The sequence below is a fragment of the Erythrobacter sanguineus genome, assembly GCF_900143235.1.
Classification (GTDB): Bacteria; Pseudomonadota; Alphaproteobacteria; order Sphingomonadales; family Sphingomonadaceae; genus Erythrobacter; species Erythrobacter sanguineus.
Window position 1 is genome coordinate 1 of the sequence record NZ_FRDF01000008.1, and the last position, 54,423, is coordinate 54,423.

The following is a 54,423-nucleotide window of genomic DNA, read 5'->3' on the forward strand; positions in this document are numbered from 1 at the left end:
TGCCCGAACGCCCGCGCTTCCTCGTCAGCCGCACGCGCCCCGCACGCGAAGCACAGGCGGTGGCGGCGGCACTTGGCGGAGAGCTGGTTCCCATGGGCAGCGCCGGGGCCAAGGCGATGGCAGTGGTTCGCGGCGAGGCCGAAGTCTATCTGCACTCAGGCGGGCAATACGAATGGGACAGCTGCGCGCCGGTCGCCGTGGCGCAGGCATACGGGCTGCACTGCTCACGCATCGACGGGTCGCCGTTGGTCTATAACCAGCCCAACACATACATGCCCGACCTGATGATCTGCCGCCCGGAATGGGCCAAACGCGTGCTGGCCGAAGTGACGCTGCTGGCACGCCGCGATTGACACCGTCGCCAGCTTGCTCATAGGCCCGCAGCACGCGATTGTGCGATGCAGCAAACGAAAGGCTCGCGCATGGGGAAAGACAGGATCAGAGTGTTGGCGGTTGCGTCGGGCGGCGGGCATTGGGAGCAGCTGATGCTGTTGCGTCCGACGCTGGCGCAATATGATGTGCGCTTTGCCACCACCGAACCTGCGGTAGCCCTCCAGCATGGCGTTGCTGGCGCTGAAAGCCTGCCCGATTGCAACCAGAACATGCCACTGCCTTCGGCCTTGTGCGCTCTGGTAGCCTTGTGGATCGTGCTGAAGCATCGACCCAAGGTGGTGCTTTCGACCGGTGCAGCCCCAGGCTTTTTCTGTATCTGCGCCGGTCGTCTGATGGGCGCGCGCACCCTGTGGATCGACAGCGTCGCCAATGGGGAGGAGCTGTCGATGTGCGGCAAGCTGTCCAAGCGCTTTGCACACCAGTGCTGGACCCAGTGGGAGCACATCGCAGATGGTGAACGCCCCCGCTATTTCGGAGCGGTGTTGTGATCATCGTTACGGTCGGCATGCAGCTCGGCTTCGATCGCCTGATCAAGGCAATGGACGCGCTTGCGCCCGGCCTTGGGATGCCGATAATCGCGCAGACTGGCAAAGGCACCTACCGTCCGCGCAACATGGACGCGCGCGACAAGATTGCGCCTGCCGAATTCGAGGCGCTGGTGGAACAATCGCGCCTGATCGTCAGCCATGCCGGGATCGGTACCGTGTTAACTGCGGCCCGCTGCGCCAGGCCGATCATCCTCATGCCGCGCCGCGCCGGGTTGGGCGAACATCGCAATGATCACCAAATGGCGACCGTGGGCAAGCTTGCAGAAAGGCCCGGCATTCTGGTCGCCGACAACGAGAGCGAGCTTGGCCAGCGCATTGCAGAGGGCCTGGCACTTGCAAACTGGTCGGCGGCGCAATCCCCGACCGCACGCCAGCTCCACGGTGCGCTTGCCGCGTTCATCGAGAACCGGCCGCTGTAAACTGTGATCTGCGAGTGGGCTTACCCGGCAGGTATCGATCATCGGATTCCGCGTGACATGGCCGGTATGGTAAAAATCTCGGCAAACCTAACGCGATTTTAAGGGCTTTGCGGCCACTGTCTGCCTCGCGCAAAGCGGGACAGTATCTTCATGAATGCACCTTTCGATGCCAGTTCGGCTCTCGGCAGCCAGGCCCTGAGCCAACCAGCACCCGACCATCAGGTTGCGGTGATCGGGCTAGGCTATATCGGCTTGCCGACCGCTGCGCTGCTGGCCTCCTATGGCTGGAGCGTGTGCGGCGTCGATGTATCGCAACGCGTGGTCGATACCGTCAACGCAGGCGGGGCACACATCGAGGAACGCGACCTCGACAAACTGGTGCACGACGCCATCACCGCGCAAACGCTGACCGCTTCGACAAAAGTGCCGTCGGCCAGTTTCTACATGATCGCTGTGCCCACCCCACTTGGCGCGGACAATACGCCGGATATTTCCTATGTCGAGGCGGCCGCTCGCGCGATCGCGCCCAAGATCTTGCCAGGCGCCTGCGTCATCATCGAAAGCACGTCACCGGTCGGCACTACCGAGCGCGTCGCCGCAATCATTGCCGAAGTCCGCCCTGATCTGGTCGTGCCGCGCGACGGCAGCACGGAAGAAGCTGACATTGCGCTCGCCTATTGCCCTGAGCGTGTCTTGCCGGGCCGGATCGTCAAGGAACTGGTGCATAATGATCGCGTGATCGGCGGCGTAACCGCTGCCTGCGCTGAACGCGCCGCCGTGCTCTATACCAGCTTTGTGAAGGGCGATTGTCTCTACACCACCGCGCGCGTGGCCGAGACGGTGAAACTGGTCGAAAACAGCTTCCGCGACGTCAACATCGCGTTTGCCAACGAACTTTCGATGATTGCCGATGTGATCGGAGTGGATGTGTGGGACGTAATCCGGCTGGCCAACCGCCACCCGCGCGTCAACATCCTGCAACCTGGTCCCGGCGTAGGCGGACATTGTATTGCGGTCGACCCGTGGTTCCTGGTGGCAGGCGCGCCGGATGCCGCCCGGCTGGTGCGAACCGCGCGTGAGGTCAATGACCAGAAGGCTGTGCACACCGAGACCCGCATCCGCGCGCTGCTGGAAGCCGTACCCGGCGGCAAGGTTGCGCTGCTTGGCCTTGCCTTCAAGCCCGACATCGACGACTTCCGCGAAAGCCCCGCGCTTGAGATCGGCGAGGCGCTTGCGCACACGCACGGAAGCCGCATTCTTGTCGTTGAACCTTTCACCGAAGACCTGCCCGCCTGCTTTACAGGAACCGGCGCGCAACTGGTGACACTTGACGCGGCATTGCGAACGGCTGAGATTGTGGTGGTGCTGGTCGATCACACCGCCTTCAAGCATCTCTCCCCGCATGATCTCGCGGGCAAGCTGGTGTTCGACACGCGAGGTATGTTGCGGCGATGAGCGCAGCGGGCGCGAAACCGCGCATCCTCGTAACCTTCGGCACCCGTCCCGAAGCGATCAAAATGTTCCCGCTGGTCTTCACGCTGCGTGGGACCGGGCAGTTCGACGTGCGCGTAGCAGTCACCGCACAGCACCGCGAGATGCTTGATTCGGTGCTGTCAATGGCAGGGATTGCGCCTGACATCGATCTCGACCTCATGCAGCCGGGCCAAAGCCTCGATGCCCTATCGGCGCGGATCATCACCCGCTTCGGCGAGGCGCTCGATACGCTGAAACCGGATCGGGTGCTGGTGCACGGCGACACCTTGACGACGATGATGGCAACGCTGGCATGTTATTTCCGGCGTATTCCGGTCGGCCATGTCGAGGCGGGCCTCAGAAGCGGCGACATCTATTCGCCCTGGCCCGAGGAAGTGAACCGCAAGGTAACCGGCGCGATCGCCGATCTGCACTTCGCCCCGACCGAGACCGCCGCCGCCGCGCTGCGGGCCGAGAACGTCCCCGCCACCGCCATCCACGTCACTGGCAACACCGTAGTTGATGCACTGATGTTCGCCCGCGCCAAAGTCGCCGCCGATCCCGCGCTCGCCCCGGTGCTTGCGCCCTTGCTGGCGCGCTTCGCGGGGAAGCGGATTATCGCGGTCACCGCCCACCGGCGCGAGAATTTCGGGACCGGGATACAGGAAATCGCCGCTGCGCTTCAGACGCTCGCTGCGCGCGATGACGTTGCGATCATCTATCCGGTGCACCCCAACCCCAATATCGCGGAGGTAATGCGCCCGGCGCTGTCAGGACACGACAACATCGCTTTGATCGATCCGCTCGACTATCTCGATTTCGTGGCGATGATGGCGGCCTGTGATATCGTGCTTACCGATTCCGGCGGCATTCAGGAGGAAGCGCCAAGCCTTGGCAAGCCGGTGCTGGTGATGCGCGACACCACCGAGCGGCCTGAAGGCGTTGCTGCCGGTACCGCACGACTGGTCGGCGCCGACCGCAATGCCATTGTTGCCCAAACCGCCCGATTGCTGGACGACCCCGTCGCCTACGAGCACATGGGGCGGGCCCACAACCCCTATGGCGACGGACAGGCCAGCCAGCGCATAGCATCGATTCTGGCAACCGTTTGCACCGGGGCGAACCACTGAGCCCTTAGCCTTGCGCGCGCACCAGACGAACATAATAGACTGCGGCACCAAGCACTGTCGCACTTGCGCCGAGGTCGACGATCCAATTGAGCTTGACCGGACCACAGTCAATCACCGATTATCCGCTGCGAAACCAGACAATGCTGGCATTGGCCGGCTTGGCATTGCTGTTGTTGGTCCGTAGCGCCGCAAGCGACAGGAGAGCGCGATCGTGATCGGCAGAATCGCATGGTTCGCCGCCTTGCTGGTCGTTGCGATCGTCGCGATTGCGGTGCAGTTTGACAGGCAATCTGCCCGCGATCCGCTGCTGGCGGAACTGGTCCCCCCACCCTTCCGCGCATTTGCGCAAACCCATGTGGCCGCAGCCGCAGCCGAGAGCGGAAACGTCAATCGCGCGCTGGCCGAAGTGCGCCTGCTGGTCCAGCGGCGACCGATCCCGGCCGAGCATCTGACATTGCTGGCCGTTGCCCAGACAAATGCCGGCATGCCAGAACAGGCCGGACTGACCATCCAGGTTGCGGCCCAGCGCGGCTGGCGCGAGCCTCTGGCTCAGGAAGCCATGTTGCGCCTTGCGCTGGCGGCTGGCGATCAGCCCGAGGCCGCCCGGCGGTTTGCAGCCCTTATGCTGCGCGGGACGACGCCCGATGATGTGCTGCAGGTGCTGGGAGAGCAGACGCTCGGTGAGCCAGGAGGGCCGGGGCGCCGGACGATGATCGACATCGTCAGCGCCGCCGAACGCTGGCAGACAACGTTTCTGCGGCGCGGGGCAGTGGTAATCGCACCCGATGCCTTTGCGGAAATCGTGGCTGAAAGCATCGCGCGGGGCGCAGCCTTCGATTGCCCTGTTCTGGAGCAGGCGGCGAAAGGGCTGGCCCGGCGCGACGAGGAAGCCGCACGGAAACTGGCACCCGCACTTGAAGCCTGTCGCCGAAACTAGAGCGTCCGGATGATGCCCGAAAAATCCAGTCCGGCGTTATTCTTCGCGAAGGCTTCGTAGATCGAGCGGGCGTGGTCGCCGAGTTCGACCTTGGCGCCCGCAGCCTTCGCTGCCTCCATCGCCAGCCGGAGGTCCTTGAGCATCAGCCCGGCAGCGAACCCGCCCTGATAGTCATTGTCGGCGGGGGTGGTCGGCCCGACGCCGGGGACGGGGCAATAGGATGTCATCGACCAGTTCTGCCCGCTTGAAACGCTGGAAATGTCGTAGAAGGTCTGCGCGTCCAGCCCCAGCTTTTCGGCCATGGCGAAGGCTTCGCAGGTGCCGATCATATGGATCGCCAGCAACATGTTGTTGCAGATCTTGGCCGCCTGTCCGTTGCCTGCATCGCCTGCGTGGATCACCGCCTTGCCCATCGCGGCGAGGATCGGCTGGGCGCGGGCAAAGGCTGCCTTGGTGCCGCCGACCATGAAGGTCAGCGTGCCGCCGTTAGCTGCCGCAATTCCGCCCGACACCGGCGCGTCGACCATCTGGTAGCCGTGCGCCTCGGTCACTTCGATCACTTCACGCGCAGTGGCGACGTCGATGGTCGAGCAATCGAGCAGGATCGCACCTTCAGGAGCGTGGCCGATCACGTCATCCCAATAGACCTGTTTGACGATCTGACCATTGGGCAACATCGAGACGACCGCTTCGGCCTCGGCGCAGGCTTCCTTGGCGGTAGTGAAGGTAGTGCACCCGGCCTCGCGCGCCGCGGCGAGCGCCGGTTCGCTGAGGTCGAAGGCGCGGACTTCATGGCCCGCCTTGACCAGATTGGCAGCCATTCCACCGCCCATGTTGCCGAGGCCGATAAAGGCGATTTTCATATGTCTCTCCGTTCGTCATTGCGAGCGACCGGAGGTCGCGCGGCAATCCAGGGCGCTTGGTTATCCATCTGTCGGACCATGGATTGCGTCGTCGCTGCGTTCCTCGCAATGACGAGTTTTGGCAGGCCTACCGCCCCTTCCACTGCCCTTCGCGCTTTTCGATGAAAGCGGCCATTCCCTCGGCCTTGTCCTCGCTCGCGGTAAGGATCTGGAAGATCCGGCGTTCGACGATCAGGCCTTGGTCGAGGGTCATCTCGAAGGCCGAGTTCACCATCTCCTTGTTGGCGATCACCGCCATTGGCGGCATTGCGGCGATGGTCGCGGCGGTCTTGAGCGTCTCGGCGAGCAACTCCTCATGCGGCACCACGCGGGCCACAAGGTTGCTGCGCTCGGCCTCCTCAGCCGCCATCATCCGGCCGGTTAAGCACATCTCCATCGACTTCGACTTGCCGATGGCGCGGGTCAGCCGCTGCGATCCGCCCATGCCGGGCGCCACGCCGAGCTTGATTTCAGGCTGGCCGAACTTCGCCTTTTCGGATGCGATGATAAAATCCGCCATCATCGCCAATTCGCACCCGCCGCCCAGCGCAAAGCCGTTGACCGCAGCGATCCACGGCTTGCGGGTCTTCTTGACGATCTCGGCCGTCCAGGGGCTGAAGAAATCGTCGAGGAAGAAATCCGCCGCCGCCTTCTCGCTCATTTCCTTGATGTCAGCCCCTGCGGCGAAGGCCTTGTCGCCGCTGCCGGTCAGGATCGCGCAGAGCTGCGAGCCGTCCGCCTGATAGGCGGCGAAAGCGTCAATCAGCTCCTCCAGAACCTTGGAATTCAATGCATTCAGCGCCTGCGGGCGGTTGATCGTCAGCAGCGTGACGCCCTTGTGCCCTTGCGCATTGGCTTCGGCGGTGATGGTCTCGTAGCTCATAGGGGTTTCCATTCTTCATCGGCGGGGAGCGGAGCGAAGATCGCGTCGAGCAGATCGTCGGTAACCTCCTCGGGCGTCGCCGGGTTCCATTTGGGATCATTGGTCTTGTCGACGATGACCGCGCGCACGCCCTCGGCAAAATCGGGGCGGGTCAGCACGCGGCTGGCGATGCGGTATTCCGTCCGCATATTGTCGGCGAAATCGCTAAGCTCGGCGCTTGTTGCCAATTGGCGCAGCGCGACCTTGCAGGTCTGCGGGCTCTTGATGCCGAGCGTGTCGCGTTCCTTCACCGCCCAGTCGTCCCCCGCTTCGATGGCGGCTTCAAGGCTCGCGAGGATGTCTTCGTAGGCGTCGGAGGCAAAGTGCTTGGCGATTCTATCGGCATTGGCCTCGATCCGCGCCTTGGGCGGGGTGCCAACCGGCTCCGACAGGATGCCGGCAATCCGATCGGGGTGATCGTGAATGCGCGCCTTGATGTCTTCGAGCATTTCGTGGGGCACGTAATGCGTGGCAAGCCCGGTCCAAAGGCATTCCGACCCATCGAGCCGCGCGCCGGTGAGCGCCAGAAACTGCCCAAGCCGCCCGCCCAGCCGCGACAAATACCAGCCGCCGCCGACATCGGGGAACAGGCCGATCCCTGTCTCGGGCATGGCGAAACGGGTATTCTCGGTTGCCACCCTGAACTTGGCGGGTTGCGAAATGCCCACCCCGCCACCCATCGTGATGCCGTCCATGAAGGCGACGATGGGCTTGGGATAGGTGAACATCTGGTGGTTGAGCTGATATTCGTCGTGGAAGAACTTGCGCCCCGACACGCCGCCATCATTCAGCGCGGAATTGCGCAGGAAGGCAATATCGCCGCCCGCGCAAAAGCCGCGCCCTTCGTTGTGATCAAGGATCACCGCCTTGATCGCATCGTCATCCGCCCATTCGGTCAGCGCCGCGCTCATCGCGTGGCACATCTCAAGCGTCAGCGCGTGCAGCGCCTTGGGGCGGTTGAGGCTGATATGGCCAATCGGGCCATTGGTGGAGATCAGGACATCATTGGTCATTGTGTTTTCCTCATCCGGGCATCACTGCCGCAGCAGGTCCCGGCCAACGACCATGCGCATGATCTGGTTGGTGCCTTCCAAGATGGAGTGGACTCGCAGATCGCGCCAGAAGCGTTCGATGGGGTAGTCCTGCAAATAGCCATACCCGCCGAACAATTGCAGCGCGCGGTCGACAACGGCCGAGCCATTGTCAGTCGCCAGCCGCTTGGCCATGGCAGAGAACCGCGTCTTGTCGGGCGCATTGTCGGTCACCTTGGCCGCCGCGAGATAGAGCAGCGCACGCGCTGCCTCCAAATCAGTCGCCATGTCGGCAAGCATGAACTGGGTGTTCTGGAATTCGGCCACGGCCTGCCCGAACTGCTTGCGATCCTTGGTGTACTGGATCGCTTCGTCAAGGCAGCGCTGCGCGCCCCCCAATGAACAGGCGCCGATATTCAGCCGCCCGCCATCCAGCCCCATCATCGCGATGCGAAAGCCTTCGCCCTCCCCGCCGACGAGGCTTTCCACCGGGACGCGCACATCTTCAAGGATCAGCTGCGCGGTTGGCTGCGAATGCCAGCCGAGTTTTTTCTCCTGTGCCCCGAAGCTGACGCCGGGCATGTCCTTTTCGACCACGACGCAGGAAATGCCCTTGGGCCCATTCCCCTCTGGTGTATTTGGGCCGGTGCGCACCATCACAACGTAGATTTCGTTCGCCCCTGCGCCGGAAATGAACTGCTTGGTGCCGTTGAGAATGTAATCATCGCCGTCCCGCCGCGCCATGGTCCGCAGCGCGCTGGCGTCCGACCCGCTCGAAGGTTCGGTCAGGCAATAGCTGGCGATGTGCTCCATCGTGATCAGCTGGGGCAGATATTTCGCCTTCACCGCCTCGCCGCCAAAGCGGTCGATCATCCACGCGGCCATATTGTGGATCGAGATGAACGCACTGGTCGACGGGCAGCCATAGGCCATCGCCTCCATGATCAGCGCCGCTTCCAGTCGCCCCAGCCCGATCCCGCCCGATTCTTCGGAGACATAGATCGCGCCAAAGCCCAATTCGGCGCTGCGCTGGATCGTGTCGCGCGGGAAGATGTGCTTTTCGTCCCATTCGGCCGCATGGGGCGTGATGTTGTCGGCCGTGAACCGCTGGGCGACCTCGCGGATCGCAAGCTGATCGTCGGTGAGTTGGAATTGTCCGTGCATGGCGAGGTGCTCTAACGGGGTTTGCGGGGTTGGAAAAGGCTGGCGCGCACGGCGGGCTTGCGGATTTTTGTTAGGCCACATGCAAATTTGCGTAACCCGATGCATCTCGCATGCGTAACTGGGTGCATGAACAGCCCGCCCACCCGCCTGATTCTCGTGTATAATGCCGATGGCGGTCTGTTAAATGCGGTCAAGGACGCCGTGTGGAAGGTGGTCCGGCCAACGACCTATCCGTGCTCGCTGTGCGCGCTGACCTATGGCTGGGTCTCGATGCATGGCCGCTGGCGGCGGTTTCTCGCGCGCCTTCCGCAGGGCAAGGTGTTCCACCACAGTGACGATTTCTTGCTTGCTTTCCCGGGCCACGCGGTCCCGCTGCCGGCAATCCTGCTAGCCTTGGGCGATGCGCCTCCAGATGTGCTGGTGAGCGCGGCGGAGCTCGACGCCCTGCCCGATCTTGCCGCACTGATCGCACTGGTCGCCGCCAGGCTGGAACTGCCGGATCACCCCTGACCGGGGTCTGCCGCGACTTTGTGTTCGAGCCCGCAGCGATCACCCTTGCCTGTTTCGGTCGCAGCGGCGAACCGTGCGGCGTCGGGCGCAAGGCGGCGGATCAGGATCACACCCTTGGGCGTGGGGCTGACAATCGCGCCTTCCTCGGGCGTGCTGCCCGGCGGAAGTAACCGCACAGCGACATCCTGACCCGTGCCCCGCAGCGTGGCAAAATTGTCGGTCCGGGCATCAAAGAAGGAAAGCGACTGGTAATCTGGCCAGCCCTCCATCCGGACCGTCACCTGCGCGCCGGGATCATCCAGATCATAGCGGCACAGCGCATAGTAGAGATCGGGCGAGGAGCGCACCACGTTCTGGGTCTGCGGGCTGACGCGCAAGGGCGCGGTAAACCCGTGAAGCACCACCCGCTTATCAGCCAGCGCTGCCATCGCCCGGGACATGATGAACCCCGGCGCCAATTGCAGCGCGGCAAGATGCACCCCAGCCGCGCAGACCAGCAGCACCGCCAGCGGGCCGAGCCAGCGCCTCACGCCGCGTCCTCCCCGTCACATCCGATCCGCTCGATCTGCGGAGGGACAAGAGTGTGCAAAGGCCGTTCCAGCAGGGCAGCTTCGGGCATGTAGAGCCGCAAGGTGAGGTCGAATGCGCCCGCATTGCGGCTGGAAATCCAATGTCCGGCGCCAAGGGGCCGCTCTGGCGCGATCACCGCTTCCCACCGCCCCGCCCCGGCGCGGCTGGCATCGATGCTGAGCGCTTCGTCAGTGTTGGGCGGCAACATGCTCTGCGCATCATAAAGCGTTACCGACCACCATCCGGCAGGCATCGCTCCGCCAGATAGCCGATAACGGCACGTCTCGCGCAAGGGCTGTCCTGCATCATCCGCCGTGCGGGTGAAGTAGACCGCCTCGGTCTTGGCCAGCGCCAGCAATCCATGGCGTGCTACGCGGGCGCGAGTATAGGGATCGGCCGCTTCCGACCCGATCGCGAAATCGCTGCGCCAGCCATCGACTTCGACATCCCCGAAAGCGAGCGGGTTTGCCCCTGGCCACAGCCCCGCCATGGCCAAGGCGCTGCCAAGGCCCAGCGCGCAGCCGGCGACCACAGCGAACAGATAGGCCAGAAACCGCCGCATCAGCCGTGCACCGCCTTCCCAAGCACTGCTTCCGCCTCGATCTCGACGCGCCATTCAGGACGGCACAACCATGCCGCCCCGGCCATGGTCGCCGCTGGTCGCGCTGCGCCGAAGAACCGCGCGTGAACTTCGCCGACCGCATCCTGATCGGCAAAGTCGGTCAGCAACATCCGGGTGCGGACCACATCCGCCGCCGTGCCGCCCAATTCCTCGATTGCGGTGACGATGATTTCGCAGCAGCGCACCGCCTGATCGGCAGCGAAGCCGGGCGTGGTCGACCCGTCAGGCTCGACCGGCCCGGTGCCAGCCACGATGATCCGGTTGCCGACCCGCACCGCGCGAGCAAAACCGAAGGTCGTTTCATAAGGGGACCCGGAGGTCACTCGCACCCGCTCGCTCATCCGCAGCTGATCCGGACGATCCTCATGGTCTCGTCATATTCGACATTCACCCGGTCCTGCCGGTAATCCATCGTCCATGCCGCATTGGGTGGGCCCCAGCGCAAGGTGCGTGCGCCGCTGTTCTTGAGGATGGCCGCGCCCGTCACTTCGTCTGCCTGCTGGCCGACATAGGCCTGCACCGCTTCGGCGTTGCACATCATCCGCATCACCGCTCCACCCGGAGCCGCCTGCCCCGGCGCGGTGTCGTCAGCGGTAGCGGTGCAGCCCGCCATACCGATTGCGGCCAAGCCGATGATTGTCTGTCTCATGGCGCCCTCCATCACGTGCGCCAGTCCTACCGACGCGTGGCAAAAGATATCAGGCGTTCCCCACACGCACTAGCCCCTGTGCCTGTCAAGTTCGTCGCCGGTCACGGTCACCACATGCAGCAGGTTGGTCGCCCCCGGCGTGCCGAAGGGAACCCCGGCGAGCACGATCAGCTTGGCTCCGGCTTGGGCAAAACCGTGGCGCAGCGCCATGCGGCGGCCCTTGCCGATCATTTCTTCGAAGCTGCCGATATCCTTGGTCACCACGGCATGCGCGCCCCACAACAGCGCCACGCGCCGCGCGGTGCGGGTGGACGGGGTGAGCACCAGCATCGGCGTGCCCGGCCTCTCTCGCGCTACGCGCCGCGCGGTTGAACCAGAGGAGGTAAACACCGTGATTGCGCTGATCGGCACCGTATCGGCAATCGTCATGCAGGCGTGCGCCAGTGCATCGGAGGTGGTGGCATCGGGCGGCGTATCAAGAAACCGCACGCGCTCCTTGTAGCCTTCGTCCCGTTCCACCTGCACCGCGATCCGGTCCATCATCGCGACCGATTCTTCGGGCCAGGCACCAGCCGCGCTCTCGGCCGAGAGCATCACCGCGTCAGCCCCGTCATAGACTGCGTTGGCGACATCGGAGACCTCGGCACGGGTCGGCGTCGGCGCCTCGATCATCGATTCGAGCATCTGCGTCGCCACAATCACCGGCTTGCCAGCGCGCCGCGCGGTGTTGACGATCTTCTTTTGCAGCGGCGGGACTTCGTAGGGTTCAAGCTCGACGCCCAGATCGCCGCGCGCGACCATGATGCCGTCGGCGAGTTCGATGATTTCATCGAGCCGGTGGAGCGCTTGCGGCTTTTCGATCTTGGCGCACAGCGCGGTGGTGCGGCTGCCGATCAGCTTGCGGGCTTCGGCGATGTCCTCGGGCCGCTGCACGAAGCTCAATGCAATCCAGTCCGCCCCGTGTTCGGTCGCAAAGGCAAGATCGCGCCGGTCCTTTTCGGTCAGCGCCGGGATCGGCACTTCGGCATCGGGCACGTTCACGCCCTTGCGATCGGAGATCACCCCGCCAACCTCGGCGCTGCACAGGATACGGCTGCCATCGGCCTCCAGCACCTTTAGCCGGATCTTGCCGTCGTTGATCAGCAGTCGCTGTCCGCGCGTCATGATCCCGAACAATTCGGGATGCGGCAGGCAGACACGGGTTTCATCGCCCGGCGTCTCGTCACGATCGAGCACGAAGTGGCCCGAATGGCGGATCACCGCCTGCCCCTCGGCAAAGCTGCCGACCCGCAGCTTGGGCCCCTGCAGATCGGCGAGGATGGCGATCGGCTTGGCAAACTGCTTTTCCAGCGCGCGGATGGCGTGGATCGCAGCCTCGTGATCGGCGTGGTCTCCGTGGCTCATGTTGAGGCGAAAAGCATCAGCCCCGGCACGCACCAGCCGTCCGAGCATTTCGGGAGAGCGGCTGGCGGGACCAATGGTGGCGAGGATCTTGACCTTGCGACCGCGCGGGTCGATCCTTGGTTGCTCGCGTCGTGTCATTTTTGGCTATCCCTCGTCAGCCACGCCTATGGCACACCCGTCTTTCAACTCAAGGAAAAGCCGCGATGAATAGCAATGCCGATCCGCTTGATGCGCTGGATGACGCGCAGGCCGCCGCCGCCTTCCGCAGGCTGGTGCGCCACCTGCGCCACCGCCACGATGCGCAGAACATTGAATTGATGGGGCTGGCCGGCTTCTGCCGCAATTGTCTGGCCGACTGGATCCGCGATGCGGGCTACGCGAACGACAAGGAAGCGGCGCGCGAATTGATCCACGGGATGCCCAGCGCGGAGTGGAAAGCGACCCGCCAGACGCCCGCGACAGACGAACAACTGGCGCGGATGGAAGCGAGTATCGCGAAGAACGCACAGGAATAATTTTCCCGGGCAGTTCAACCATGGCGCACGGCTGGCTATCGGCAGCGCCAAGTGATTCTCATTTCCAATGGAGACCCCCATGAGCGACAACGCCAACGCTTCCGATGATCGCCTGCGCCTGCTGATCGAGCGCATCGAACGGCTTGAAGAAGAAAAGAAGGGCATCGCCGACGATATCCGCGACGTCTATGCCGAAGCCAAGGCGGTCGGTTACGACCCCAAGATCATGCGCCAGATCGTGCGCCTGCGGAAAATGAAGCCCGACGATCGCAGCGAGCAGGACATGCTGCTGGAGACTTACAAGAACGCGCTCGGGATGGGGTAATCACGCGGGTGCCTGCCACCGGCGATTGAAATATCCTCGCGCTGTGTTATCTGGATAAGACAGCGCGAGGAGAGCCCCAATGCCCGGTCCATGGAAAGACGCACGCGGAATCACCGTAACCACCACCCCGACGATCGAAGGCCGCCCGATTCAGGAATATTGCGGCATCGTCACCGGCGAGGTGATTGTTGGCGCGAACCTGTTCCGCGACCTGTTCGCCAATATCCGCGACATCGTCGGCGGGCGTTCGGGCAGCTACGAACGCATCCTTGCCGATGCACGCAAGCAGGCAATCGAGGAATTGCAGGCCGAGGCGGCGGCGCTTGGCGGCAATGCGGTGGTCGGGATCGACCTTGATTACGAGGTGATCGGCGCCAATGGTTCGATGCTGATGGTCAGCGCCAGCGGCACGGCGGTGAAGGTCTGAACCCTCACCACCAGCCGTAATCCACCGCCAGAAACACCGCGTTATAGGCCGCATGGTGCGCCATCGCCGCGCCGAGACCGAGCCGCGTTCGGGTATAGGCGAGCAGCAATCCGCCGATGGTCTGGGGCAACACCACCAGCAGGCCCAATGGACTGCTGATCGCTTCGTAATTGCCAAGGTGTGCGAGGCCGAACAGAAGTGTGCTTCCCCACACGAACCAGCGGAAATGGCGGGTGAACCATGCAGGCACGGCGGTGTCGCGGGCCCGTGTCAGGCTCCACTGCACCAGCCCCGCCAGCACCACGGCCACACCGGCCAGTGCCAGCGGCATCGCCATGTCCGCAGACACAAACAGGCTCGCGCCGAAAATCGCCAGAGCGGCGAAACCGTAAACCGCAAAGCGCAGCGCGGCCACGCGCCCGGTCAACCAACCGCGATAGACCAGTTCCTCCAGCACCGGCGCGAGCACGAGGAAACCGAACAGATCCTCGACCAGCGTGGTGTCTTGCTCGACCGGGTCAGGCAGAAAATCCAGCCTTGCATCAAGCAGCGCGGTCACTGCTGCAACCAGCACATCAAGCGCCAGATCGAAGGCAAACACGACAAGCAGCGCCGCAACCAGCGCCCGCCCCCAGGACACGGGCGGCCCGTGCGGGGTCGGACGCAGCATGAAGCGCGCTGCGTCTGCCACCCGTTCACACAGGCTCATCGCGCGGGGCACGAGCGGCCTTGCGTCTGCGTCCGCCATCGGGGTAAGGCCCGCGCTCATATCTCCAACATTCCGGTGAAGTTCGTCCAATGGCAGGCCATTCCAAGTTCAAGAACATCATGCACCGCAAGGGTGCGCAGGACAAGAAACGCTCGGCGATGTTCTCCAAGCTCAGCCGCGAGATCACCGTGGCAGCCAAGATGGGCATGCCCGATCCCGACATGAACCCGCGCCTGCGCCTCGCGGTCAACGCGGCCAAGGCGCAGTCCATGCCCAAGGACAATATCCAGCGCGCGATCGACAAGGCGGCCCAGGCGGGCGGCGAGGATTACGCCGAAATCCGTTATGAGGGCTATGGCCCCGGCGGGGTCGCGCTGATCGTCGAGGCGTTGACCGACAACCGCAATCGCACCGCCACCAATGTCCGCACCGCGTTCAGCAAGAACGGCGGGAATCTCGGCTCGGAAGGCTCGGTCAGCCACGGGTTCGAACGGCGCGGGCTGATCGAATATCCTGCCAGCGCGGGTGACGAGGAAACCTTGCTCGAAGCCGCGATCGAGGCGGGCGCGGATGATGTGGAATCGTCGGAAGATGGCCACACCATCTGGACCGCCGCCGATGCGCTGCACGGTGTCGCGGGTGCGCTGGAACAGGCGCTGGGCGCGGCGGATAATGTCAAACTGGCATGGAAGCCGGTGCTGACCGTCGATGTCGACGAAGCGACCGCGGGCACGCTGATGAAGCTGATCGACACGCTTGATGATGATGACGATGTGCAGACCGTGTGGGGCAATTACGACATCTCCGACGCGGTGATGGCCAAGCTCGAGGGGTGAGGCAGCGCGAGTGGCTGCTGGCAATCGCGCTCGGAGCCGCATTCCTGCTCGCCTTGCTGTGGCGCGTGGGCCTGAGGATCGGGCTGTGATCGCGGTGGGGACGGCATGATCATCCTTGGCCTGGACCCCTCGCTTTCCTCGACCGGATGGGGCGTGATTCGCTGCGAGGGTGCGCGGATCAGCCACATCGCCAACGGACAGATCAAGACCGTCGCCGCAGCGCCGATGAGCGCGCGACTCGCAGCCTTGCAGGCGGGGCTGGCGGAGGTGATCGCCGCCCACCTGCCTGACCGCTCTGCGGCCGAGGAAATCTTCGTCAACAAGAACCCGCAATCGACCCTGAAACTGGCGCAGGCGCGCGGCGCGGTGCTGGCGGCGTGCGGGACGGCGGGGCTCACCGTCAACGAACACGCCGCGCGGCTGGTCAAGAAAGCCATCACCGGCACTGGCGCTGCCGAAAAGGCGCAGGTCGCCGCGATGCTCAAGGTGCTGCTGCCGGGGGTCGCCATTGCCGGAAGCGATGCCGCCGATGCGCTGGCGGTGGCGATTGCCGATGCGCATCTTTTCCGTCTTGCCTGACCTGCCCACGGCAAGCCCGCGGAGGGCGGCTGGCAGCGTCGCCTAACGCACCAGCAACAGCGGCGCCTTGATGCTGCGGATCATCGCAGTGGTGGTGCTGCCGATGATCATGCGGCGCAGCGGCGAATGGCCATAGGCACCCATCAGCAGCAAGGGATCGGTTGCAGCGCCCATCACTCGGGGCAGCACGTCTTCGGCCTTGCCCGGGTCCATCACACTGGTGACCGGATGATCGGCGGCAAACACGGCTTCGGCTTCGGCCAGTTGCGCGGCCTTTGCCCCGCCGTGCGCCTCGGCCATCACGATGGTGACGGGCAGCCCATCGAATAGCGACGAGTTGGCGAGCCGGTCAAGCGCGCGCTTTGCTGCCGGGCTGGCATCATAGGCGAACACCACATGGGCGGGCGGGGCAAAGCGGCGAGAGGCGATCAGCACCGGCTTTTCACTGGCGCGGATCACCCGTTCGATGATCGAACCGATCTGGTCGGGCATGAATTCGTGATCGGTTCCGCGCTTGCCCAGCACCACCAGCCGCGCGTGTTCCTCGCGTTCAAGGATGGTCTCGACCGGCCCGCCATGGCGATGCAGCGTGGTGACATCGGCCACCCCCGCTTCGCGCAGGATCTGCTCGCCCGCGGCCAGCAGCACGCGCCCCTTTTCGATCTCGGTGCGGCTGCTTTCCTCTGACAGGCGCACGAGTTCTTCCATCAATTCGCTTTTGACCCCGAGCCCGATCGCCCCTGACAGGTCGCGCCGGGTCGTGATCGGATCGGGTCGCTGGACGATGTGGAGCAGCTCCACCGGCAGCCCAAGCCGCCGAGCCGCCCAGCCTGCATAACCGCATACGCTCGGCGCATAGGCAGAGGCATCAATTGCCGCGAGAATGTTGTCCATGGCCAGTTCTCCCATCAATGCGCCCCCGTCTGCGTCTCGGCGCCGGGCTTGTCATGCGTGGCATAGCGTTCGATCATTGTCGCGCTTTCCGGGTTGAGCCCGACCACCTCGACCGCAGTGCCCTCGCGCCGGAATTTCAGGATCGCCTTGTCGAGGGTGCCGACCGCCGAAATGTCCCAGAAATGGGCGTCGGACACGTCGATCACCACCCGGTCGATCACCTCGCGGTAATCGAAGGCGCCCACGAAATTGTCGGCCGAGGCGAAAAACACTTGCCCACCGATCCGGTATGTCCGGCTGCGGCCATCGGCAGAGGCTTCGCTCGAAACGGTGAACATCCGCTTGACCTTGCTGGCGAAGAACAGGCCCGACAGGATCACGCCTGCCGCCACGCCCCGGGCAAGATCATGGGTCCACACCACGATCACGACCGTCACGATCATCACCACCGATGATTGCCACGGGTGATGGCGAATGTCGCGGATCGAGGTCCACGAAAAAGTGCCGATCGATACCATGATCATCACCGCCACCAGCGCCGCCATCGGAATGATCGCGACCAGCGGCCCCAGCACCAGCAGCAGGAACAGCAGGAACACGCCTGCGGTGAAGGTCGAAAGCCGCGTCTCGCCGCCCGATTTCACGTTGATCACCGATTGCCCGATCATCGCGCAGCCGCCCATCCCGCCAAAGAACCCGGTGACGAAGTTGGCGATCCCCTGCCCTTTCATCTCGCGCTGCTTGTTCGATGGCGTATCGGTGAGATCATCGACGATCTGCGCCGTCAGCATCGATTCCAGCAGGCCGACCGCCGCCATTGTCGCCGAAAACGGCAGGATGATCTGCAAAGTCTCAAGCGTGAAAGGCACGTTGGGAATCAGGAAGCTGGGCAGCGAATTCGGCAATTCGCCCATGTCGCCCACGGTGCGCACGTCCATCCCGGCATAAAACGCCAACGCGGTCAGCAGCGTGATAGCGACCAGCGGCGACGGCACGGCGCGGGTCAGCAGCGGGAAGGTGTAGATGATCGTCAGCCCGCCTGCGACCAGCGCGTAGGTCAGCATCGGCACGCCGATCAGTTCGGGCAACTGCGCGATGAAGATCAGGATCGCCAGCGCATTGACGAAGCCGGTGATCACCGAACGCGAGACATATTGCATCAGCAGGTTAAGCCGCAGGAACCCGGCAACGGCCTGGATCACCCCCATCAGGATGGTCGCGGCGAACAAATATTCGACCCCGTGGTCGCGCACCAGCGGCCCCACCAGCACGGCGATGGCGGCGGTCGCGGCCGAAATCATGCCGGGCCGACCGCCAACCAGCGAAATGATCACTGCAATCGAGAACGAGGCATACAGCCCCACCCGCGGATCAACTCCGGCGATGATCGAAAAGCCGATCGCTTCGGGAATCAGCGCCAGCGCCACGACGATCCCGGCGAGAATATCGCGCCGGGGACTGGACAGCCACTCGCGCCGCAGCGCGGTTAGATCGAACATGAAAATACCTGACACGCTTCGTGAAACCGGCGCGGCCACCACGGCGCCGAACAAGCGCTGAGACCAACACGAAATATCTGGGAGCCGGTTGCGAAAGGTTGTCCCGGGGATAGGCGCCGGGCCGAGCCACCCGGCAAGGCCGGGTCCGGTGGATGAGCTCAGCGCTTAACGGACAAGAAGCGGTGCTGCAAGTGCGAAGACTGCGCAGCACAGCAATCGTGCTGGCGCGCTGGATATCCACATCGTCGAGCTCCGAAACCCGCAACACGATATCCCTGAAATATCTTCGTCCGTCAGCTTATTTGCGATTGCTTCGCAATATTATGGCCATTAGTGGGGTTGCGATTGATTCGCAAAAAGGTGTTCCGATGTCCGACCGTTTCATGATGCTCAGGCTTTCGCTCATGTGCACTGCGCTGCTCCCCGCACCGCTGCTTGCCCAGACCGGCGCATCGGACCGCGATGATCAGGAAGAGCCGCAGGCCCTGCAAGAAAACGCCGATCGCATCATCGTGACTGGCCGCGCCCAGAAGCTGTATCGTGCGGAAAAGACCTATGCCAGCAAGCTGCCGACCGAGCCGTTGCTGTCCAGCCAGAACATCACCGTCATCACCAGCGAACTGATCCAGGATCAGGGCGCGCGGGACGCGCAGGACATTTATCGCAACATCTCGGGCGTCAGCTTCTTCAGCTATGCCGGGGTCACCGCGCGCGGGTTCCGGCAGGAGGAAATCTTCTTCGATGGCCTGCGCGGCGATCCCTATGCGGGTTTTTCCGTGCCGCAGCTGTTCAACCTTGAACGGGTCGAATTCCTGAAAGGCCCGGCAGGGATGCTCTATGGCCCCGGCGCGCCGGGCGGGCTGTTCAACTACGTCACCAAGAAACCGCAGAACGGCCCCCTAACCGCCGATGTGCGCGGGATCATCGGCAATGCCGACCGCTTCGGTGGTTCGGTCGAGGTCAATTCTTCGCTGGGTGGTGACTTCGCGGCGCGTGGCGGCTTGTTCTACGAGGATCGCGGGCTGTTCCGCACCAACGCCTCATCGCGCACCTTCATCGCCGATGGCGGCGTATCATGGGACCCGGGCCCGGTGCGGGTGATCCTGCAGGCGACCCGATATGATCAGGAACTCGACGCCAACCGGTTGCGCGGGGTGCCGACCGACAATGATGGCAATTTTCTCGCCAGCCGACGTTGGAACCACAACGAACCGGGCGACTTCCTCAACCTTCAGTCCGATGTGCTGCAAGCCCGGATCGAGGCCGAGCCGCTGACTGGCGTCACCTTTGATGCCACCTTGCGTTACAACAACGCGGTCGAGGAACAACAATATCACGAACCGCGCGGGCTGTTCGATTCCGATGGCGACGGCGTGCGCGATGCTTCGGTCCGCGAATTCCGCGATCAACGTCGTGAACAGGAAAACTGGTCATTCGGCACCAATCTTGTGTGGGCAACCACGATTGGCGAACTCGGCAACCGGCTCCTCGTTGGCGGCGACTATTTTGACGGTTCGCTCGATTTTGACAGCCGCCTCGTGCGCGGCCGAGCCACGTCCACGCCGGGCCTGCCCAATCCGCTCAGCCTGCTCAACCCGGTCTATGGCGTGTCCGACCCGGCCACCTACAACCTGCCAGCCTTCCAGAATCGCCTGACCGAAGGCTATCGCTGGGGTGTCTACCTGCTCGACGAACTGACGATCGGGCGACTGATCCTGACAGGAGGATTGCGCTTCGATCGCTTCAGCGACACCATCACCGGGGGTGCGTTCGGGATTGTTCAGGCGGACAGTTTTTCCGATGAGGACATGACCTGGCGGGCTGGCGCGGTGTACCGGGTGACCGACGCAATTTCGTTGTTCGGCCAGTATTCGACCAGCTTCGAGCCGCAGGCGATCGGATCCCAGGACCCGCGCGCGGGCGGGCCCTTCAGCCCGACCACCGGCGACATGTTCGAAGGCGGGATCAAGACCGCGCTGATGGGCGGACGGATCCAGTCCTCGCTGACCGCCTATCAGATCCGCCGCCGCAACATCCTGCAGATCGATCCGCGCGGCGATGTCGGCAATGACGGGGTCGATGATTTCGTCGCTTTTGGCGAGGTTACCTCAAGGGGCATCGAGTTTGACATCGCTGCCGACATCACGCCCGACTGGGTGCTGACGCTGGCCTATGCCTACAACGACACCACCGTCACCGGTGACAATGGCGGAGGCGGAATCGGCAACCGGGTGGGCGATCGTTTCGCCAATGCGCCTGAACATCAGCTCGGCTTCTGGACGCGCTATCAGCTGCCCGAAACCGGTCTGGCCGTGGCCTTCGGCGGCGATTACGTATCCGAACAGGTCAGCCTTTCCGGCCAGCGGGTGCAGCCCTTCATGATCTTCGATGCCTCGCTGATCTACGAAGTCGGGCCGATCCGCGCGATGCTGCGCGCCGATAACCTGTTCGACAAGACCTATGCCGTATCCGGTTTCATCGACCGCACCGGGCATTTCCCGGGCGAGCCGCGCTCGGTGTTCATCGAGGTCGGCTACGCTTTCTGATGCAATTGAGGGCCTTCTGATGCAACTGGTGCGCGATCTTGACGCGGCAACGGGCGTGCAGCCCGTGAAGAAGCGCAAGACCTCGCGCCTGTGGTGGACCGTGCATCAATGGGTGGGGCTGAAGCTCAGCCTGTTCATGGCCTTCATCATGTTCACCGGCACGCTGGCGGTGGTCAGTCACGAGATCGACTGGGTGCTGCAACCCAGCCTGAGGGTGGCACCCGCCAGTGCCGAAGGGCCGGTCGATTGGGCCGGGATCGCCAGCAATGCCGCGCGCCATCCGGGGGTGGCGCAGGTATGGTCGATGGAAGCGCCCGTCGCCTCCGCCTTCGCGGTCAAGGTGACGGTGGAGGACAAAGCAGGCGATCTGTTCTACCTCCACGCCCATCCCGCCACAGCCGCGATACAGGGCGAAGGGCCTTGGGCAGGCGCGCAGCGGGTGCTGCGCAACATGCATCGCCACCTCAACCTGCCGACCAGGATCGGCGTGCCGATCGTCGCCTTCCTCGGCTTTCTGCTGCTGGTCACCCTCGTCACCTCGCTGGTGGTCTATAAGAAATGGTGGCGCGGCTTCACCAAACCGCTGCGCAGCCGCGATGCGCGGACATGGTGGGGCGATCTCCACCGCCTGTCGGGTGTATGGTCGCTTTGGTTCGTGGCGCTGATGGCTCTCACCGGAATTTGGTATTTCGCCGAAAGTGTCGGACTGAACGCCCCGCCGCCGCCGAGGGTCAAGATCGCGGGACAGGCCACGCCGATGGCCGAAGGGCTGAAACCCGCTTTCGCCGCCGCGCTCAATGGCTATCCAGGGCTGGAAGTGCGCCGGGTGCTGCTGCCGGGCGAGGAAAGCCCCGTGCTGCAACTGCATGGCGACCACAAGGCAGTGCTCGTGCGTTCGCGCGCCAACACGGTCTGGGTCGATCCGGTGAGCGCCAAGGTGCTGCTGACCACCGACGGGCGCGACATGAACCTGCACCAGCGCATCGCCGAAATGGCCGATCCGCTGCATTTCGGCGACTTCGGCGGGTACTGGACCAAGATTCCGTGGTTCGCGTTCGGCCTGCTGCTGACCAGCCTTTCGCTGTCAGGTGCCGCCATCTATTCGCTGCGCATCGCCCGCGAGCGCGGCGACAAGGCCCGGTTGGCGCACGCCTTTGCCGGGATGTGGCGGGGCCTGCCGCGCTGGCGCTGGGTGTCGGCGGCGCTGATCGCGACCGGGCTTGCCTTGCTGCCTGCGCTGATCTGGCAACTGGGTTGAAGCCCGCTTCCAACCGCAGCGCAAGGGGCCACCAAGACCCCCGCAAGCCTAACCGAACAACCGCCCCGCCACGGCATCCAGCCTGGCCATCACGGCCGGATCATGTTCGTCCGGCGCGGTTATCACCGCATCGTCGAGCGCGGTATCAATGGGTGACGCCTCGCGCTGCTTGGGCAAGGCGGCGATAAAGTTCCTGACCATTGCCCGCGCCAGCGCGCCATTGGCCTGCATCTGTCCGATCACCTGCGCGACATCAACCGCTTCGCCTTCACGCCAGCAGTCGTAATCGGTGACCATGCCGACAAGGGCATAGGGCAGCTCCGCCTCGCGCGCGAGCTTGGCTTCGGGCATCGCGGTCATGCCGATCACATCCGCGCCCCACTGGCGGTACATCCGGCTTTCGGCGCGGGTGGAGAATTGCGGGCCTTCCATCGCGAGATAGGTCGCGCCCACGGCGACCTTGCCCTTGGCCTTGGCCACCGCCTTGGCCGCCATCTCCGACAGGCGCGGGCAGACCGGATCGGCCATTGAGACATGGGTCACAAAGCCGCTGGTGAAGAAGGTGCTTGGTCTTGCCACGGTGCGGTCGATAAATTGTTCGACCACGGCAAAGCGCCCCGGCTCCAGCTCCTCGCGCAAGGAACCGACGGCCGAGATCGCAAGGATATCGGTGCAGCCCGCGCGCTTCAATGCATCAATATTGGCGCGCGAATTCAATTCGGTCGGGCTGACAGGGTGCCCGCGCCCGTGGCGGGGAAGAAAGCGCACCTTCACGCCTTGCAGCGTCCCGCACAGGATTTCGTCCGAGGGATCGCCCCACGGCGTATCAATCGCGATCCACTGGGCCTCCTCGATGCCGTCGATCGCATAAAGGCCCGATCCGCCGATGATCCCGATGCACCATTCGCTGGCCATGCTTGCCGCTCTGTCCTTTGTTCGCCGTGTGGGGATCCGGATTAGGTCAGGTCGAACCGGGTGGGCAAGGCCTTGCGGACCATCTTTTCCGCCGCTGCGTAAGGTTGGGCGATGGAAGCCCGCGCCTGCATCGCGGCGAAGTGGGCGGCAAGCGCGGGCCAGCGGTCAAGCGGCGTTTCGGCCACCAGCGACACCTGCATCAGCACGCATGCGACCGAAATATCCGCAATCGACAAGGCCTCGCCGGCAAAAAATCCGCTTCCGCCGAGCCTGCCCTCAAGCACGTCGAACACAGCCGGCATCTGGTTGGCCCAGGCATCGCGGGCCTTGGCAAGATCGGGCTCGTCGCCCTTGGAAATGGCGAAGAAGATCGGGCGAAAGATGCCCAGCCCCCCAGCCATAGCCAATGCAGTATCGGCATATTCCTCGATGAACAGCGCCTCGCCCAGCGCCATCGGGTCTTCGGGATAAAGCGCAGGGGCAGGATGCTTGCGTTCGATCATCGCGCAGATCGCGGAGGAATCGGCGATCGTGCCGGCCACGCCTTCTTCGGCCACCGACCGATCGCGCAGCACCGGAATCCGCTTCATCGGCGAGATATCGCGGAACCACTGGGGCGGATCGAACACGTTCACCGCCTCGATCTCGTAGGGAACCTGCTTTTCGATGCAGAGCCCCGCCACCTTGCGCACGAAGGGCGAAACCGGGCTGCCATAGATGACCAGATCGGGGCGGGAATCACTCATGCACATTCTCCGTGAAGGCAGGTTTGGCCGCCTCCATAGGCGCACCGGGCAATAGCGCAATCGCCAGTAGCCGCGCATCACCCCAAGGCCTACACGATCCGGCACAGCAGCGATTGCGTTTTCGGATGCGACGCGCCAGTTTGTGAGGGAGAGAGACAACTCCCCCGCTTCGTTAGAGAGGAATAATCATGGCCACCCAATACAAGAACCTCATCAATGGCGAGATGATCGCCGCCGACCGCTGGCTCGACGTGGTCAACCCGGCGAACGAACAGGTGATTGGCCAGGTGCCCGCCTGCGGCAAAGACGAACTCGACAAGGCGGTCGCCGCCGCGCGCGGAGCGTTCAAGACGTGGAAGAACACCCCGATCGAGGAACGCCGCGCTGCGATCATGGCGATTTCGGCCGCGATCAAGGAAAACGCCGAGGAACTCTACCGCTTGCTCACCGCCGAACAGGGCAAGCCGCACGACCAGGCCAAGGGCGAAATCTACGGCGCTGCGGGCATGAGCGCGGCGCAATCGACCCTCAGCCTCGAGGATGAAATCAACGAGGACAGCGATACGCGCCTTTCACGCACCCGCCGCGTGCCGGTGGGCGTGGTCGGCGGGATCGTGCCGTGGAACTTCCCGGTGATGATGGCGATCCAGAAGATCGTACCCGCCATGCTGTCGGGCTGCACCATCGTTTTGAAGCCCTCGCCCTTCACCCCGCTCACCACCCTCAAGATCGCCGAGCTGATTGCGGACAAGGTGCCCGCCGGTGTGGTCAACATCATCACGGGTGAGGACGATCTTGGCCCGATGATCACTTCGCACCCCGATATCGACAAGATCACCTTCACCGGATCGACCGCCACCGGCAAAAAGATCATGGAAGGCGCCAGCGCCGATCTCAAGCGCATCACGCTGGAACTCGGTGGCAACGACGCCTCGATCGTGCTGCCCGATGCCGATCCCAAGAAGGTCGCCGAACAGCTGTTCTGGTCCAGCTTTTCTAACGCCGGGCAGATCTGCATCGCGGCCAAGCGCGTCTATATCCACGAGGATATCTATGATGAGCTGTCGGCGGCGATCGTCGAATATGCAAAGAATGTGAAAGTCGGCGACGGCAGCCAGCAGGGCACGGGCGTCGGTCCGATCCAGAACAAGAAGCAGTACGAACGCGTGCTCGACCTGATCGAGGATGCCAAGGACAAGGGCTACAAGTTCCTGCTGGGCGGCAATACCGATCCCACCGGCACCGGCTATTTCGTGCCGCTGACCATCCTCGACAACCCGCCCGAAGATGCGCGGATCGTGGCCGAGGAACAGTTTGGCCCGGTCATGCCGCTGATGAAGTTCTCTTCCGAAGAAGAAGTCATCGCGCGCGCCAACAACTCCGAATATGGCCTTGCGGGCGCGGTGTGGACCGCCAACCCGGACAAGGGTGTGGAGATCGCCGAACAGCTGGAAACCGGCACGGTGTGGGTGAATGAATTCCTGCACCTTTCGCCCTTCGCCCCGTTCGGCGGGCACAAGCAATCGGGCTTCGGCGCCGAATACGGCAAGGAAGGCCTGAAGGAGTTCACCTATCCGCAGGTGATCACCGTCAAGAAGGACAACGTGCCTGCGTAAACCGTGCGGCTCTCCGCTGACGAACTGAACGCCGGGCTAGCGCGGGTGTGTTCCCGCGCTGGCCTTGGCGTGTTGTCGGGAGAGCTTCAGCGGCTCACCGGCGGGGCGGTGATGGAAAGCTGGCGCTTTGCGGCTGGGACAAGCGCCTACGTCCTGCGCCGCGCGCCGAGTATCGAATTCATGCAAGGGCGGCCCTATGGGCACTCCACCGAAGCCGCGCTGATCGAGGCAGCCCGCGCCAAGGGCGTGACTGCGCCGGAAGTGGTGGCGGTGCTGGACGGGCCCGACGGGCTTGGCAGCGGCTTCGTGATGCGCGCTTTGCCGGGGACGGCTGATCCCAAGGTTATTCTGGCTTGCGACGATCCGGCGGGGCTGCTCGCTGAGGCGGCGCGGGATCTGGCGCGGATTCATCGCTTGCGGCAGTCAGATGTGCCGGAGGGCGTGCCGGTGATGGATTACGCGTGCGCGATTGCCGACCTCAAGGCGCAGTTCATGGAGGCGGGCGGGGATCGCCCGATCATCGCGCTGGGGCTGAAGTGGCTGGAGGATAACTGCCCCGACGCGGTCGAGCCTGTCCTCAACCACGGCGATTACCGGATGGGAAACCTGCTGGTGGAGGGTTCGACCCTGACGGGCGTGCTCGACTGGGAACTCGCGCACTTTGGCGACCCCCACGAAGACTTGGCCTTCGGCTGCATGGCAGTGTGGCGCTTTGCCCGGTATGATCGCCCCGCGCTGGGGCTGGGGTCACTGGAGGATTACTTCGCCGCCTACGAGGCCGAAGCGGGGGTGACAGTCGATCCCGCGCGGTTCCGCTTCTGGACGATCTACCGCACCGTGTGGTGGGCATTGGGCTGCCTCAAGATGGCGGCGCAATGGCGCTCGGGCGCGGACCGGATGCTGGAGCGCGTGGTGATCTCGCGCCGGACCAGCGAGCAGGAACTGGACCTGCTGCTGCTGCTGGAGGAGGATGCTCCGGAGGTGGAGCGGGCGCGGCTGGTCCCTGCATTCCATTCCGGCGCGGAAACCGAATTCGGCGAAGCAAGCGATCAGGAGACCCTGACGGCGATTTCCGAATGGATCGCCTCGATAAAGGACCAGCTTTCACCGCACGACAGGTTTCAGGCAGCCGTTGCACGAAACGCGCTTGGCATTGTTCGGCGGGAGGTAATGCACGGAGCCTCCGAGCTGTTCTTCCACGACCAGCGACCATCGCAAATTTTGACAGGTGATCTCTGGCTCGATGCGCCCGAGTTTCTAGCGACACTGAGAATGCGTGCGCTAACCAAAGTCGAGATCGATTCACCCAAATACCCCGCGCTTGGCCATGCGCGCAAAAAATGGACCGGAGAGCAATAAATGGACTTCGCCATCCCCGCCGACCTTCAGGCCTATCTCGATGAACTCGATGCCTTCATCGCCGCCGAGATCAAGCCGCTCGAGAGCCAAGACGACAATATCCGCTTCTTCGACCACCGCCGCGAATATGCGCGCACAGATTTCGAGGCGGGCGGGCTGCCCCGGCACGAGTGGGAGGAACTGCTCAAGGAAGCCACCCGCCGCGCCGACAAGGCCGGGCATTGGCGCTTCTCCGCGCCCAAACGCTATGGCGGCAAGGACGGCAGCAACCTGTGGATGGCGGTGATCCGCGAGCATTTTGCGCGGGCTGGCCTCGGCCTGCACAATGATTTGCAGAACGAACACAGCATCGTTGGCAACTTCCCCTTCGTCGCCATGTTCGACCAGTGGGGGACCGAGGAGCAGAAGGCCGAATTCATCACCGGCGGATTTGAACGCACCCGCCGCGTTGCCTTTGGCCTGACCGAACCCGACCACGGCTCGGATGCCACCCACATGGAAACCGTCGCAGTCCGGGAAACCCGCGACGGGGTCGATGGCTGGCGGATCGATGGCGAGAAGATGTGGATCACCGGCATGCACGTTGCCACCCACTGCGCGATTTTCGCGCGCACTTCGGGCAAGGCGGGGGATGCCAGCGGGATCACCTGCTTCCTTGTCCCCAACCCCACCGAAGGCCTCAAGATCGAGGAGTGGATGTGGACCTTCAACATGCCCACCGACCACCCGCGCCTCAGCGTCACCAATGTCTGGGTGCCCGATAGCGCAATCCTCGGCGTGGAAGGCCGCGGCCTCGCGCTGGCGCAGAGCTTCGTCCACCAGAACCGCATCCGGCAGGCGGCGTCATCCTGCGGCGCGGCGCTTTATTGCATTGATGAAAGCGTGAAATACGCGCGGGAGAGGAAGCCCTTCGGCGAGGAGTTGGCGCGCAATCAGGCGATCCAGTTCCCCTTGGTGGAGCTGGCGACGCAGGCGGAAATGCTGCGGCTGCTGATCTTCAAGACGGCGTGGGAGATGGACAATATGCCCCACGAACAGATCGAGCGCACCATCTCCGACAAGGTCTCTATGTGCAATTACTGGGCGAACCGGCTGGTGTGCGAGGCGGCAGACCGCGCGATGCAGGTCCACGGCGGCATCGGCTATTCGCGCCACAAGCCGTTCGAACACATCTACCGCCATCACCGCCGTTACCGGATCACCGAAGGCAGTGAGGAAATCCAGATGCGCAAGGTTGGGGCATACCTGTTCGGCTATCTCGGGCCGAAGCGCGGGACGTTTTCCTGAGGTTCGTCGCCCCGGCGCAGGCCGGGGCCGGGGTGACGGTTATCGCCGCCGCCACCAGCCGGCCAGCAGGCTGCCGATCACCACGTGCCACACGGCTGAAATGGCTGCCGGGACGGGCGCAAGCACAGCCTGCTGCAAGTTTGCGAATTGCGCGGCGAAAGCAGGGGTTTTGGCAAGGCCTGAACCGAGGCCGGAATTCTGCATTCCGACCTCGATCGAGACAGTGCGCGCCTCGACCTCCCCAAGCCCCAGCAGTCGCGCCAGCACATATCCCAGCGCAAAGCCTGTCGCATGCAGCAGAAAGGTCGCCAGCAAGAGCACGCCGGCGTGCTGCGCGATCTGCGCCTTGGCTCCGCCGACAATCCCGCCCACGATCAGGATCACCAGCACGATCGCCACCAGCGGCAGAACAGCGCTCACCGCCCCTGCCGCACGCGGGAACAGGCGGTTCAGCAGCGTGCCTGCAACCACCGGCACCAGCACGATGGCGATCATGTTGGTGAGCAGGTTCCAGCGGTCAATCTCCACATAAGCCCCCGCCAGCCAGCCGGTCAGCAGCGGGGTCAGCACCACAGCGGCAAGGGTCGAGGCCATGGTCATCGCCACCGACAGGGCAACATTGCCGCGCGCCAGAAAAGCCACCACGTTGGACGCCGTCCCGCCCGGACAGCAGGCGACAAGGATCAGCCCCACCGCTAGACCCGGCTCCAGCGCCAGCACGCGGGCAATCGCGAACCCCGCCAGGGGCATCACCGCAAATTGCAGCGCCACACCTGCGATCAGCGCGCGCGGCAGGGCGGCCAGCTTGCGGTAATCATCAAAGGTCAGCGTCAGGCCCATCGCCAGCATGATCGTGCCGAGCGCGAGGCTCAGCAGCGGCTGGCCCGCGACTGCGATGCTGCCATCGGTCATCCACGTGAACAGTGTCGGGAAAAACCACGCGAGGCCCACGCCCAGCACCGTCAGCACGGCAAAATTGTTGGTGATGATGCGCAGCATTGTGTGCCTTCCCCTCAGGCGCAGCCTCTAATCGACCAACGGCGTTCCGCCCCCTAGCAATATCGTTGCGCGGCGCTAGTCTCCCGCGCCAACACAGGAGACATTTTCATGCGTCATATCGCCGCCGCCCTGCTCGCCGGGGCCGTCTGCATTACCCCAAACCTTTCAGCGCCGCTCGCCGCCCAGTCGAAGGGCAAGTCCGCCAAGGCTGACGCAAGCTGGAGCGTCGAGGCGCCCAAGGGTGCAAAGATCAAGCAGGTCCCGATCCGCACCGACGAAGGCACGTGGATGGATGTCGACGTGTCGCCCGATGGTCAGACGCTCGCCTTCACGCTGCTCGGCGATATCTACACGATGCCGATTTCTGGGCCGATCACCGGCGGCACGCCCAAGCGCATCACCGAGGGCCTTGCGTGGGATGTCCACCCGCGTTTCTCGCCCGATGGCACGCGCATCGCCTTCACCTCCGATCGCGGCGGCGGGGACAATATCTGGGTCATGAACGCCGATGGCAGCGACCCGCGGCAGGTGACCAAGGAGGATTTCCGCCTGCTCAATCAGCCCGCCTGGTCGCCCGACGGGCGGTTCATTGCCGCCAAGAAGCATTTCACCACCGGGCGCTCGCTCGGCACCGGCGAGATCTGGCTCTACCACGTGTCGGGCGGCGGCGGGGTGCAGGTGGTCGAGCGCGCCAATGAAGCCTTGCAGAAGGAACTGGGCGAGCCGGTGTTCGCCCCTGATGGAACTGCGATCTATTACACCCGCAACACCACCGGCGGGAACATCTTCGAATATGCGCAGGATTCTAACGCGGGCATCTTCGCGATCGAACGCCATGATCTTGCCACCGGTGAAGTGACAACCGCTGTCGATGGCTATGGCGGCGCGGTGCGGCCCGCGCCCTCGCCCGATGGCAAGGAAATCGCCTTCGTCCGCCGCGACAAGGATCAGAGCCAGCTGTGGGTCAAGGATCTGGCCAGCGGGGGCGAGCGGATGATCTATGGCAAGCTCGATCTCGATGTGCAGGAAACATGGGCGGTGACCGGGGTCTATCCCAACATAGACTGGCTGCCCGACAGCAGCGGGATTGTCTTCTGGGCGGGCGGCAAATTGAACCGCGTGAACCGCGACGGATCGGGGCACGCGGTGATCCCCTTCACCATCTCCGACACGCGCGGGATCGCCGATGCGCCGCATCCGGTGATCGATGTGTCGCCAGACAGCTTCACCACCGCCATGCCGCGCTTTGCCACGCTGTCGCCCGACGGGGCGCGGGTGGTGTTCGAAAGCCTCGGGCGGCTCCATTCCAAGTCAGTGCGCAGCAAGGATGCACCCGCCCCGCTGACCGGCGACAGCGCCGACGCAGTGGAAGCCTTCCCCGCTTTCAGCCGCGACGGCAGCAGCCTTGCCTATGTGCGCTGGAACGATGCGACGCTGGGCGAAATCGTGATCGCTGATGCCACCGGGCAGAACCGCCGCGTGCTAACCGGGCCGGGCCATTTCGGCAACATCGCCTTTTCGCCCGATGGCGGCATGATCGCCTTTGAAAAGCGTGAGGGCGGATACCTCACCGCACCCGATTATTCGCAGAACCCCGGCGTCTATGTGATGCCGGTCAGCGGCGGGGAGCCACGCCTTGTCAGCCGCGATGGCGGCAATCCGCAATGGGGCGCTGCCTCCGACCGCCTGTTAATGCTGGCAGGCGAAGGCGGCAAGCTGGCGCTGATCTCCACCGACCTCAATGGCGAAGCGCGGCGGGTGCATGCCAAGGGCGAACTCGCCAATGATTTCCGCATCGCGCCGGATGGCCGCACCATCGCCTTTCGCCAGAATTACGAGGTGTTCGCCATGCCGCTGGTGCCCGGCGGCAAGCCGGTGGATGTCAGCGAAAAGGGCGGGCCGCTGCCTGTCACCAAGGTCAGCACCGGAGGCGCGGACTACCTCGGCTGGGCGCGCGGGGGTGAGACGCTGTTCTGGTCGATCGGCCCGAGCCTGCAGAGCGCCAATGTCAACGATTTCTTCCCTACCGCGCCCAAGGCAGATGGCGACAAGGCCGCAACCTACACCCCGCCCACTGCCGGAGTGCCGCTTGGCATGACAGTCATGGCGGCCAAGCCCTCCGGCACCACTGTCATCACCGGGGCGCGCATCCTGACCATGAAGGCAGGCCTTGCGCGCGAGGATGCAGGCGCGATCGAAAACGGCGTGATCGTGATCGAAGGCGATCGGATCAAGGCTATCGGCGCAGCGGGCAGCGTCGCCGTGCCTGCGGGCGCGCGCCTGATCGATGCCAGCGGCAAGACCATCATGCCCGGTATCGTCGATGCCCATGCCCACGGGCCTTACGGGGTCGGCGACCTCATCCCGCAGCAGAACTGGACGCTGCTCCAGGATCTCGCGCTGGGCGTGACCACGGTGCACAATCCGTCGAGCCAGGCCAGCACGGTGTTTGCCACCGCCGAACGCCAGCGGGCGGGCCTGACGCTGGCCCCGCGCATCTTCTCGACCGGCGAGATCATCTATGGAGCCAAGGCGCCAGCGGTCTATGCCCGGATCGACAGCTATGATGATGCGCTGGCCCATGTCCGCCGGATCAAGGCGCAGGGCGGGATTTCGGTCAAGAACTACAACCAGCCCCGGCGCGAACAGCGCCAGATGGTCGCCCGCGCCGCCGCGCAGGAGAACATGCTGGTAGTGGCCGAGGGCGGATCGCTGTTCGGGATGGACATGAACCTTGTCGCCGACGGCAATTCCACCATCGAGCATAATGTGCCGGTCGATATATTCTACGAAGACGTGCTGCAATTCTTCGGCCAGTCGAACAGCAATTACACCCCCACGCTGGTGGTTACCTATGGCGGGCTGGCGGGCGATCCCTACTGGCGGCAGGCGATGGACGTGTTCGATCACCCGCTGATGATCCACACGCCCCCCAAGGCGCTGCTCGCCGCCAATGCCCGGCGGGTGAAAGCGCCCGAATGGGCTTTCGTGGATGATAATTCCGCGCGCGAGGCCGACAAGCTGGCCGAGCGGGGCGTAAAGGTCAGCATCGGCGCGCATGGCCAGCAGGCCGGGATCGGCGCGCATTGGGAGATCTGGAGCTTCGCGCGCGGCGGGATGACCCCGGTCGAGGCCTTGCGGGCCGCCACCATCGTCCCGGCCCAATCGCTCGGCATGGCGCAGGACATCGGCAGCCTTGAGATCGGCAAGCTCGCCGATCTGGTGATCCTGTCGGACGATCCCAGTCAGGACATCCGCAAGTCCGATAGCATCGAGCAGGTGATGCTCGGCGGGCGGCTGTACGATGCGACGACGCTGAACGAAGTCGGCACCGGCTCGGCGACGCGGCAGCCCTATTGGTGGGATGCCAATGGCGGCAAGGGTGCGGGCGGATCCGAAGCAGCGACCCACGCGGGCAGCGGCCATGTCGATGGGGATGCAGGGTAGAAATCGGGGGGGTGGCCTAATCCGCCCCCTCCGCTTCCATCAGCGCCTTAAGGTCTTTCAAGGCCTTGGCGCGCAGCTGGTGGACGCGCGGCACGCTGACTTCGAGCACGGCGGCGATTTCGGTGAGGTTCAACTCCTCGACGAAGAACAATTGCAGCACCAGCTTCAGCCGCTCGGGCAGGGCAATCATCGCCCGCAGCAATCGCTCGCGGTCTTCGGCGGCGCATAAGGCCTCGAACGGGTCGGGATCATCGCTGGCGAAGGCGGTCGAGCTTTCGTCATACTCCTCGGAGATTGAAGTCAGGGTCACGCCTGCGCTCTCGATCGACAGCAATTCGGCATCGTCGACATCAAGCGCGCGCGCCAGCTCTGCCCGGCTGGGTTCACGCCCCAAGGTGCCGCGCAGGCTTGCGAGCGCGCGCTCGAAGGCGGCGCGTTTGCGGCGCGCGGTGCGGGTATCATGCGCGGCGCGGCGCACTTCGTCCAGCATCGCCCCGCGCACCCGGATCTTGGCATAGGCGGCAAAGCCATCCTCGGTCGGCCCGGCATGGCGCTGGGCGCATTCGGTCAGGGCAAGGATGCCCGCCTGCACCAGATCCTCGATTTCGAGCCCGTCCCGCCCGCTGCCATGGATATGCCATGCCGCGCGGCGCACCAGCGGCAGGAAACGGCGCACGCGGTCTTCAACCTCGGCGCGGGAGGGCGCGTAAGGCTGCGCTCCGGCAAAGCTTTGGGCATCATGTTTCATCAGGCAGGTTCCGTCGCATCAGGGGCAGCGAGCGCGGGCGGTTCCGCCGCAGTCGCCTCACCGATCACGCCCACCACCGCGATCGGCTGGGTCGGGGGCAGTTCGGCAATCGAAAGGACAAGGCAGCGGGGGCTGCGTTGCTTGAGCAGCGCGGCGAGCGCGCGCCGCGCCGGGGGCTGGACGATCAGGGCAATGGCGCCCTTCTCGGCATCGGCGATGGCATTGACCTCGCGCGCGATCATGCTGCCGCAATCAGGCTCCACCAGCGGCTGGCCGGTGGCAGGATCGATCATCCCGCCCAGGATCGCGCTTTCCAGCCCGGCATCGAGCGTCGCCACCTTCAGCGGCTCTCCCGATGCGGCAATGCGGGCGATCAGCCGTGCGCCAAGATCGGCCCGGACGGCATCGATCACCGCATCGAAATCGGTGGTTTTCTGGAGCGCCAGCGCCAGCGAAGTGAACAGCGGCTGGGGATGCGCCAGCCCGATCCCGTCCGCCACCAGCGCACGCAAGGTGCGGGTCAGCGCAGGCAGGGTCAGCGGATCGGGCGTCACCGCCTCGACCAGCGCCGGCGCGCGGGCCTTGAGGCCATCGACCCATTCGCGCACCTCGTCCGGGCCAAGCAACTGGTGCGCTTCGGCCAGCAGCCCCTGGTTGGTGTGGGTGGCGATGACCGTGGCGGGATCGACCACCAGAAACCCCTCGGCCACCGCGTGATCGCGCGCCGACGGGACAATCCACAAGGCGGGGCAATCGAAGCTGGGATCGCGGGTCGCTTCTCCTGCCAACCCATGGCCCGGCCGCACTTCGCCTGCGTCGATGGCGAGCAGCTTGCCGGGTTTGACAGTGCCGCGCGCCACACTCACCCCGCCCAGCAGCACGGCGTAATCCTGCGCCGCCAGATCGAGCGAATCGCGGATCCGGAACTGCGGCAGAACAAAACCCAGATCGCGCGACAATTGCTTGCGGATGCCGGTGATGCGGGTGATCAGCGGCGCGCCCTGACCTTCGTCGACCAGCCCGACAAGGCCGTAACCCAGCTCCACTGTCACCAACGTCTGGTCCGACACATCGGCAAGCGCGATATGATCGGGCGCAGGTTCGGCGGCGGGGGCGGGCGGCGGCGGCGGGGCGGCGGCGCGGCGTTTCAACTGCCACCAGATCACCCCTGCAATCGCGGCGCCGGGGAAGAAGATCGTCTGCGGCATGGCAGGGACAAGGCCGATCGCGCCAAGGATCAGCGCCACCGGCAGCCACCCGCGCGGATCGGCGAACTGGCCACCGATCTGCCCGGCCAGATCGCGCGTGTCGGCGACCCGGGTAACGATGGCCGCAGCGGCAATCGACAGCAGCAGCGATGGCACCTGCGCCACCAGCGCATCGCCGACCGCCAGCGTGACATAGACTTCGCCCGCCTCGCCCGCTGAGAGGCCATGGCTGATCATGCCCAGCGCGAAACCGGCGATGATATTCACACCGAGGATCAGCAGCGCGGCAATCGCATCGCCCTTCACGAATTTGGACGCACCATCCATCGAGCCGTAGAAATCCGCCTCGACCGTGACTTCGCGGCGGCGTTCGCGCGCTTCATCGGCGGTGACGAGGCCAGCGGCGATATCGGCATCGATCGCCATCTGCTTGCCCGGCAGCGCATCGAGCACGAACCGCGCCGAAACCTCGGACACGCGGCCCGCGCCCTTGGTGATGACGATCATGTTGATGATCATCAGGATCGCGAACACGAACAGCCCGACCGCAAAATTGCCGCCAACCAGAAACGCGCCGAAGCTTTCGATCACTTCGCCCGCCGCAGCGCCGCCTTCATGCCCGCTCATCAGCACGATCCGGGTCGAGGCGACATTCAATGCCAGCCGCAGCAGCGTGGCGAACAGCAGTACGCTGGGGAAGCTGGAAAAATCGAGCGGGCGGCGCGCATTCAGCGCCACCATCAGCACCGCCACCGCAATGGCGATGTTGAGCACGAAGAAAATGTCCAGCAGCAGCGGCGGGATCGGCAGCACCATCAGCGCGAACAGCGCGAAGATACCGGCCGGCAGCGCCATCGCCGCCGGCATGGCAAGCAGGCGCTGCAATGGGGCGGGGGCGCTCGTCATCGCTGCGGGCAGCTCGGAACCGCTCACAGCCCGAACGCCTTCAGCCGGTCATATGCACGGCGCACCTGCACAGGTGCGGCGCTGGCCTCTCCGCCAAAGGCCGCGCCGAGCACCTGCGAAATCGGCACGCGCGGCGGCGGTGATAGGGCGGGTGGCAGCGCGCCATTGAGCGCAGGCGACGGGCCAGCGCCCAACCCGGCTGCATCAGCGATGCGATAAGGCGCGGCGGCGGGGCCTGATGTGCGGGCATAGTCGGTGTGGGCATAGTCAGTGCGGGCATGGTCAGCACGGGAAGGCCGCACCCCCTGTCCGCTGCCCGCGCGGTCGAGCGCGCGTTCAAGCTTCCCCGCGAGCACGTCCATCACCCCTGCAAGGCTGCGCGGCGTGCCGTCAGGCTGGTAGAAGATCGTCCGGTTGGCGGCGGCAGGCCGGGCAAACAGGGTGGCAGCGCTTTGCGAAGGGTCATCCTGCATTTCCGACAGGAACCGCCCCGCCCCTCCCGCGCCAAGGAAATGGGCAAGGTAAAGCTCCGAATGATCAGGCGCGCGGCCAAGGATCGGGGTCAGATGCGCACGGTTATCCTCGGCCAGTCCTGCCGCCATCAACGCGGCGATCTGTGGGTCGGCGCGCAGGGCGAGGATCGCCTCACGCTGCGCCGGATCGGCGACCAGGGCGCTGCCTGACGCGCTGAGTGCAATGTTATCGGCCATCCCGCCCAGGCCAAAGCGCCCGCCATGCTTCCTGACCGTATCAAGCCAGGTGCTCTCGATGAACTGGTACAGCCCGGTCGCGCTGGAAGTGCGGGCGCGGGCATCGGGGTTCATTGCGGATTCGACCTCGGCCTGCGCGAGCAGGAAACCGAAATCGACACTCGTCTGTTCGGCCGCCCGCGCAATCGCGGCCTCGACCGGGGTATCGGAGAGCGGGACGGCAATCGGGCGCACGGGTCCGCCCGCGCCCGCCGCCTGATGGCTGCGGGCGGCGGCATCAAACCCGGCGCGGATCGAGCCGGACGGCAAAAAGGAAGGGGGTGAGGTGCTCACGCAAACTCCGCCTGATCGCGCAGCGCCGCAGAGCGCGACGCTTTCAGACGGGGACGTTGCAAGCCGCGTGCCAGAACGACGGCAACTTGATTAAGTGTGAATGCTTACGCGCTCACCGGCGCATAGGCCCTGCGCGGCATCCGGCGGGGGCCGCCCAGCGCCTCGATCCGCGCGGCAACATTGGCGGCAAGCAGGTTGCGCACCCGGCGGTTGACCTCGTTCAATTGCCGCGCGGTCTCGGCCAGGCCGCGGGTCTCGCCGTCGAGTTCATGCGGGCCAAACGCCGCCAGCAGGCCGCACAGCGACTCCTTCTCGCGCGCCGAGCCGATCAGCCCGTCGGCATCCAGCGCGGCAAGCGCTTGCCGCTCATCTTCAAGCACGGCAATCATCTGCCGCAGGCTTGCCGCCAGAGGCGCGGCTGGCGCAGGCGTGGCTGGCACAGGCTGGGCTGGCACAGGCTGGGCTGGCACAGGCTGGGGTGAGGCGGGGATTTCGATCATCATGTCAGGCCTTGGCCGGCAGCGCGAAGCTGATCTGCGCGGCGATCATGGCATCGACGATTTGCGTCGGCACCAGCGGATAGGACCCATCCTGCAGCGCAGCGCGGATCTGCTGCACGCGCTCAGCATCGACCGGCACGCTGGCCGCACCCGCGGCATTGGCAATCTCGACACTGACACCCGAAGCGGGGGCCGCAGCGCTGCGGGGCGCAGCTGCACGCGCTTCGATCTGCGCGCGGTCGCTTGTGGAGACCGCGCGCGGGACGGCGATCCCTTGCAATTTGCTCAGTTCGACAGAAGGCATGGCGTATATCCTTGATGGGATTGTGACAGGCAGAACGGCCCACCGGAGGCGAGTTTAAGGGGCTGTAAAGAAATCTTCAGCTGGCCGGGATGATCGCAAGACCGGGGCGTTCGATCCGGGCGCGCAGAGGTTCGGCTTTGCGCGCGGTGCGCACGAATATCCATTCGCCCACTGCGCCATTTTCCATCGCTTCACCCGACTGCTGCACCGAAAAGCCGCGCCCGCGCACCATGATCGTCAGCGCATCGCCGCGCTTGATCGCCGGGGGTGCCGGGCGGGCCGAGGGGGCAGAGCCGCCGCTGGAATCGACCGCGACGAAAATCCGCCAGTTGTCCGGACCGGGGCATTCGACCCGCACCGAGCTGCGCGCATTGCCGTGCCACGCCACCGCCAGCGGCGCTTCGCAGGCCGCTAGCCGCAGCCGCCGGTCAGCCGGTATTCGCGGGCCGCCGGGGGTGCCAATGGCGGAACCGGTAAAGGCCACCACTGCACGATCAATCGTGTCAGGATCGGTAAAGCCGCCCGCGCTTCCGGCGCGCGCCGCGCCATCACACAGCGGCAGCAGCATCACGGCGGCCAGCGGGGCGAGCCGCCAGCCATCGGGCCAGGGATTGGTGATTTCCATGCATATGCTCCTGTCAGACGCGCCAGCTTGCGCGGGGGGATGCCCGACAACCCAGCAAGGGCCGTGCCAAGCCAGCCGCATCACGACCTAAGGACTTTACCGGAGGTCTGGCGCCGCACGGCTTAAGCATGATGCGGCTAGGGGTGGCGGCAAGAAATCCATGCAGCCTTCAGGTGTTTGCCATGTCCCTTGCTTCCCGCTTATTCGCCCGATCCTACCGTCCTCCTGCCCAAGCCGCCGCCGGGACTGGCGACCAAACCGCCACCCCGGGCCGCGCCGACGAGGCCCGCCGCGCGCTGCTGGCGCGGATCGGAGAATTCGTCGAGACCCATGATCTGTCTGTCAGCGCCGCCAATCTGGCGACCATCTGCGGCGGGCTGTCGGGATCGCATCCGGAATTGGCGCAGGCCTTCGCCGCGCGCGAGATCGCGGGCCAGCCGATCGATCAGCGCTGGCTCGACACGATCGCTCGCCTCGACCCCGAAGGCCATGCGCGCATTGCCGAGCTTGAGGTGCTGATGGACCAGCTGGAATATTCGCTGATGCGCTTTGCCCAGACCGCGCATTCGGCGCAAAGCGAAACCAGCGATCACCGCGGCGCGCTGGGCGCACAGATCGAGGCGATGGCCGAAGTTGCCATTGTCCCGGCGGCAGCCACCGAACTGGCGCGGGTGATCGACCTCTCGCGCGCAATGCTGACCCGGATCGAGCAGGTCGAAGTCGCCATGGCGCGCAGTCAGGAAGAAACCGATCACCTGCGCGAAAATCTCGTCCGGGCGCGGATGGAAGCCGATGTCGATCACCTCACCGGCCTGCCCAACCGCCGCGCCTTTGAACGCCGGCTGGCCTCCGCCGCGATCGAAGCGCGCGCCAAGGGCGAGAAACTGAGCATCGCGTTCTGCGACGTCGATCGCTTCAAGCTGATCAATGACAATCACGGCCACGATGCGGGCGACCGGGTGCTGTGCGCGGTGGCGGCGACGCTCAGCGAACATGGTGACAATGCCTGCTTCGCCGCGCGCCACGGAGGCGAGGAATTCGTGCTGCTGTTCTACGGCATGGACAAGGAGGCAGCGCGCCTGCGACTGGATATGATCCGCCGCGCGCAGGCCGCGCGCCAGATGATGAACCGCGAGAACGGCCAGCCGTTCGGACGCGTCACCTTTTCGGCCGGGGTCGCGGAAGTGACCGAGGATAGCGATACCCGCAGCGCGCTGGGGCGGGCCGACGCGGCGCTCTATCGCGCCAAGCAGGAAGGCCGCAACCGGGTGGTGGTGGGCTAATGCCAATGCTCGATGAGCGTGACTCATCGCGCATTGGTTAAGCCCGTGCGGCGCCTGAGCATTTCCAGCGCGTGATGCGTCAGCATCCTGGCGCGCTGGCATAAGCTGATCCATCGTCCGCTTACTGCGCGTATGCCGCCGGCACTTCATCATAGGCGAGGCTGGCATAGAGATCTGTCTCGGCCCCGGCTGTGATGATGGTCCGCACCGGCACCGCGCCACCGCTTGCGCCAGCTGCCAGCGCGCGCGCCGCGTCCCATGCCGCTGCCTCGCCGCCCGGGCGATAGCGCGCAAAGACTGTCAGCGTCGCTCTCGGGTCGTGCGGCTGGGCGGCGAGCCATTCGGCCAGCGTTGGCCCATCCGTAACCGGACGATAAAGCGCCTGCGCAGCGGCGATCGCGGCGGTGGCGGTCCGCGCGCGGGTTTCCTCCGCGCGCGCCGCGCGGTCTGTCGGCTTGCGCCCGGTCTCTGCCTCGGCGGCCGGCAGGGCGGAAAGCGTCAGCAGGAACAGGATCAGCGCAAGGTCGGCCAGGATAACCTGCCAGCCATGGCCGCCGCCCTTGAGCGGTACGGACGCCGCGCTCATGCCACGCCCCTCAGCTGCGCCCGATTGTCTCGCGGCGGCAAGGCAGGTGCGGCGATCTGTTCGGCGAACCATCGGGCCAGCGCCTCGCGCTGCTGTTCGCGCGCCAGCCCGCGCCGTTCAATCGCGCTGGCCAGCGGATAGCAGGCGAGATGCGCCAGCAGCGCCCCGTAAAGGGTCGAAAGCACCGAGGTCGCGATCGCGGCCATGGTTGCCGCGATGGCATGCTCGCCGCTCGCCGGGGCGAGCTGGGTAAAGGCATAGAGCGTGCCGATCAGCCCGAAGATCGGAGCCAGTTCGCCCGCCCACGCGAACACCTGCGCCGCCGTCACCCGGCGGGCTTCGTCAAGCGCACGTTCGGCACGGCGCGAACGGTCCAGTGATTCGAGCGAACCGTGGCGCAGATAGGTTTCAACCATCAGCCCGAGCGCCCGGTCAGGCGGCAGCATGGGGTTGGCGCGGTGGGAACCGTCGCGCCGGATCGCGCTGACCGCGCGGGCCAGCGCCTTGCGGTTGGCGTCCTCATCGAACCCCGACCCCATCAGCCCGCCCGCCTCGCGCAGCGCAGCGCCGAAATCGCGCCAGCCGCAGCGCGCCGCGCAGGCTAGAACTGTGCCCGCGACCACGATCATGAATGCTCCCGGATCGATCAGGGAGCTGACATTGTCCGGCATCGGGTTCCCCTCGCTGGCCCCAGGCAAACAGGGCCTTCGCAAGGTCAGAACGTCAGCCGCGCTGACCGATTAAGCCTACGTATTACCGGCAGGCCTTTGCCGGAAAGGCGGCAAGGGTTTGCCATCGGGCCGCGCTTTACCCGCGCCTGCGCCGTCTCAGCACAAATTGGCACGCTTCCTGCACAATCGAAGTCGCACTGGCAGGCAACCCGGTTTCGGACGGTCTGCACAACCGAGCGGAGACCCGCATGAACGAGAGACTTTTCGGCATCCACGGCGCGGCGCTGACCTTGCGGTCGGAGCGCATGGGCGTGATCGCCTCCAACATCGCCAATGCCGCCACCCCGGGTTACAAGGCGCGCGACATTGATTTCGGGGCCGCGCTTGATGCGCGCCTCGCCAGCCAGCGCGGCGATGGTGCCGCCACCAGCGACCCGCGCGCCGGAATGGTGTGGCGCAACCCGACCATGCCTTCGCTCGATGGCAACACGGTCGAACTGAACCGCGAACAGGTCGCCTTCGCCGAAAACGCCGTTGCCTATTCGGCAAGCCTCAGCTTCGTGCAGGGCAAGGTCAACACCCTCACCCGCGCGCTGAAGGGTGAATGACCATGCCCGAACGCGCGCCCATGACGCTGTTTTCCATGACCACCCGCGCGATGAGCGCGCAGATGGTGCGGATGAACGCGGCGACATCGAACCTCGCCAATGCAGGCTCTGTCTCCTCTACCGAGGAAGGCGCCTATCGCCCGATCCGCACGGTGTTTGCCGTCGAACTCGATCGCGCCTCAGGCCTTGCCGGGGTGACATCGAGCGGGCTGGTGCGGGCCGAAACCGCAGCCAACAAGCGCCACGATCCCTCGCACCCGCTCGCCGATGCCGATGGCAACGTGTTCGAGGCACCGGTCGATGAAAGCGCCGAGATGATCGAGATCATGGAGAGCGCCCGCCAGTATCAGAACCTGGTGCAGGCACTCCAGACCGCCAAGCAGCTGATGCTCGAAACCCTGAGGAGCCAGTAATGACCACCACCAGCAATGCGATCACTCCTGCCGCGCAAAGCACGCTCGATCGGCTCAACACCCCTTCGCGGCTCACCGGCGGCGGGCTGGGGTCGCTCGACGGCGGCGATTTCCTGCGGCTGCTGACGACGCAGCTGACCTTTCAGGACCCGCTCGAACCGACCGATAACGAAGCGATGCTGGCGCAGATGGCGCAGTTTTCCTCGCTCGCCGCGACCACCGAAAGCGGGGCCACGCTGGAGGACATCTCCGCCAAGCTCGACCGCCTGATTGCCGCGCAGGAAGCAGCCTTGCGTCTTGCCTCACCCCCCGTTCAGCCCTGACCCCAATCCCCAACCAGAGGATCACACACCTATGTCCTTCTTCACTTCCCTCAGCGGCCTGCGCAATGCCGAAACCGACTTGCGCGTGATTGCCCACAACATCGCCAATGCCGAAACCGCCGGCTTCAAGAAAAGCTCGGCGCAGTTTTCCGATCTGGTCGCCAGCGGTTCGGCCACCGATCCGCGTCGGACCGCCGGGATCGGCGCGACCGTGTCGGCAATCACGCAGGACTTCGCGCTCGGCCCGCTCGAACAGACCGGCCGCAGCCTTGATGTCGCGATTGACGGCGACGGCTTCTTTGCGCTCGAAAATCCGTTCTCGGGTGAACTCAGCTTCACCCGCAACGGCAATTTCCAGCTGCGGGCCACCGGGGAAATGCAGGATGCCAATGGCAACCGCCTGCAGGCCTTCCCGGTCGATGCTGCCGGGGTTCCGACCTCGGCCGTGCCCGCCGATGTGATCGTGCCGCTGACCAATGCGGCCGGTTCGGGACTGGCCAATGTCACGATCGACAATCGCGGGATTGTCAGCGCCGCCTATGCCGATGGCACCTCGACCCCGATCGGACAGATCGCGCTCGCCACCTTCGCCGCACCAACCGGACTGCGCGCCATCGGCCAAACCAAATGGCAGGCCTCGGGCGATTCCGGCCCGCCCAGTTTCGGCAACCCCGGCATCGGCAATAATGGCGAGATGATCAGCGGCGCGCTGGAACGTTCCAATGTCGATCTGGCCGAGGAAATGGTGTCGCTGCTGACCGCGCAGCGCAATTTCCAGGCCAATGCCCGCGCCATCGACACCGCGACGCAGATTTCGACCACCGTCATCAACCTGCGGCAGCAGTAAAACGCGATGGACCGGCTGATCTACACTGCCATGACCGCGATGAACGCGGCGATGGACCGGCAACGGGTGGTGGCGAACAATCTCGCCAACGCCTCGACCCCCGGCTTTCGTCAGGAAATCTTCGCGGTCACCCCGGCCACGCTGAAGGATGGCTCACTGGAAGCCCGCGCCATGGCGCGCGGCAATGTGCGCGGGGCGGACATGACAGCGGCGCGGGTGGTGCCGACCGGCAATCCGATGGATGTCGCGCTGGAAGGCGAAGCGCTGCTGGCCTATCAGTCACCCGACCTTCAGGGAGAGATCTATTCCCGCCGCGGCGACCTGCGTGTTGCCGCATCGGGCGTGATCGAAAATGGCGAAGGACTGGCCGTTCTGGGCGAAGGCGGCACACCGATTACCGTGCCGCCAGGGTTCAGCATCGCTATCGCCGCCGACGGCACGATCATGGCAAGCGATCCGGCCGCGCCGAACGCACCTGCCGAGACGATCGACAAGCTGCGGCTGGTGACGCCGAATGGCAGCCCGCTCGCCAAGGGGATCGACTCATTCCTGAAGGTGCCGAATGGCGGCGTGTTGCCCCCCGATCCGACCGCGCGCCTTGCCACCGGCGCACTTGAACAATCCAACGTCGAAACCGCCGATACGCTGGTGCAGATGATCGAAGCCCAGCGCGCCTTTGAACAGCGCGCGCGGATCATCCAGACCGCAGGCGAGCTCGACGAAGCCTCCAGCGGCCTGATGGGCCTGCGCTGAACCCTTTTCAAGGAGCACTGACCAATGCCCACCTCCGCCCTTCACGTCGCCCGCACGGGCCTTGAGGCTCAGGATGCGCGGATGCGCGTCATCGCCAACAACCTCGCCAATATCGGCACCACCGGGTTCAAGCGCGACCGTGCGGACTTCGCCACGCTCGCCTATCAGGAACAGCGCGTGGCTGGTCAGGCATCGACCGGGCAGACCGCGTTCGCGGTCGGCCTCAACCTCGGCACCGGGGTGCAGGTCCAAGGCACCACCCGGATCGAGGCGCAAGGCACGCTCAACAACACCGCCAACCCGCTCGATCTGGCACTGGATGGCCCAGGCTATTTCCAGGTGGAACTGCCGCCGGGCGGCGAAATCGCTTTCACCCGCGCCGGCAATTTCACCCTTTCGGCAGATGGCACGCTGATCACCTCGCAGGGCTATGCGCTCCAGCCGCCCTTGCAGGTGCCGCCGGGCGCGCAATCGGTCGTGATCGCGCCCGATGGCACGGTGAGCGCGCTGACACCCGGCGATGCCGCACCCACGCTGCTGGGCCAACTGACCGTCGCCAGCTTCGTCAACTCGGCAGGCCTGCGCGCGATCGGCGACAACTTCCTGGTCGAAACCGCCGCTTCCGGCCCGGCAGAGCTCGGCTTTGCGGGCGAGAACGGGCGCGGGCAGATCCGGCAGGGGATGCTCGAATCCTCCAACGTCAATGTGGTCGAAGAGCTGGTCGAGATGATCGAGGCCCAGCGCGCCTATGAAATCAATTCCAAGATGGTGAGCGCGGTCGACGAAATGCTGCGCAACGCCAATCAGACATTGTGAGAAACATCATGACGGCTCGATACCTCATCCTTGGCGCAACGCTGGCACTGGGTGCCTGCATGGGGTCAGGCGGCAGCGGGCCGCAGACAGGCTTTACCGCGCCCCCTCCGCCCGGCGCGGCGATGGTGGCGGCAGGCGTGGGCGATCCCATGCTGGTCGCCGCACCGCAGCCGCTGGCACAAACCGCCAATGCGGGCGCGATCTTTCAGGTGGGGAACGGCTATTCCGGCCTCGTCACTGGCACCCGCGCGCGGATGCTGGGCGACATGGTGACGATCATCCTCACCGAAAACACCATCACCACCAAGAGCACGGCGGGGCAGACCAACCGTTCGGGCAGCTTCGGAATCACCCCGCCCGCCTCCGGCCCGCTCGATTTTCTCAACCCCGATGCCCTTAAAGCTGCGGCTGAAGGGTCGTTCAGTGGTGGGGGCAATGCCGCGCAGCAGAGCCGGTTGAACGGCGCGGTCGCGGTGACCATCGCCGCGATCTACCCCAACGGCACCGCCGAAGTGGTCGGAGAAAAGCAGATGATGTTCAGCCAGGGCGAAGAATGGGTTCAGTTCGCCGGACGCATCCGCCTGATCGACATTGATGGCGATAACCGCCTTTCCTCCGCCCAGGTCGCCAATGCCCGGATCATCTATTCAGGGCGCGGCGCGGTGCAGCAGGCGAGCCGCCCGGGCTGGCTGAGCCGCTTCTTCAACAAGATCTCGCCGTTCTGAGGGGCCACGCCATGAACCATATCCGCATTCTCCCCCGGCTGCTCGCCGCTGCACTGGCGCTGTTTGCAGCGCTCGCACCGGCCGCAGCCGCCGCCGAACGCATTCGTGATGTCGGGCAGTTCGAAGGCCTGCGGGCCAACCAGCTGACCGGTTATGGCGTCGTCGTCGGCCTGCAAGGCACCGGCGACAACAACCTGCAATATGTGACCGAAGCGATGCGCGGCGTGTCCGGCAGGCTAGGGCTGCAACTGCCGCCCGGCGCCAGCCCGATCCTGCGCAATGCCGCAGCGGTGATCGTGACCGCAGAACTGCCCGCCTTTGCCAAGCCCGGCCAGCGGATCGACATTACCGTTTCCACCCTTGGTCAGGCCTTGAGCCTGCGCGGCGGGGCGTTGATCCTCACCCCGCTTTATGGCGCTGACGGACAGATTTACGCGATGGCGCAGGGCAATGTCGCGGTCGGCGGGCTGGGCGTGTCGGGCCGCGATGGTTCGCAGCTTACCGTCAATGTCACGACCGTGGGCCGGATCGCCGATGGCGCGACGGTCGAACGCGCGGTGGCGACCGGTTTCGATGCCTTGCCGACCCTGCGCTTCAACCTGCACAAGGCCGATTTCCTCACCGCCGCGCGCGTGCGCGATGCGATCAACGATCGTTATCCCGGCATCGCCACCATTGCCGACGGGGTCAGCATCGAACTCATCCTGCCGCAGGGCAATGACCTGCGATCAGGCCTGATGGCCGAGATCGAGATGCTCGCCGTCACCCCTGCGCCGGTTGCCGCGCGGGTGATCGTCAACAGTCGCACCGGCACGGTGGTGATCAACGACGCGGTGCGATTGTCGCCCGCCGCAGTCAGCCATGGCAAGCTGGTGATCCGGATCGATGAAAGCCCCACCGTGGTCCAGCCCGAACCCTTTGGCGCAGGCCAGACCGCGATCGAGGAAGCAAGCGACATCACGGTTACCGAACGCGCTGACCGGGTCGCCTACATGCCCGGCGCGACATCCTTGTCGGAGATCGTCGATGCGCTGAACCTGCTTGGCGTGGGTGCGGCGGATCTGGTGGTGATCCTCGAAAGCCTCAAGCAGGCGGGCAGCCTGCAAGCTGAAATGGTTGTGCTGTGACCGGCCCGTCTGCCCTTCCCCCCTTCCGGTCGACTGGTCCGGTCGTACCCGGCAGCTCGGCGCGCTCTGCGGATGTATCCCCGGATCGCGCCGAGCTGCACACCGAATTGCGCAAGGCCGCCGAAGGCTTCGAAGCGATCATGGTGCGCAAGATGCTCGCCACCGCGCGCGCGGCAAGCTTTGCCGAGAAGACCCCGCTGACCGGTGGCGGGATGCAGCAGTTCCAGACCATGCGCGATGAACACTTCGCCGATATTGCCGCGTCAAGCGGTGCCTTCGGGTTTGCCCGGAGTATCGAGGCACAGCTTGCGCAATATCTGCCTGCCAAAGGTGACGAATAATGCCCAGCGCGATCTTCACCATTGGACGGAGCGGCCTGACCGCGTCACGCCTCAGCCTTGAGCTGACGGCGCAGAACATCGCCAATGCCGCCAACCCCGATTATGCGCGCCGCACCCTGACGCAAGGCGAACTGGTGATGACAGGCAATATCGGAATTTCCGCCTCGGCGGATTCGCTGGGCGGCGCGCGGCCGGGCGTGGTGGTGCGCGCCGAAAGCATGCTGGTGCAGCGCCAGGCCCGCGATAGCGCATCCGCGCTGGCCGCGGCAGAGTCCGAATTCTTCGCCATGCGCGAGGCTGAAAGCGCGCTGGAAACATCGGGCGTGTTCACCGGCCTGATCGAATTCGAAGCCGCGCTGACCCGGCTGGAAGGCAACCCGCTCGAACCTGCGCTGCGCCTTTCTGCGCTTGAAAGCGCGCGCCAGATGGCCAGCAATTTCCGCGTCGCCGAAGGCACGCTCGCCAATGCCCGCAGCCTGGTGCAGGACGGGGCCGCGGCGGAGGTGCTGACCGTCAACGAATTTGCTGCCGAACTGGCCAAGGTCAACCGCGATCTTGTCGCTTCGCGTGAAGGCACGGCGGGCCGCGCGGCGCTGCTTGATGCGCGCGACAAGGCGCTGCGCGGCCTGTCCGAACAATTCGGGATCGCCGCGGTCATCAACGCCAATGGCACCGCTGACGTGACGCTCGACGCTGCGCCCCCGGTCGCGCTGGTGACGGGCGGGGCTGCCGCGAGCATGGCGATCAGCGTCGCTACCGATGGCACGCTGGCCTTCGACGTCGGCGGCACCGCTTTTGTGCCCGCCAGCGGCGCGATGGCCGGACGCGCCGCCGCGCTTGACCAGATGGCCGGGCTTCAGACAGAGATCGACAGCCTCGCTGCATCCGTAATCGCGATTGCCAATGGCGCGCAAGGCGCAGGCGTGGACGCCGATGGCAACCCCGGCCAGCCACTGTTTTCAGGCACAAGCGCCGCCGATATCGACGTGGCGCTGGTCTCTGCCACCGGCCTTGCCACCGCCCCCGCCGGCGCACCTGCGGGCAGCCGCGATACCGCCAATCTCGCCGCGCTGCTGGGGGGGCTGGGGGCTGAAACCGGCCCTGCCGCCACCGCCGATGCGTTGTTGCTGGGCCTTTCCAGCCGCGTTTCCGCGCTCGATACGCGGCGCGAAGGCTTGGGCGTGGTCACCGCCAGCGCCGAGGCCGAACTGCTGCGCGAGACCGGGGTCGATCTTGATACCGAGGCGGCCAATCTGGTGCGCCTGCAACAGGCATTTGCGGCCAATGGCCGGGTGATCCAGGTCGCCACCGAGCTGTTCGATACGCTGCTGGGCCTGAGGTAGAGGAGCGCGCCGCCATGAGCTTTGTCAGCACCTCCACCGGTTCGTTCTTCAACCGCTCGCTTGCGCAGATGGCCGATCTGCGCGCAGGCATCGAACGCAACCGCACCCAGATCGCCACGGGCCAGAAGATCGAGCGCGGATCGGATGATCCCGCCGCCGCCGCGCAGCTGCGCAACGTTGCCCGGCGCACGGCGCTGGCCGAGGTGGAAGGCGATAATGCCGCGCAGCTCGGGCAGGAACTCGGCTCGGCCTCTGAGGAACTCACCGCCGTCACCGCGCTGCTCCAGCGCGCGCGCGAACTAGCGGTGCAGGCGGCCAATACGCCCACCGGCGATGACGGACGGCAAGCGATCGCGTTTGAACTGGAGCAGCTGTCCGAGGAATTGTTCAGCCGCGCCAACGCCGTCACCCTGACAGGCGAGCCGCTGTTTGCCGGGCTGTCCTCCGATCCCGCCTTCACCCGCGATGCCCTCGGCAATGTCACCTATTCCGGCACGCTCGCCAGCGGCGCGGTGCCGGTTGCGCCGGGAACCGCGATCGAACGCGGCTTGCCGGGCAGCGAGGTATTCCAGTTCGATCTCAATGGCACGCCCACCAGCGCCTTTGCCGTGCTTGGCGGGCTGGCGGCCGCGCTGGGCGGCGGTGCGGCCGATCCGGCAGCGGTAGCCAGTGCCGCGCTGGAAGGCATCGACGCCGCGCTCGACACTGCCAATCGCGCGCAAACCATCCTTGGCACCCGCATGGCGTGGGTCGATCAGGTGCAACAGCAGCAGGAAACCCGCAGCGTTGCTCTGGCTGAACGCCGTTCGCGGGTCGGCGATACCGACATTGCCGAGGCGATCGCCCGGCTGCAACAATCGCTCACCGCGCTCGAAGCGAGTCAGGCCGCCTTTGCGCGGATCAGCTCGCTTTCGCTGTTTGACGCGCTGCGCTGACAGGAGCCTGACCCAATGTTTGTTGCAATCGGCATAGTTGTGCTGCTGGTGATGGTGTTCGGCGGCTTCATGCTGGCCGGCGGCGCGCTCGGCCCGGTGATGGCGGCAATGCCGCTCGAATTCATGATGATCGGCGGGGCGGCACTCGGCGCGATCCTGATCGGCAATTCGATGCACGCCATCAAGCTGCTCGGCGGCGGGCTGGGCAAGGTGTTCAAAGGCCCGAAATATACCGACGATGACCATATTGATGCGATTGCACTGACCAGCAAACTGATGAAATTGCTGCGCTCCGAAGGCGCGGTGGCGCTGGAAAGCCATGTCACCGAACCGGGCAGTTCGACCATTTTCAGCGAATATCCGCGGCTGCAGAACGATCCGGTCGTCACCGCGATGATCTGCGATCCGCTCACTTTGATGGTGGTGTCCTCGGGCACGCTCGATACCCACGCGGTCGAGGAGGTGATCGACAACGCGATCAAGACCCAGCTGCATGAAATGGACGAGCCTGAGCATATGATCCAGTCGCTCGCCGATGCCTTTCCGGCATTGGGGATCGTGGCTGCGGTGCTCGGCATCATCAAGACCATGGGCGCGATCGACCAGCCACCCGAAATTCTCGGAAAGATGATCGGCAGCGCGCTGGTCGGCACCTTTCTCGGCGTGCTGCTGGCCTATGGCATCGCGGGGCCGCTTGGCACCCGGCTGAAGCAGATCAACACCCATGACCAGCAGATCTTCCATTCGATCAAGCAGGTGATCATCGCCAGCCTGCACGGCTATCCGCAACCGCTGGTGCTGGAGGCGGCACGTTCGGGCCTGCCGCCCGCGCACCGGCCCAAGCTGACCGACCTGCTCGACATGATGCGGGGCCGGTAAGGTGGCGCTGTCCGATCCGACCCAGTCGGGCGAAGGCGCGGCCGCCGCGATCCCTGCCCCGATCATCGTCAAGAAGGTCACCATCCAGGCAGCCGGCCATCACGGCGGGGCGTGGAAGGTGGCCTATGCCGATTTCGTCACCGCGATGATGGCGTTCTTTCTGCTGCTGTGGCTGCTTGGCGCGACCGAGGAAAAACAGCGCAAGGGCATTGCCGACTATTTCACCCCCACCCTCGTCAAGATGCGCAAGGAAAGCGCTGGTTCCGATGGCTTGCTGGGCGGAAGCTCCATTACCGATGCGGATAATTATCCCAACGCCATGGGCCAAACCGGTACGCGCGCAATCACCATCCCGCGCGGCGTCACCGGCGGGCCGGTGGAAGGTGGCGGGCGCGGCGAGATGGATTCCGACAAGCTCAAGGAACTGCGCGACAAGATTGAAAAGAAGCTGGTGCAGCGCCGCCAGCTGTCGCATCTCGCACGGCAGGTGCGGGTGATGCGCGCGCCCGAAGGGATCCGCATCGATCTGGTTGATGATGCCGATTTCTCGATGTTTGAACTCGGCACCACGATCCTCACCCAGGAGGCGCGCGGGCTACTGGGCGTGATGGCCGAAACGCTCGATGGCGAACGCGCGCCGCTGATCCTGCGCGGCCACACCGATTCGCTGCCGTGGCGCAGCGGGGTGGCGGCAAATAACTGGTCGCTTTCCACCGGACGCGCCGAGGCAACCCGTCAGGCGCTGGTGCTGAGCGGTCTGCCGGCCCGGCAGATCGCCCGGATCGAAGGCGTGGCCGAGACCGAGCCGCTGATTGCCGATAACCCCGCCGACCCACGCAACCGCCGCATTTCGTTGCTGCTGATCGACGGCAAGGCGGGCGGCAAGAACGCTGGCATCCGGGCGCGACCGCGCGTGCTGCCGAAACTGGACGAAACTGCCGCAGCGGCGGCGGGCAAAGCAGCACCAGCAAGCTAGAGCGGCCAATATCGCGGCCGCGGGCAGCGCGCCCGTGCCTCTCTATGCCGGCTTTGCCTCTCCCCTGAACAGGGGATGGCAGTTTTCACCGCAAGATGCTTTTCCTAATGCAAGATCTGCAAGAGTTCCGCGCATGAAAACCCGCCTGCCCTGTGCTGCTGCGCTGGCCGTGTCTTTCGCGGCGCTGCCGGTCGGCCCGACAGGGGCGCGAATGCCCGCCGACCCGATGGGCCTTCCCGGCCTTTATGGCGGAAGCCATGTCTGCGAGAATGGCGCGCTGCCCGAAATCACCCGGCGGATCGCAGAATACACACCGGGCAATCGGTTCTGCATGATCTGGGTCGGGAAGACCCAGCCGATGTTCAACATCAGCGTGGCTGAGGAAACGACCCATCGCCTGCCCTTGCTGAGCATGCCGGCTCCCTAGCTGGAAGGTCAGGCCGATCTTTCTCCGGTTGCGGTCACGGTGCGCTTTCCCGACGGATCAAGATTTGATGGGCGCGGCGTTTATGGAACGGAAAAAGCCATCACCAGCACCCGCATGGAATCGCTCGAGGCCGTGCTTGCCGGATTCTCGCGTCCCGGCGTGATCAGTATCACCATCGGCAATACCACCCAGCGCTTCAGCGCACCTGCGTTTCAGAAAGCCGTCATGGCGGTGCGCGAATGCGCTGCGGCGCTGCGTCCGGTCGCCGTCAGCGCGGGGCCGGGGCCTGGCTGGCGAAGAGCTGCCCGATATCGGCAAAAGCCTTGAACTCCAGCGCATTGCCCGCCGGATCGCGCAGGAACATCGTCGCCTGTTCGCCCGGCTGGCCCCTGAAGCGGATGGTGGGTTCGATCACGAAATCAGTGCCCGCCGCGCGCAGGCGGTTTGCCAGCGCCTCCCATTCGGCCATGCCCAGCACCAGCCCGAAATGCGGCACCGGCACGCCATGGCCGTCGACGTGGTTGCTCGCCCGGTCGCCCGCCTGCCCCGGCGCGAGGTGGGCAACGATCTGGTGCCCGTGAAAATCGAAATCGATCCATTCGTCCGATGATCGCCCCTCGGCGCAGCCCATGGCCTCGCCATAGAAACGGCGCGCGGCGGCAAGGTCATCGACCGGAAAGGCGAGGTGAAATGGCGGCAGGGTCATACCTGCTTGCATAGCGCGGGCGCGCGGGCGCTGGAAATGGTTTTCCTACTGCATCGCGATCTGTCAGCCGCGGTGCCGCCATGCGACGTTACATGACCCGCAACGTGATCCGCGCCATGGCTCATCCCATGACCCGCGAGGAATTCGACAGACGGGTCGAAGGCCTTCTTACCGGGGAGGTTTCGCCTTCCGGGCAGTGTCTCAAGTGTCTCACCGTTCAGCATCGACAGCGCCGGGATGAACGGTTAGGGCCGGATCGCCAGGCAAGTTGGAGCGGGCAGGCAATGAAACTGATCATCGGCAACAAGAACTATTCGAGCTGGAGCTTGCGCGGCTGGCTTGCGGCCAGGCAATCGGGCCTCCATTTCGACGAACTCACCGTGCCGATCATGGGCGAGGAATGGGACCGGCTGAAACACGACATGGGCGAGGTGCAGCCATCATCCGGCAAGGTGCCGATCCTGTGGGACGGCGAAGCAGTGGTGTGGGACAGCCTTGCGATCATGGAATACCTCGCCGACAAGGTCGGGCGCGAACGTTTCTGGCCCAAGGACGAGGCCGCCCGCGCGATGGCCCGCGCGATGGTGGCGGAAATGCATTCGGGCTATCAGTCCTTGCGCAAGGAAATGCCGATGAACATCCGCCGCCGGGTGCAGCTGGCAGGCGTGTCGGATCAGACAAAGCACGATATCGTGCGCATCCTAGGGCTGTGGGCCGAAGCCCGCGCACGGCATGGCAATAGCGGCCCCTATCTGTTCGGAACCTTTGGCGCGGCCGATATCTTCTATGCTCCGGTGGTGACGCGGTTCGTCACCTACGGGATCGGCGTGCCGGGCTTTGCGCAGGCCTATATGCAGGCGATCGAGGAACATGACTGGATGCGCGAATGGACCGGCGCGGCCGAGGAAGAACAATGGGTAATCGAACAATACGAACTGCTCGCATGAGAGCCATCATCGCCGCGCTGCTGGCGGTGATTGTCATGCTGCCCGCTCCGGCAAGCGCATGGGGCTTCTACGCCCACCGCAAGACCGCCGAGATTGCCGAGGCCAATGTCTCAGCGCAAGTGCGCGCCAAGATCCGACGGCTGCTGCGTTCCGAACAGGCGCTCGGCACGCCCGAATGTCCGTTGAAGAGCCTTGAGGATGCGGCGGTCTGGGCCGATTGCGTCCGCCGCGAAGGTTGGCGCTGGGGCTATACCGCAGCGTGGCATTACCGCACTGCGCCGATCTGCGAGACATTCAACCCGCGCGCCAATTGCGCGGGCGGCAATTGCGTGACCGCCCAGATCGAGCGGGCGCACAGGCTGCTGGCGGACGAAAGCCTGCCCGACGCGATCCGGCTGGAGGCGCTGGCCTTCATGGTGCATTTTGCAGGCGATGTGCACATGCCGCTGCATTCGGGCGACAACGAGGATCGCGGCGGCAATGACCGCAAGGCCGATTACGGCATCATCCCCGGCCTCAACCTGCACTGGATCTGGGACGGGCCACTGGCCGAACGCGCGATCAGCGACCCGGCCGACCCGGTGGTGCGGCGCTATTCCGCCGCCGAACGTGCCGAACTGGGCGGCGGCGGCCCGGCCGACTGGGGCCGCGAAAGCTGGGAAATTGCGCGCGGCTTTGTCTACCCCACCGCCTTTGACACTGATGATGTGTGCGCGAGCGAACTGCCGGCCAAGACCGCGCTTTCGCAAGAGGATATCGTCGCCGCCGTGCCGATTGCAAAACGCCGGGTGCAGCAGGCGGGCATCCGCATCGCCGATCTGCTGGAAAGCGCCTTTGCCCCCGGCCCGCTCCCCGGCCCGCTCAAGGTCGAGCAGCGGCGGCGGGGCGGCTCTTAAAAGTGTTCGGGCGCGGCTTGCGCTGCCCTGCGGGACTGCTAGGCCAGCGCAAATGAGCGATGTTCCAGACCTTGCCAAGCGCCTGATCGCCGCGCCCAGCATCACCCCTGCGACCGGCGCGGTGTTCGATGAACTGGCCGCAATGCTGACGCCGCTGGGCTTTGCCATCCATCGCTTTACCCGCGGCGAAGGACCGGAAGGCAGTGATGAGGCGCCGGTCGAAAACCTGTTTGCGATCCGCCCCGGCCCCGCAGGATCGCGCCACTTTGCCTTTGCAGGCCACCTTGATGTGGTGCCGCCGGGCGAAGGCTGGGCATCCGATCCCTTCGTGCCGCAAGTGCGCGGCGAATTGCTCCACGGGCGCGGCGCGGTGGACATGAAGGGCGCAATCGCGGCGATGGTCGCCGCTGCCGCCCAAGTGCCGCAGGACGCGGGCACGGTCAGCTTCATCATCACCGGCGACGAAGAAGGCCCCGCGCTCCACGGCACCCGTGCGCTGATCGATTACATGAATGCGGCCGGCATCCGCCCCGATCTGTGCCTTGTCGGAGAGCCCACCAGCGTCAACCGGCTGGGCGACATGGTGAAGATCGGGCGGCGCGGATCGGTCAATATCTGGATCGACGCGCACGGCACGCAGGGCCATGTCGCCTATCCGCACCTTGCCGACAATCCGCTGCCCCGGCTGGTGGCGATTCTTGCGGAGCTTGATGCGCTTACGCTCGACACCGGCACCCACTGGTTCCAGCCGTCCAATCTCGAAATCACCGATATCAATGTCGGCAACCGCGCGCATAATGTCATCCCCGCGCTGGGGCAGGCGCGCATCTCGATCCGATTCAATGATCTGCACACC

60 protein-coding genes and 1 other annotated feature (1 of these 61 only partly in view) are annotated in these 54,423 nt (G+C 65.0%); of the genes, 36 read left to right on the top strand and 24 right to left on the bottom strand.

Going from position 1 to position 54,423, the window contains the following annotated elements; genetic code table 11:
- From BUA05_RS07560 to BUA05_RS07585, 6 genes are all read left to right on the top strand, one after another.
- Positions 1-353: inositol monophosphatase family protein (locus BUA05_RS07560; RefSeq protein WP_281247016.1), on the top strand; the 353-nt coding region annotated here is incomplete at its 5' end.
- Positions 354-443: 90 nt separating this feature from the next.
- Complete coding sequence (locus BUA05_RS07565; protein WP_245790138.1) at positions 444-881, top strand: UDP-N-acetylglucosamine transferase subunit ALG14; 438 nt, start codon at positions 444-446, stop codon at positions 879-881.
- Entirely contained in the window at positions 878-1,360 is a 483-nt protein-coding gene (locus BUA05_RS07570; protein WP_072674071.1) for a glycosyltransferase, read from the top strand. The genes BUA05_RS07565 and BUA05_RS07570 overlap by 4 nt, the downstream gene beginning before the upstream one ends.
- Before the next feature lie 150 nt (positions 1,361-1,510).
- Positions 1,511-2,815, top strand: a complete 1,305-nt coding sequence (gene wecC, locus BUA05_RS07575; protein WP_072674072.1) for a UDP-N-acetyl-D-mannosamine dehydrogenase — start codon at positions 1,511-1,513, stop codon at positions 2,813-2,815.
- Positions 2,812-3,963: a non-hydrolyzing UDP-N-acetylglucosamine 2-epimerase gene (gene wecB / locus BUA05_RS07580; protein WP_072674073.1), complete on the top strand. Its 1,152-nt coding sequence runs from the start codon at positions 2,812-2,814 to the stop codon at positions 3,961-3,963. Before wecC ends, wecB begins: the two co-directional genes overlap by 4 nt.
- A 211-nt stretch (positions 3,964-4,174) precedes the next feature.
- A complete protein-coding gene (locus BUA05_RS07585) occupies positions 4,175-4,900 on the top strand; it encodes a hypothetical protein (RefSeq protein ID WP_072674074.1) in 726 nt (241 codons plus the stop codon).
- Here the strand turns inward: BUA05_RS07585 and mmsB are convergent.
- The 4 genes from mmsB to BUA05_RS07605 all read right to left on the bottom strand — a co-directional run bounded on the left by mmsB (position 4,897) and on the right by BUA05_RS07605 (position 8,919).
- Positions 4,897-5,763 (bottom strand): 3-hydroxyisobutyrate dehydrogenase, encoded by an 867-nt coding sequence (gene mmsB, locus BUA05_RS07590; RefSeq protein ID WP_072674075.1) that lies wholly within the window; start codon positions 5,761-5,763, stop codon positions 4,897-4,899. The genes BUA05_RS07585 and mmsB overlap by 4 nt on opposite strands.
- Positions 5,764-5,890: 127 nt before the next feature.
- Complete coding sequence (locus tag BUA05_RS07595; protein WP_072674076.1) at positions 5,891-6,685, bottom strand: enoyl-CoA hydratase-related protein; 795 nt, start codon at positions 6,683-6,685, stop codon at positions 5,891-5,893.
- Entirely contained in the window at positions 6,682-7,737 is a 1,056-nt protein-coding gene (locus BUA05_RS07600) for an enoyl-CoA hydratase/isomerase family protein (protein ID WP_072674077.1), read from the bottom strand. Before BUA05_RS07600 ends, BUA05_RS07595 begins: the two co-directional genes overlap by 4 nt.
- 21 nt (positions 7,738-7,758) lie before the next feature.
- Positions 7,759-8,919 carry an acyl-CoA dehydrogenase family protein gene (locus tag BUA05_RS07605; RefSeq protein ID WP_072674078.1) on the bottom strand — a complete coding sequence of 387 codons (1,161 nt, stop codon included), beginning with the start codon at positions 8,917-8,919 and terminating at the stop codon, positions 7,759-7,761.
- A gap of 126 nt (positions 8,920-9,045) precedes the next feature.
- Here BUA05_RS07605 and BUA05_RS07610 point away from each other — a divergent pair, with 126 nt between their 5' ends.
- Positions 9,046-9,429, top strand: a complete 384-nt coding sequence (locus tag BUA05_RS07610; RefSeq protein ID WP_072674079.1) for a hypothetical protein — start codon at positions 9,046-9,048, stop codon at positions 9,427-9,429.
- Here BUA05_RS07610 and BUA05_RS07615 read toward each other — a convergent pair.
- The 5 genes from BUA05_RS07615 to pyk all read right to left on the bottom strand — a co-directional run bounded on the left by BUA05_RS07615 (position 9,420) and on the right by pyk (position 12,812).
- Complete coding sequence (locus BUA05_RS07615) at positions 9,420-9,959, bottom strand: DUF1254 domain-containing protein (RefSeq protein WP_072674080.1); 540 nt, start codon at positions 9,957-9,959, stop codon at positions 9,420-9,422. The genes BUA05_RS07610 and BUA05_RS07615 overlap by 10 nt on opposite strands.
- Positions 9,956-10,561, bottom strand: a complete 606-nt coding sequence (locus BUA05_RS07620) for a DUF1214 domain-containing protein (protein ID WP_072674081.1) — start codon at positions 10,559-10,561, stop codon at positions 9,956-9,958. The genes BUA05_RS07615 and BUA05_RS07620 overlap by 4 nt, the downstream gene beginning before the upstream one ends.
- Positions 10,561-10,944, bottom strand: coding sequence for a RidA family protein (locus BUA05_RS07625; RefSeq protein WP_342742090.1), 384 nt, complete (start codon positions 10,942-10,944; stop codon positions 10,561-10,563). Before BUA05_RS07625 ends, BUA05_RS07620 begins: the two co-directional genes overlap by 1 nt.
- A 14-nt stretch (positions 10,945-10,958) precedes the next feature.
- Entirely contained in the window at positions 10,959-11,270 is a 312-nt protein-coding gene (locus tag BUA05_RS07630; RefSeq protein ID WP_072674203.1) for an I78 family peptidase inhibitor, read from the bottom strand.
- Positions 11,271-11,339: 69 nt separating this feature from the next.
- Positions 11,340-12,812 (bottom strand): pyruvate kinase, encoded by a 1,473-nt coding sequence (pyk, locus tag BUA05_RS07635; RefSeq protein WP_072674083.1) that lies wholly within the window; start codon positions 12,810-12,812, stop codon positions 11,340-11,342.
- Positions 12,813-12,877: 65 nt separating this feature from the next.
- Between pyk and BUA05_RS07640 the strand changes: the two genes are divergently transcribed.
- From BUA05_RS07640 to BUA05_RS07650, 3 genes are all read left to right on the top strand, one after another.
- Entirely contained in the window at positions 12,878-13,189 is a 312-nt protein-coding gene (locus BUA05_RS07640; RefSeq protein ID WP_072674084.1) for a DUF1244 domain-containing protein, read from the top strand.
- Between the two features lie 79 nt (positions 13,190-13,268).
- Positions 13,269-13,514, top strand: a complete 246-nt coding sequence (locus BUA05_RS07645; protein ID WP_072674085.1) for a DUF2312 domain-containing protein — start codon at positions 13,269-13,271, stop codon at positions 13,512-13,514.
- Between the two features lie 79 nt (positions 13,515-13,593).
- A complete protein-coding gene (locus tag BUA05_RS07650; protein WP_178139159.1) occupies positions 13,594-13,941 on the top strand; it encodes a heavy metal-binding domain-containing protein in 348 nt (115 codons plus the stop codon).
- Positions 13,942-13,945: 4 nt separating this feature from the next.
- Here BUA05_RS07650 and BUA05_RS07655 read toward each other — a convergent pair whose 3' ends face one another.
- Positions 13,946-14,710, bottom strand: a complete 765-nt coding sequence (locus BUA05_RS07655) for a CPBP family glutamic-type intramembrane protease (protein ID WP_072674086.1) — start codon at positions 14,708-14,710, stop codon at positions 13,946-13,948.
- A gap of 29 nt (positions 14,711-14,739) precedes the next feature.
- On the opposite strand from BUA05_RS07655, the gene BUA05_RS07660 reads away from it, so the two are divergent.
- Entirely contained in the window at positions 14,740-15,486 is a 747-nt protein-coding gene (locus BUA05_RS07660; protein ID WP_072674087.1) for a YebC/PmpR family DNA-binding transcriptional regulator, read from the top strand.
- A gap of 105 nt (positions 15,487-15,591) precedes the next feature.
- Positions 15,592-16,065 (top strand): crossover junction endodeoxyribonuclease RuvC, encoded by a 474-nt coding sequence (gene ruvC / locus BUA05_RS07665; protein ID WP_072674088.1) that lies wholly within the window; start codon positions 15,592-15,594, stop codon positions 16,063-16,065.
- A 42-nt stretch (positions 16,066-16,107) separates the two neighbouring features.
- Here ruvC and BUA05_RS07670 read toward each other — a convergent pair whose 3' ends face one another.
- Positions 16,108-16,959 carry a universal stress protein gene (locus BUA05_RS07670; RefSeq protein WP_072674205.1) on the bottom strand — a complete coding sequence of 284 codons (852 nt, stop codon included), beginning with the start codon at positions 16,957-16,959 and terminating at the stop codon, positions 16,108-16,110.
- Between the two features lie 14 nt (positions 16,960-16,973).
- Positions 16,974-18,458, bottom strand: coding sequence for a SulP family inorganic anion transporter (locus BUA05_RS07675; protein ID WP_072674206.1), 1,485 nt, complete (start codon positions 18,456-18,458; stop codon positions 16,974-16,976).
- 96 nt (positions 18,459-18,554) lie between these two features.
- Positions 18,555-18,608: a sequence feature (sul1 is cis-regulatory element that is thought to sense ions involved in sulfur or methionine metabolism; They are found in Alphaproteobacteria), on the bottom strand.
- A gap of 218 nt (positions 18,609-18,826) precedes the next feature.
- On the opposite strand from BUA05_RS07675, the gene BUA05_RS07680 reads away from it, so the two are divergent.
- Together BUA05_RS07680 and BUA05_RS07685 are read left to right on the top strand one after the other, a co-directional pair.
- On the top strand, positions 18,827-21,004 hold the full coding sequence (locus BUA05_RS07680; protein WP_211277616.1) for a TonB-dependent siderophore receptor: 2,178 nt from the start codon (positions 18,827-18,829) through the stop codon (positions 21,002-21,004).
- A 19-nt stretch (positions 21,005-21,023) separates the two neighbouring features.
- Complete coding sequence (locus BUA05_RS07685; protein WP_072674089.1) at positions 21,024-22,262, top strand: PepSY-associated TM helix domain-containing protein; 1,239 nt, start codon at positions 21,024-21,026, stop codon at positions 22,260-22,262.
- A gap of 48 nt (positions 22,263-22,310) precedes the next feature.
- On the opposite strand, the gene mtnP is transcribed toward BUA05_RS07685, so the two are convergent.
- Both mtnP and BUA05_RS07695 read right to left on the bottom strand, forming a co-directional pair.
- The gene (gene mtnP / locus BUA05_RS07690) at positions 22,311-23,177 is read right to left on the bottom strand and encodes an S-methyl-5'-thioadenosine phosphorylase (protein ID WP_072674090.1); all 867 of its coding nucleotides are present in this window, start codon (positions 23,175-23,177) and stop codon (positions 22,311-22,313) included.
- Positions 23,178-23,218: 41 nt separating this feature from the next.
- The gene (locus tag BUA05_RS07695; RefSeq protein ID WP_072674091.1) at positions 23,219-23,923 is read right to left on the bottom strand and encodes a glutathione S-transferase family protein; all 705 of its coding nucleotides are present in this window, start codon (positions 23,921-23,923) and stop codon (positions 23,219-23,221) included.
- A 188-nt stretch (positions 23,924-24,111) separates the two neighbouring features.
- Between BUA05_RS07695 and BUA05_RS07700 the strand changes: the two genes are divergently transcribed.
- The 3 genes from BUA05_RS07700 to BUA05_RS07710 are packed head-to-tail and all read left to right on the top strand — an operon-like array spanning position 24,112 to position 28,185.
- The gene (locus BUA05_RS07700) at positions 24,112-25,539 is read left to right on the top strand and encodes an aldehyde dehydrogenase family protein (protein ID WP_072674092.1); all 1,428 of its coding nucleotides are present in this window, start codon (positions 24,112-24,114) and stop codon (positions 25,537-25,539) included.
- Between the two features lie 3 nt (positions 25,540-25,542).
- Positions 25,543-26,898 (top strand): phosphotransferase family protein, encoded by a 1,356-nt coding sequence (locus tag BUA05_RS07705; RefSeq protein WP_072674093.1) that lies wholly within the window; start codon positions 25,543-25,545, stop codon positions 26,896-26,898.
- Complete coding sequence (locus BUA05_RS07710; RefSeq protein ID WP_072674094.1) at positions 26,899-28,185, top strand: acyl-CoA dehydrogenase family protein; 1,287 nt, start codon at positions 26,899-26,901, stop codon at positions 28,183-28,185.
- Between the two features lie 39 nt (positions 28,186-28,224).
- On the opposite strand, the gene BUA05_RS07715 is transcribed toward BUA05_RS07710, so the two are convergent.
- Entirely contained in the window at positions 28,225-29,184 is a 960-nt protein-coding gene (locus tag BUA05_RS07715; protein ID WP_072674095.1) for a bile acid:sodium symporter family protein, read from the bottom strand.
- 108 nt (positions 29,185-29,292) lie between these two features.
- On the opposite strand from BUA05_RS07715, the gene BUA05_RS07720 reads away from it, so the two are divergent.
- On the top strand, positions 29,293-32,631 hold the full coding sequence (locus BUA05_RS07720; protein ID WP_072674096.1) for an amidohydrolase family protein: 3,339 nt from the start codon (positions 29,293-29,295) through the stop codon (positions 32,629-32,631).
- A 16-nt stretch (positions 32,632-32,647) separates the two neighbouring features.
- Here BUA05_RS07720 and BUA05_RS07725 read toward each other — a convergent pair whose 3' ends face one another.
- The 6 genes from BUA05_RS07725 to BUA05_RS07750 all read right to left on the bottom strand — a co-directional run bounded on the left by BUA05_RS07725 (position 32,648) and on the right by BUA05_RS07750 (position 37,965).
- The gene (locus BUA05_RS07725; protein ID WP_072674097.1) at positions 32,648-33,379 is read right to left on the bottom strand and encodes a sigma-70 family RNA polymerase sigma factor; all 732 of its coding nucleotides are present in this window, start codon (positions 33,377-33,379) and stop codon (positions 32,648-32,650) included.
- A complete protein-coding gene (locus tag BUA05_RS07730; protein ID WP_072674208.1) occupies positions 33,379-35,493 on the bottom strand; it encodes a flagellar biosynthesis protein FlhA in 2,115 nt (704 codons plus the stop codon). The genes BUA05_RS07725 and BUA05_RS07730 overlap by 1 nt, the downstream gene beginning before the upstream one ends.
- A 23-nt stretch (positions 35,494-35,516) precedes the next feature.
- Positions 35,517-36,536, bottom strand: a complete 1,020-nt coding sequence (locus tag BUA05_RS07735; RefSeq protein WP_143150276.1) for a transglycosylase SLT domain-containing protein — start codon at positions 36,534-36,536, stop codon at positions 35,517-35,519.
- 104 nt (positions 36,537-36,640) lie between these two features.
- Entirely contained in the window at positions 36,641-37,036 is a 396-nt protein-coding gene (locus BUA05_RS07740) for a flagellar protein FlgN (protein WP_245790131.1), read from the bottom strand.
- Between the two features lie 4 nt (positions 37,037-37,040).
- Entirely contained in the window at positions 37,041-37,340 is a 300-nt protein-coding gene (locus BUA05_RS07745) for a flagellar biosynthesis anti-sigma factor FlgM (RefSeq protein ID WP_084662529.1), read from the bottom strand.
- Positions 37,341-37,416: 76 nt separating this feature from the next.
- A complete protein-coding gene (locus BUA05_RS07750; protein WP_086616530.1) occupies positions 37,417-37,965 on the bottom strand; it encodes a flagella basal body P-ring formation protein FlgA in 549 nt (182 codons plus the stop codon).
- A 182-nt stretch (positions 37,966-38,147) separates the two neighbouring features.
- Between BUA05_RS07750 and BUA05_RS07755 the strand changes: the two genes are divergently transcribed.
- Positions 38,148-39,248, top strand: a complete 1,101-nt coding sequence (locus tag BUA05_RS07755) for a GGDEF domain-containing protein (RefSeq protein ID WP_158093695.1) — start codon at positions 38,148-38,150, stop codon at positions 39,246-39,248.
- A gap of 121 nt (positions 39,249-39,369) precedes the next feature.
- Here the strand turns inward: BUA05_RS07755 and BUA05_RS07760 are convergent, their stop codons facing one another.
- Both BUA05_RS07760 and BUA05_RS07765 read right to left on the bottom strand, forming a co-directional pair.
- Positions 39,370-39,834: a hypothetical protein gene (locus BUA05_RS07760; RefSeq protein ID WP_072674098.1), complete on the bottom strand. Its 465-nt coding sequence runs from the start codon at positions 39,832-39,834 to the stop codon at positions 39,370-39,372.
- Positions 39,831-40,463, bottom strand: a complete 633-nt coding sequence (locus BUA05_RS07765; protein WP_178139160.1) for a MotA/TolQ/ExbB proton channel family protein — start codon at positions 40,461-40,463, stop codon at positions 39,831-39,833. Before BUA05_RS07765 ends, BUA05_RS07760 begins: the two co-directional genes overlap by 4 nt.
- Positions 40,464-40,753: 290 nt before the next feature.
- Between BUA05_RS07765 and flgB the strand changes: the two genes are divergently transcribed.
- The 14 genes from flgB to BUA05_RS07835 all read left to right on the top strand — a co-directional run bounded on the left by flgB (position 40,754) and on the right by BUA05_RS07835 (position 51,018).
- Positions 40,754-41,113 (top strand): flagellar basal body rod protein FlgB, encoded by a 360-nt coding sequence (flgB, locus tag BUA05_RS07770; protein WP_072674100.1) that lies wholly within the window; start codon positions 40,754-40,756, stop codon positions 41,111-41,113.
- Complete coding sequence (flgC, locus tag BUA05_RS07775; RefSeq protein ID WP_072674101.1) at positions 41,110-41,526, top strand: flagellar basal body rod protein FlgC; 417 nt, start codon at positions 41,110-41,112, stop codon at positions 41,524-41,526. The genes flgB and flgC overlap by 4 nt, the downstream gene beginning before the upstream one ends.
- Complete coding sequence (locus BUA05_RS07780) at positions 41,526-41,849, top strand: flagellar hook capping FlgD N-terminal domain-containing protein (RefSeq protein WP_072674102.1); 324 nt, start codon at positions 41,526-41,528, stop codon at positions 41,847-41,849. Before flgC ends, BUA05_RS07780 begins: the two co-directional genes overlap by 1 nt.
- Positions 41,850-41,880: 31 nt before the next feature.
- The gene (locus BUA05_RS07785) at positions 41,881-42,696 is read left to right on the top strand and encodes a flagellar hook-basal body protein (RefSeq protein ID WP_072674103.1); all 816 of its coding nucleotides are present in this window, start codon (positions 41,881-41,883) and stop codon (positions 42,694-42,696) included.
- A gap of 6 nt (positions 42,697-42,702) precedes the next feature.
- Complete coding sequence (locus tag BUA05_RS07790; protein ID WP_072674104.1) at positions 42,703-43,449, top strand: flagellar basal body rod protein FlgF; 747 nt, start codon at positions 42,703-42,705, stop codon at positions 43,447-43,449.
- A 24-nt stretch (positions 43,450-43,473) separates the two neighbouring features.
- Positions 43,474-44,265 (top strand): flagellar basal-body rod protein FlgG, encoded by a 792-nt coding sequence (gene flgG / locus BUA05_RS07795; protein WP_072674105.1) that lies wholly within the window; start codon positions 43,474-43,476, stop codon positions 44,263-44,265.
- 8 nt (positions 44,266-44,273) lie between these two features.
- On the top strand, positions 44,274-44,990 hold the full coding sequence (locus tag BUA05_RS07800; protein ID WP_072674106.1) for a flagellar basal body L-ring protein FlgH: 717 nt from the start codon (positions 44,274-44,276) through the stop codon (positions 44,988-44,990).
- A gap of 11 nt (positions 44,991-45,001) precedes the next feature.
- On the top strand, positions 45,002-46,117 hold the full coding sequence (locus tag BUA05_RS07805) for a flagellar basal body P-ring protein FlgI (RefSeq protein WP_072674107.1): 1,116 nt from the start codon (positions 45,002-45,004) through the stop codon (positions 46,115-46,117).
- Entirely contained in the window at positions 46,114-46,458 is a 345-nt protein-coding gene (locus tag BUA05_RS14750) for a rod-binding protein (protein WP_072674108.1), read from the top strand. Before BUA05_RS07805 ends, BUA05_RS14750 begins: the two co-directional genes overlap by 4 nt.
- Entirely contained in the window at positions 46,458-47,801 is a 1,344-nt protein-coding gene (flgK, locus tag BUA05_RS07815) for a flagellar hook-associated protein FlgK (RefSeq protein ID WP_072674109.1), read from the top strand. The genes BUA05_RS14750 and flgK overlap by 1 nt, the downstream gene beginning before the upstream one ends.
- A 14-nt stretch (positions 47,802-47,815) precedes the next feature.
- Positions 47,816-48,736, top strand: coding sequence for a flagellar hook-associated protein FlgL (flgL, locus tag BUA05_RS07820; RefSeq protein ID WP_072674110.1), 921 nt, complete (start codon positions 47,816-47,818; stop codon positions 48,734-48,736).
- A 15-nt stretch (positions 48,737-48,751) separates the two neighbouring features.
- Positions 48,752-49,615, top strand: coding sequence for a flagellar motor stator protein MotA (motA, locus tag BUA05_RS07825; RefSeq protein ID WP_072674111.1), 864 nt, complete (start codon positions 48,752-48,754; stop codon positions 49,613-49,615).
- A gap of 1 nt (position 49,616) precedes the next feature.
- Positions 49,617-50,591, top strand: coding sequence for a flagellar motor protein MotB (locus BUA05_RS07830; protein ID WP_245790133.1), 975 nt, complete (start codon positions 49,617-49,619; stop codon positions 50,589-50,591).
- A 133-nt stretch (positions 50,592-50,724) separates the two neighbouring features.
- Positions 50,725-51,018 (top strand): hypothetical protein, encoded by a 294-nt coding sequence (locus BUA05_RS07835; protein ID WP_072674112.1) that lies wholly within the window; start codon positions 50,725-50,727, stop codon positions 51,016-51,018.
- A 268-nt stretch (positions 51,019-51,286) separates the two neighbouring features.
- On the opposite strand, the gene BUA05_RS07840 is transcribed toward BUA05_RS07835, so the two are convergent.
- Positions 51,287-51,724: a VOC family protein gene (locus BUA05_RS07840; protein ID WP_084662531.1), complete on the bottom strand. Its 438-nt coding sequence runs from the start codon at positions 51,722-51,724 to the stop codon at positions 51,287-51,289.
- A gap of 284 nt (positions 51,725-52,008) precedes the next feature.
- Here BUA05_RS07840 and BUA05_RS07845 point away from each other — a divergent pair, with 284 nt between their 5' ends.
- The 3 genes in view from BUA05_RS07845 to dapE are tightly spaced (at most 52 nt apart) and all read left to right on the top strand, a layout consistent with a single transcriptional unit that may run on beyond the window.
- A complete protein-coding gene (locus tag BUA05_RS07845) occupies positions 52,009-52,671 on the top strand; it encodes a glutathione S-transferase family protein (RefSeq protein ID WP_072674114.1) in 663 nt (220 codons plus the stop codon).
- Positions 52,668-53,567 (top strand): S1/P1 nuclease, encoded by a 900-nt coding sequence (locus BUA05_RS07850; RefSeq protein ID WP_072674115.1) that lies wholly within the window; start codon positions 52,668-52,670, stop codon positions 53,565-53,567. Before BUA05_RS07845 ends, BUA05_RS07850 begins: the two co-directional genes overlap by 4 nt.
- Before the next feature lie 52 nt (positions 53,568-53,619).
- A protein-coding gene (dapE, locus tag BUA05_RS07855) for a succinyl-diaminopimelate desuccinylase (protein ID WP_072674116.1) crosses the window boundary here: on the top strand, positions 53,620-54,423 show its 5' portion. The gene runs 351 nt beyond the window's last position; only the first 804 of its 1,155 coding nucleotides appear in the window; it begins with the start codon at positions 53,620-53,622; its stop codon lies off the right edge, out of view.

What these genes read in the sequence shown, in the direction of transcription:
- wecC (WP_072674072.1), top strand. Translation starts at nt 1,511, where the DNA reads ATGAATGCACCTTTCGATGCCAGTTCGGCTCTCGGCAGCCAGGCCCTG.
- wecB (WP_072674073.1), top strand. Translation starts at nt 2,812, where the DNA reads ATGAGCGCAGCGGGCGCGAAACCGCGCATCCTCGTAACCTTCGGCACC.
- mmsB (WP_072674075.1), bottom strand. Translation starts at nt 5,763, where the DNA reads ATGAAAATCGCCTTTATCGGCCTCGGCAACATGGGCGGTGGAATGGCT.
- BUA05_RS07595 (WP_072674076.1), bottom strand. Translation starts at nt 6,685, where the DNA reads ATGAGCTACGAGACCATCACCGCCGAAGCCAATGCGCAAGGGCACAAG.
- BUA05_RS07600 (WP_072674077.1), bottom strand. Translation starts at nt 7,737, where the DNA reads ATGACCAATGATGTCCTGATCTCCACCAATGGCCCGATTGGCCATATC.
- BUA05_RS07605 (WP_072674078.1), bottom strand. Translation starts at nt 8,919, where the DNA reads ATGCACGGACAATTCCAACTCACCGACGATCAGCTTGCGATCCGCGAG.
- BUA05_RS07610 (WP_072674079.1), top strand. Translation starts at nt 9,046, where the DNA reads ATGAACAGCCCGCCCACCCGCCTGATTCTCGTGTATAATGCCGATGGC.
- BUA05_RS07620 (WP_072674081.1), bottom strand. Translation starts at nt 10,561, where the DNA reads ATGCGGCGGTTTCTGGCCTATCTGTTCGCTGTGGTCGCCGGCTGCGCG.
- BUA05_RS07630 (WP_072674203.1), bottom strand. Translation starts at nt 11,270, where the DNA reads ATGAGACAGACAATCATCGGCTTGGCCGCAATCGGTATGGCGGGCTGC.
- pyk (WP_072674083.1), bottom strand. Translation starts at nt 12,812, where the DNA reads ATGACACGACGCGAGCAACCAAGGATCGACCCGCGCGGTCGCAAGGTC.
- BUA05_RS07640 (WP_072674084.1), top strand. Translation starts at nt 12,878, where the DNA reads ATGAATAGCAATGCCGATCCGCTTGATGCGCTGGATGACGCGCAGGCC.
- BUA05_RS07645 (WP_072674085.1), top strand. Translation starts at nt 13,269, where the DNA reads ATGAGCGACAACGCCAACGCTTCCGATGATCGCCTGCGCCTGCTGATC.
- BUA05_RS07650 (WP_178139159.1), top strand. Translation starts at nt 13,594, where the DNA reads ATGCCCGGTCCATGGAAAGACGCACGCGGAATCACCGTAACCACCACC.
- BUA05_RS07655 (WP_072674086.1), bottom strand. Translation starts at nt 14,710, where the DNA reads ATGAGCGCGGGCCTTACCCCGATGGCGGACGCAGACGCAAGGCCGCTC.
- BUA05_RS07660 (WP_072674087.1), top strand. Translation starts at nt 14,740, where the DNA reads ATGGCAGGCCATTCCAAGTTCAAGAACATCATGCACCGCAAGGGTGCG.
- ruvC (WP_072674088.1), top strand. Translation starts at nt 15,592, where the DNA reads ATGATCATCCTTGGCCTGGACCCCTCGCTTTCCTCGACCGGATGGGGC.
- BUA05_RS07670 (WP_072674205.1), bottom strand. Translation starts at nt 16,959, where the DNA reads ATGGACAACATTCTCGCGGCAATTGATGCCTCTGCCTATGCGCCGAGC.
- BUA05_RS07675 (WP_072674206.1), bottom strand. Translation starts at nt 18,458, where the DNA reads ATGTTCGATCTAACCGCGCTGCGGCGCGAGTGGCTGTCCAGTCCCCGG.
- BUA05_RS07680 (WP_211277616.1), top strand. Translation starts at nt 18,827, where the DNA reads ATGTCCGACCGTTTCATGATGCTCAGGCTTTCGCTCATGTGCACTGCG.
- BUA05_RS07685 (WP_072674089.1), top strand. Translation starts at nt 21,024, where the DNA reads ATGCAACTGGTGCGCGATCTTGACGCGGCAACGGGCGTGCAGCCCGTG.
- mtnP (WP_072674090.1), bottom strand. Translation starts at nt 23,177, where the DNA reads ATGGCCAGCGAATGGTGCATCGGGATCATCGGCGGATCGGGCCTTTAT.
- BUA05_RS07695 (WP_072674091.1), bottom strand. Translation starts at nt 23,923, where the DNA reads ATGAGTGATTCCCGCCCCGATCTGGTCATCTATGGCAGCCCGGTTTCG.
- BUA05_RS07700 (WP_072674092.1), top strand. Translation starts at nt 24,112, where the DNA reads ATGGCCACCCAATACAAGAACCTCATCAATGGCGAGATGATCGCCGCC.
- BUA05_RS07710 (WP_072674094.1), top strand. Translation starts at nt 26,899, where the DNA reads ATGGACTTCGCCATCCCCGCCGACCTTCAGGCCTATCTCGATGAACTC.
- BUA05_RS07715 (WP_072674095.1), bottom strand. Translation starts at nt 29,184, where the DNA reads ATGCTGCGCATCATCACCAACAATTTTGCCGTGCTGACGGTGCTGGGC.
- BUA05_RS07720 (WP_072674096.1), top strand. Translation starts at nt 29,293, where the DNA reads ATGCGTCATATCGCCGCCGCCCTGCTCGCCGGGGCCGTCTGCATTACC.
- BUA05_RS07725 (WP_072674097.1), bottom strand. Translation starts at nt 33,379, where the DNA reads ATGAAACATGATGCCCAAAGCTTTGCCGGAGCGCAGCCTTACGCGCCC.
- BUA05_RS07730 (WP_072674208.1), bottom strand. Translation starts at nt 35,493, where the DNA reads ATGACGAGCGCCCCCGCCCCATTGCAGCGCCTGCTTGCCATGCCGGCG.
- BUA05_RS07740 (WP_245790131.1), bottom strand. Translation starts at nt 37,036, where the DNA reads ATGATCGAAATCCCCGCCTCACCCCAGCCTGTGCCAGCCCAGCCTGTG.
- BUA05_RS07745 (WP_084662529.1), bottom strand. Translation starts at nt 37,340, where the DNA reads ATGCCTTCTGTCGAACTGAGCAAATTGCAAGGGATCGCCGTCCCGCGC.
- BUA05_RS07750 (WP_086616530.1), bottom strand. Translation starts at nt 37,965, where the DNA reads ATGGAAATCACCAATCCCTGGCCCGATGGCTGGCGGCTCGCCCCGCTG.
- BUA05_RS07755 (WP_158093695.1), top strand. Translation starts at nt 38,148, where the DNA reads ATGTCCCTTGCTTCCCGCTTATTCGCCCGATCCTACCGTCCTCCTGCC.
- BUA05_RS07760 (WP_072674098.1), bottom strand. Translation starts at nt 39,834, where the DNA reads ATGAGCGCGGCGTCCGTACCGCTCAAGGGCGGCGGCCATGGCTGGCAG.
- BUA05_RS07765 (WP_178139160.1), bottom strand. Translation starts at nt 40,463, where the DNA reads ATGATCGTGGTCGCGGGCACAGTTCTAGCCTGCGCGGCGCGCTGCGGC.
- flgB (WP_072674100.1), top strand. Translation starts at nt 40,754, where the DNA reads ATGAACGAGAGACTTTTCGGCATCCACGGCGCGGCGCTGACCTTGCGG.
- flgC (WP_072674101.1), top strand. Translation starts at nt 41,110, where the DNA reads ATGACCATGCCCGAACGCGCGCCCATGACGCTGTTTTCCATGACCACC.
- BUA05_RS07780 (WP_072674102.1), top strand. Translation starts at nt 41,526, where the DNA reads ATGACCACCACCAGCAATGCGATCACTCCTGCCGCGCAAAGCACGCTC.
- BUA05_RS07785 (WP_072674103.1), top strand. Translation starts at nt 41,881, where the DNA reads ATGTCCTTCTTCACTTCCCTCAGCGGCCTGCGCAATGCCGAAACCGAC.
- BUA05_RS07790 (WP_072674104.1), top strand. Translation starts at nt 42,703, where the DNA reads ATGGACCGGCTGATCTACACTGCCATGACCGCGATGAACGCGGCGATG.
- flgG (WP_072674105.1), top strand. Translation starts at nt 43,474, where the DNA reads ATGCCCACCTCCGCCCTTCACGTCGCCCGCACGGGCCTTGAGGCTCAG.
- BUA05_RS07800 (WP_072674106.1), top strand. Translation starts at nt 44,274, where the DNA reads ATGACGGCTCGATACCTCATCCTTGGCGCAACGCTGGCACTGGGTGCC.
- BUA05_RS07805 (WP_072674107.1), top strand. Translation starts at nt 45,002, where the DNA reads ATGAACCATATCCGCATTCTCCCCCGGCTGCTCGCCGCTGCACTGGCG.
- flgK (WP_072674109.1), top strand. Translation starts at nt 46,458, where the DNA reads ATGCCCAGCGCGATCTTCACCATTGGACGGAGCGGCCTGACCGCGTCA.
- flgL (WP_072674110.1), top strand. Translation starts at nt 47,816, where the DNA reads ATGAGCTTTGTCAGCACCTCCACCGGTTCGTTCTTCAACCGCTCGCTT.
- motA (WP_072674111.1), top strand. Translation starts at nt 48,752, where the DNA reads ATGTTTGTTGCAATCGGCATAGTTGTGCTGCTGGTGATGGTGTTCGGC.
- BUA05_RS07835 (WP_072674112.1), top strand. Translation starts at nt 50,725, where the DNA reads ATGAAAACCCGCCTGCCCTGTGCTGCTGCGCTGGCCGTGTCTTTCGCG.
- BUA05_RS07840 (WP_084662531.1), bottom strand. Translation starts at nt 51,724, where the DNA reads ATGACCCTGCCGCCATTTCACCTCGCCTTTCCGGTCGATGACCTTGCC.
- BUA05_RS07845 (WP_072674114.1), top strand. Translation starts at nt 52,009, where the DNA reads ATGAAACTGATCATCGGCAACAAGAACTATTCGAGCTGGAGCTTGCGC.
- BUA05_RS07850 (WP_072674115.1), top strand. Translation starts at nt 52,668, where the DNA reads ATGAGAGCCATCATCGCCGCGCTGCTGGCGGTGATTGTCATGCTGCCC.